51 protein-coding genes and 2 tRNA genes (2 of these 53 running past the window's edge) are annotated in these 56,779 nt (G+C 61.4%); 13 read left to right on the plus strand and 40 right to left on the minus strand.

The features are described 5' to 3' along the window. Window positions 1–365: the 5' portion of a GlcG/HbpS family heme-binding protein gene (locus tag AC1D1J_RS17765; protein ID WP_477686869.1), read on the minus strand. It extends 43 nt beyond the left edge of the window; only the first 365 of its 408 coding nucleotides appear in the window; its start codon is at window positions 363–365; the stop codon falls past the left edge of the window. A gap of 192 nt (window positions 366–557) precedes the next feature. Between AC1D1J_RS17765 and AC1D1J_RS17770 the strand changes: the two genes are divergently transcribed. Then, window positions 558–1,247 (plus strand): Bax inhibitor-1/YccA family protein, encoded by a 690-nt coding sequence (locus tag AC1D1J_RS17770; RefSeq protein ID WP_477686868.1) that lies wholly within the window; start codon window positions 558–560, stop codon window positions 1,245–1,247. Window positions 1,248–1,410: 163 nt separating this feature from the next. Here AC1D1J_RS17770 and rlmD read toward each other — a convergent pair whose 3' ends face one another. Beyond that, window positions 1,411–2,892 carry a 23S rRNA (uracil(1939)-C(5))-methyltransferase RlmD gene (rlmD, locus tag AC1D1J_RS17775; protein WP_477686867.1) on the minus strand — a complete coding sequence of 494 codons (1,482 nt, stop codon included), beginning with the start codon at window positions 2,890–2,892 and terminating at the stop codon, window positions 1,411–1,413. Between the two features lie 56 nt (window positions 2,893–2,948). Here rlmD and AC1D1J_RS17780 point away from each other — a divergent pair, with 56 nt between their 5' ends. Next, window positions 2,949–3,368, plus strand: a complete 420-nt coding sequence (locus tag AC1D1J_RS17780; RefSeq protein WP_477671017.1) for a VOC family protein — start codon at window positions 2,949–2,951, stop codon at window positions 3,366–3,368. A 206-nt stretch (window positions 3,369–3,574) separates the two neighbouring features. On the opposite strand, the gene AC1D1J_RS17785 is transcribed toward AC1D1J_RS17780, so the two are convergent. From AC1D1J_RS17785 to surE, 3 genes are all read right to left on the minus strand, one after another. Then, on the minus strand, window positions 3,575–4,498 hold the full coding sequence (locus AC1D1J_RS17785; protein ID WP_477686866.1) for a peptidoglycan DD-metalloendopeptidase family protein: 924 nt from the start codon (window positions 4,496–4,498) through the stop codon (window positions 3,575–3,577). 118 nt (window positions 4,499–4,616) lie between these two features. Beyond that, on the minus strand, window positions 4,617–5,474 hold the full coding sequence (locus AC1D1J_RS17790) for a protein-L-isoaspartate(D-aspartate) O-methyltransferase (RefSeq protein WP_477695436.1): 858 nt from the start codon (window positions 5,472–5,474) through the stop codon (window positions 4,617–4,619). Continuing rightward, complete coding sequence (surE, locus tag AC1D1J_RS17795) at window positions 5,471–6,268, minus strand: 5'/3'-nucleotidase SurE (protein ID WP_477695437.1); 798 nt, start codon at window positions 6,266–6,268, stop codon at window positions 5,471–5,473. The genes AC1D1J_RS17790 and surE overlap by 4 nt, the downstream gene beginning before the upstream one ends. Window positions 6,269–6,439: 171 nt before the next feature. Between surE and AC1D1J_RS17800 the strand changes: the two genes are divergently transcribed. Then, the gene (locus AC1D1J_RS17800) at window positions 6,440–7,414 is read left to right on the plus strand and encodes an NADPH:quinone oxidoreductase family protein (RefSeq protein WP_477695438.1); all 975 of its coding nucleotides are present in this window, start codon (window positions 6,440–6,442) and stop codon (window positions 7,412–7,414) included. 86 nt (window positions 7,415–7,500) lie between these two features. Here the strand turns inward: AC1D1J_RS17800 and AC1D1J_RS17805 are convergent. From AC1D1J_RS17805 to AC1D1J_RS17830, 6 genes are all read right to left on the minus strand, one after another. Beyond that, a tRNA-His gene (locus AC1D1J_RS17805) sits at window positions 7,501–7,576 on the minus strand. 36 nt (window positions 7,577–7,612) lie between these two features. After that, the gene (locus tag AC1D1J_RS17810; protein ID WP_477695439.1) at window positions 7,613–9,538 is read right to left on the minus strand and encodes a SurA N-terminal domain-containing protein; all 1,926 of its coding nucleotides are present in this window, start codon (window positions 9,536–9,538) and stop codon (window positions 7,613–7,615) included. A gap of 87 nt (window positions 9,539–9,625) precedes the next feature. After that, window positions 9,626–9,701: transfer RNA gene (locus tag AC1D1J_RS17815), tRNA-Val, on the minus strand. Between the two features lie 17 nt (window positions 9,702–9,718). After that, window positions 9,719–9,991: an HU family DNA-binding protein gene (locus AC1D1J_RS17820; protein ID WP_007874140.1), complete on the minus strand. Its 273-nt coding sequence runs from the start codon at window positions 9,989–9,991 to the stop codon at window positions 9,719–9,721. Between the two features lie 266 nt (window positions 9,992–10,257). Continuing rightward, on the minus strand, window positions 10,258–11,364 hold the full coding sequence (locus tag AC1D1J_RS17825; RefSeq protein WP_477686861.1) for a tartrate dehydrogenase: 1,107 nt from the start codon (window positions 11,362–11,364) through the stop codon (window positions 10,258–10,260). A gap of 64 nt (window positions 11,365–11,428) precedes the next feature. After that, window positions 11,429–12,307 (minus strand): alpha/beta fold hydrolase, encoded by an 879-nt coding sequence (locus tag AC1D1J_RS17830; RefSeq protein ID WP_477695440.1) that lies wholly within the window; start codon window positions 12,305–12,307, stop codon window positions 11,429–11,431. A 145-nt stretch (window positions 12,308–12,452) separates the two neighbouring features. On the opposite strand from AC1D1J_RS17830, the gene AC1D1J_RS17835 reads away from it, so the two are divergent. Further along, window positions 12,453–13,430 carry a LysR family transcriptional regulator gene (locus AC1D1J_RS17835; protein WP_477695441.1) on the plus strand — a complete coding sequence of 326 codons (978 nt, stop codon included), beginning with the start codon at window positions 12,453–12,455 and terminating at the stop codon, window positions 13,428–13,430. On the opposite strand, the gene AC1D1J_RS17840 is transcribed toward AC1D1J_RS17835, so the two are convergent. From AC1D1J_RS17840 to AC1D1J_RS17855, 4 genes are all read right to left on the minus strand, one after another. Next, window positions 13,375–14,253: a DMT family transporter gene (locus tag AC1D1J_RS17840; protein ID WP_477695479.1), complete on the minus strand. Its 879-nt coding sequence runs from the start codon at window positions 14,251–14,253 to the stop codon at window positions 13,375–13,377. The genes AC1D1J_RS17835 and AC1D1J_RS17840 overlap by 56 nt on opposite strands. A gap of 85 nt (window positions 14,254–14,338) precedes the next feature. Next, window positions 14,339–14,905: a CDP-diacylglycerol--glycerol-3-phosphate 3-phosphatidyltransferase gene (pgsA, locus tag AC1D1J_RS17845; RefSeq protein ID WP_457278826.1), complete on the minus strand. Its 567-nt coding sequence runs from the start codon at window positions 14,903–14,905 to the stop codon at window positions 14,339–14,341. 140 nt (window positions 14,906–15,045) lie between these two features. Next, the gene (gene uvrC, locus AC1D1J_RS17850; protein WP_477695442.1) at window positions 15,046–17,061 is read right to left on the minus strand and encodes an excinuclease ABC subunit UvrC; all 2,016 of its coding nucleotides are present in this window, start codon (window positions 17,059–17,061) and stop codon (window positions 15,046–15,048) included. 84 nt (window positions 17,062–17,145) lie between these two features. Then, window positions 17,146–18,666 (minus strand): esterase-like activity of phytase family protein, encoded by a 1,521-nt coding sequence (locus AC1D1J_RS17855; protein ID WP_477695443.1) that lies wholly within the window; start codon window positions 18,664–18,666, stop codon window positions 17,146–17,148. Between the two features lie 122 nt (window positions 18,667–18,788). Here AC1D1J_RS17855 and earP point away from each other — a divergent pair, with 122 nt between their 5' ends. The 3 genes from earP (at window position 18,789) to AC1D1J_RS17870 (ending at window position 21,587) form a co-directional block, all read left to right on the plus strand. Further along, window positions 18,789–19,934 carry an elongation factor P maturation arginine rhamnosyltransferase EarP gene (gene earP, locus AC1D1J_RS17860; RefSeq protein ID WP_477695444.1) on the plus strand — a complete coding sequence of 382 codons (1,146 nt, stop codon included), beginning with the start codon at window positions 18,789–18,791 and terminating at the stop codon, window positions 19,932–19,934. A 117-nt stretch (window positions 19,935–20,051) separates the two neighbouring features. Continuing rightward, the gene (gene efp, locus AC1D1J_RS17865; protein WP_411883615.1) at window positions 20,052–20,606 is read left to right on the plus strand and encodes an elongation factor P; all 555 of its coding nucleotides are present in this window, start codon (window positions 20,052–20,054) and stop codon (window positions 20,604–20,606) included. Window positions 20,607–20,723: 117 nt separating this feature from the next. Beyond that, window positions 20,724–21,587 carry an LOG family protein gene (locus AC1D1J_RS17870; RefSeq protein WP_457278831.1) on the plus strand — a complete coding sequence of 288 codons (864 nt, stop codon included), beginning with the start codon at window positions 20,724–20,726 and terminating at the stop codon, window positions 21,585–21,587. Here AC1D1J_RS17870 and AC1D1J_RS17875 read toward each other — a convergent pair. The 10 genes from AC1D1J_RS17875 to AC1D1J_RS17920 all read right to left on the minus strand — a co-directional run bounded on the left by AC1D1J_RS17875 (window position 21,565) and on the right by AC1D1J_RS17920 (window position 31,535). Then, entirely contained in the window at window positions 21,565–22,785 is a 1,221-nt protein-coding gene (locus AC1D1J_RS17875) for an MFS transporter (protein WP_477695445.1), read from the minus strand. The genes AC1D1J_RS17870 and AC1D1J_RS17875 overlap by 23 nt on opposite strands. A 24-nt stretch (window positions 22,786–22,809) precedes the next feature. Then, window positions 22,810–24,165, minus strand: coding sequence for a DNA recombination protein RmuC (locus tag AC1D1J_RS17880; RefSeq protein WP_477686920.1), 1,356 nt, complete (start codon window positions 24,163–24,165; stop codon window positions 22,810–22,812). A 36-nt stretch (window positions 24,166–24,201) separates the two neighbouring features. Beyond that, window positions 24,202–25,188 carry a 2-hydroxyacid dehydrogenase gene (locus AC1D1J_RS17885; protein ID WP_477695446.1) on the minus strand — a complete coding sequence of 329 codons (987 nt, stop codon included), beginning with the start codon at window positions 25,186–25,188 and terminating at the stop codon, window positions 24,202–24,204. After that, entirely contained in the window at window positions 25,185–26,489 is a 1,305-nt protein-coding gene (locus AC1D1J_RS17890; RefSeq protein ID WP_477695447.1) for a citrate transporter, read from the minus strand. The genes AC1D1J_RS17885 and AC1D1J_RS17890 overlap by 4 nt, the downstream gene beginning before the upstream one ends. Before the next feature lie 36 nt (window positions 26,490–26,525). Next, window positions 26,526–27,722, minus strand: a complete 1,197-nt coding sequence (pncB, locus tag AC1D1J_RS17895; protein WP_477695448.1) for a nicotinate phosphoribosyltransferase — start codon at window positions 27,720–27,722, stop codon at window positions 26,526–26,528. A 103-nt stretch (window positions 27,723–27,825) separates the two neighbouring features. Beyond that, window positions 27,826–28,179, minus strand: coding sequence for an FKBP-type peptidyl-prolyl cis-trans isomerase (locus AC1D1J_RS17900; protein ID WP_457278836.1), 354 nt, complete (start codon window positions 28,177–28,179; stop codon window positions 27,826–27,828). Between the two features lie 148 nt (window positions 28,180–28,327). Further along, entirely contained in the window at window positions 28,328–29,074 is a 747-nt protein-coding gene (locus AC1D1J_RS17905) for a nitroreductase (RefSeq protein ID WP_477695449.1), read from the minus strand. After that, complete coding sequence (locus AC1D1J_RS17910; protein ID WP_477686851.1) at window positions 29,071–29,514, minus strand: acyl-CoA thioesterase; 444 nt, start codon at window positions 29,512–29,514, stop codon at window positions 29,071–29,073. The genes AC1D1J_RS17905 and AC1D1J_RS17910 overlap by 4 nt, the downstream gene beginning before the upstream one ends. 35 nt (window positions 29,515–29,549) lie before the next feature. After that, entirely contained in the window at window positions 29,550–30,431 is an 882-nt protein-coding gene (locus AC1D1J_RS17915; RefSeq protein ID WP_477695450.1) for an NAD(P)H-binding protein, read from the minus strand. 156 nt (window positions 30,432–30,587) lie between these two features. Beyond that, window positions 30,588–31,535, minus strand: a complete 948-nt coding sequence (locus tag AC1D1J_RS17920) for a histone deacetylase family protein (protein ID WP_477695451.1) — start codon at window positions 31,533–31,535, stop codon at window positions 30,588–30,590. A gap of 271 nt (window positions 31,536–31,806) precedes the next feature. On the opposite strand from AC1D1J_RS17920, the gene AC1D1J_RS17925 reads away from it, so the two are divergent. Continuing rightward, window positions 31,807–32,352, plus strand: a complete 546-nt coding sequence (locus tag AC1D1J_RS17925; protein ID WP_457279775.1) for a phasin family protein — start codon at window positions 31,807–31,809, stop codon at window positions 32,350–32,352. Window positions 32,353–32,592: 240 nt separating this feature from the next. On the opposite strand, the gene AC1D1J_RS17930 is transcribed toward AC1D1J_RS17925, so the two are convergent. Next, on the minus strand, window positions 32,593–33,486 hold the full coding sequence (locus AC1D1J_RS17930; protein WP_477686919.1) for a patatin-like phospholipase family protein: 894 nt from the start codon (window positions 33,484–33,486) through the stop codon (window positions 32,593–32,595). A 120-nt stretch (window positions 33,487–33,606) separates the two neighbouring features. On the opposite strand from AC1D1J_RS17930, the gene AC1D1J_RS17935 reads away from it, so the two are divergent. Further along, the gene (locus AC1D1J_RS17935; RefSeq protein ID WP_477695452.1) at window positions 33,607–34,650 is read left to right on the plus strand and encodes an extracellular solute-binding protein; all 1,044 of its coding nucleotides are present in this window, start codon (window positions 33,607–33,609) and stop codon (window positions 34,648–34,650) included. Window positions 34,651–34,874: 224 nt separating this feature from the next. Further along, complete coding sequence (locus AC1D1J_RS17940; protein WP_477686847.1) at window positions 34,875–35,642, plus strand: 3-hydroxyacyl-CoA dehydrogenase; 768 nt, start codon at window positions 34,875–34,877, stop codon at window positions 35,640–35,642. 16 nt (window positions 35,643–35,658) lie between these two features. Here the strand turns inward: AC1D1J_RS17940 and AC1D1J_RS17945 are convergent, their stop codons facing one another. Next, window positions 35,659–36,588 carry a LysR family transcriptional regulator gene (locus tag AC1D1J_RS17945; RefSeq protein ID WP_477695453.1) on the minus strand — a complete coding sequence of 310 codons (930 nt, stop codon included), beginning with the start codon at window positions 36,586–36,588 and terminating at the stop codon, window positions 35,659–35,661. A 111-nt stretch (window positions 36,589–36,699) separates the two neighbouring features. Here AC1D1J_RS17945 and AC1D1J_RS17950 point away from each other — a divergent pair, with 111 nt between their 5' ends. From AC1D1J_RS17950 to rpoD, 3 genes are all read left to right on the plus strand, one after another. Further along, window positions 36,700–38,568, plus strand: coding sequence for a gamma-glutamyltransferase family protein (locus AC1D1J_RS17950; protein WP_477695454.1), 1,869 nt, complete (start codon window positions 36,700–36,702; stop codon window positions 38,566–38,568). Between the two features lie 244 nt (window positions 38,569–38,812). Beyond that, window positions 38,813–40,795, plus strand: a complete 1,983-nt coding sequence (dnaG, locus tag AC1D1J_RS17955) for a DNA primase (RefSeq protein ID WP_477686844.1) — start codon at window positions 38,813–38,815, stop codon at window positions 40,793–40,795. A 388-nt stretch (window positions 40,796–41,183) separates the two neighbouring features. Then, window positions 41,184–43,649, plus strand: a complete 2,466-nt coding sequence (gene rpoD, locus AC1D1J_RS17960) for an RNA polymerase sigma factor RpoD (protein ID WP_477695455.1) — start codon at window positions 41,184–41,186, stop codon at window positions 43,647–43,649. A gap of 73 nt (window positions 43,650–43,722) precedes the next feature. On the opposite strand, the gene AC1D1J_RS17965 is transcribed toward rpoD, so the two are convergent. The 13 genes from AC1D1J_RS17965 to AC1D1J_RS18025 form a co-directional block, all read right to left on the minus strand. Further along, a complete protein-coding gene (locus AC1D1J_RS17965; RefSeq protein WP_477686842.1) occupies window positions 43,723–44,619 on the minus strand; it encodes a dienelactone hydrolase family protein in 897 nt (298 codons plus the stop codon). A gap of 52 nt (window positions 44,620–44,671) precedes the next feature. Further along, window positions 44,672–45,769, minus strand: coding sequence for an aldose epimerase family protein (locus AC1D1J_RS17970; protein ID WP_477686841.1), 1,098 nt, complete (start codon window positions 45,767–45,769; stop codon window positions 44,672–44,674). After that, window positions 45,766–46,734: a TRAP transporter substrate-binding protein gene (locus AC1D1J_RS17975; RefSeq protein WP_477686840.1), complete on the minus strand. Its 969-nt coding sequence runs from the start codon at window positions 46,732–46,734 to the stop codon at window positions 45,766–45,768. The genes AC1D1J_RS17970 and AC1D1J_RS17975 overlap by 4 nt, the downstream gene beginning before the upstream one ends. 154 nt (window positions 46,735–46,888) lie before the next feature. Further along, complete coding sequence (locus AC1D1J_RS17980) at window positions 46,889–47,854, minus strand: Bug family tripartite tricarboxylate transporter substrate binding protein (RefSeq protein WP_477686839.1); 966 nt, start codon at window positions 47,852–47,854, stop codon at window positions 46,889–46,891. Window positions 47,855–47,934: 80 nt separating this feature from the next. Continuing rightward, window positions 47,935–48,816: a 2-hydroxy-3-oxopropionate reductase gene (glxR, locus tag AC1D1J_RS17985; protein WP_477686838.1), complete on the minus strand. Its 882-nt coding sequence runs from the start codon at window positions 48,814–48,816 to the stop codon at window positions 47,935–47,937. Window positions 48,817–48,882: 66 nt separating this feature from the next. Further along, window positions 48,883–49,665 (minus strand): 2-dehydro-3-deoxyglucarate aldolase, encoded by a 783-nt coding sequence (gene garL / locus AC1D1J_RS17990; protein ID WP_477686837.1) that lies wholly within the window; start codon window positions 49,663–49,665, stop codon window positions 48,883–48,885. An 83-nt stretch (window positions 49,666–49,748) separates the two neighbouring features. Further along, window positions 49,749–51,335 (minus strand): galactarate dehydratase, encoded by a 1,587-nt coding sequence (gene garD / locus AC1D1J_RS17995; RefSeq protein ID WP_477686836.1) that lies wholly within the window; start codon window positions 51,333–51,335, stop codon window positions 49,749–49,751. Then, on the minus strand, window positions 51,335–52,426 hold the full coding sequence (locus tag AC1D1J_RS18000; protein WP_477686835.1) for a lactonase family protein: 1,092 nt from the start codon (window positions 52,424–52,426) through the stop codon (window positions 51,335–51,337). The genes garD and AC1D1J_RS18000 overlap by 1 nt, the downstream gene beginning before the upstream one ends. A gap of 28 nt (window positions 52,427–52,454) precedes the next feature. Further along, window positions 52,455–53,753, minus strand: coding sequence for a TRAP transporter large permease (locus tag AC1D1J_RS18005; RefSeq protein ID WP_477686834.1), 1,299 nt, complete (start codon window positions 53,751–53,753; stop codon window positions 52,455–52,457). A gap of 5 nt (window positions 53,754–53,758) precedes the next feature. Continuing rightward, a complete protein-coding gene (locus tag AC1D1J_RS18010; RefSeq protein ID WP_477686833.1) occupies window positions 53,759–54,247 on the minus strand; it encodes a TRAP transporter small permease in 489 nt (162 codons plus the stop codon). 155 nt (window positions 54,248–54,402) lie between these two features. Next, a complete protein-coding gene (locus AC1D1J_RS18015) occupies window positions 54,403–55,374 on the minus strand; it encodes a TRAP transporter substrate-binding protein (RefSeq protein ID WP_477686832.1) in 972 nt (323 codons plus the stop codon). 46 nt (window positions 55,375–55,420) lie between these two features. Continuing rightward, a complete protein-coding gene (locus AC1D1J_RS18020) occupies window positions 55,421–56,317 on the minus strand; it encodes an SMP-30/gluconolactonase/LRE family protein (protein ID WP_477695456.1) in 897 nt (298 codons plus the stop codon). Between the two features lie 15 nt (window positions 56,318–56,332). After that, window positions 56,333–56,779 carry the 3' portion of an NAD-dependent epimerase/dehydratase family protein gene (locus tag AC1D1J_RS18025; protein ID WP_477686830.1) on the minus strand. The gene runs 363 nt beyond the window's last position, so 447 of the gene's 810 nt are visible here — the last part of the coding sequence; its start codon lies off the right edge, out of view; its stop codon occupies window positions 56,333–56,335.

The raw sequence follows: 56,779 nt of genomic DNA on the forward strand, positions 1-56,779 counted from the left end.
TCTTCGCTGGACTTCACGCCGCTCACGCCCACAGCGCCAATGCACTGTCCGTCTTTCACGATGGGCACGCCACCTTCGAGCATGCCGTGGATATAGGGCGCCGACAGGAAGGATGTGCGGCCGCCATTGATGACGTCCTCGTAAACCTTGCTCTCACGGCGGCCCATGGCGGCCGTGTTGGCCTTGGAGGGCGCAATGTGCGAAGAAATGGGCGGCGCTCCGTCCAGGCGCTGCAGGTGCAGCAGGTGGCCGCCGTCGTCCACGATGGCAATGGTGACGGCCCAGTTGTTCTTGAGAGCTTCGGCCTCGGCGGCGGCGGCGATGAGTTTGACGTCGGCGAGTTCAAGCACTGCTTTTGATTTCATGGTCTTCAGGATTTCCGGAGTTTGTTGGCAAAGATACCGAGCATACGCAAATTTGAGGCCGCCCTCCGCCCGTATTGCCGCCAAATTAGCTTATAGAACCCTTACAAAAAGTAGGGAGTGAGGGCTGGAAAAACGGCAATGCACCCTAAAATAATCTTGCCCGCATTTGCTGGCGCCTCGGAGACGACTTTCATGACTGACAATGTTCAAACCCTCGACTACGGCGTTGCTTCCAGCGTCGAGCAACGCAACAAGGTCCTGCGCAACACCTATTGGCTGCTGGCCCTGAGCCTGCTACCCACCGTGCTGGGCGCCTGGCTGGGTGTGGCCACGGGCATTACCCGCTCGCTCAGCGGCGGATTGGGCCTGATCGTGTTCCTCGGCGGTGCCTTCGGCTTTATTTTCGCCATTGAAAAGACCAAGAACTCGGCCGCGGGCGTGCCTGTGCTGCTCGGTTTTACCTTTTTCATGGGCCTGATGCTCTCGCGCATGATCGCCATGGTGCTGGGTTTCAGCAACGGCGCATCACTGGTCATGACGGCTTTTGCCGGTACGGCCGGCGTGATGTTCGTGATGGCCAGCCTGGCCACCGTCATCAAGCGTGACCTGAGCGGCATGAGCAAGTGGCTGTTTGCCGGCGCGCTGGTCATCATGGTGGCAGCCGTCATCAACGTGTTCGTCGGCTCGACCATGATGATGGCAGTCATCAGCACGCTGGCCATCGCGGTTTTCAGCGCCTACCTGCTGTATGACCTGAAACAGGTGATCGACGGCGGCGAAACCAACTACATCAGCGCCACCCTGGCCATTTACCTGGACTTGTTCAACATCTTCCAGAGCCTGCTGGCCCTGCTGGGCATCTTCGGCGGCGAACGGGACTGATCCGCTTCGCTACAGAACAAAAAAAGGGCCTCAGGGCCCTTTTTCATGCGCACCTCGTGTCATTCTCCGCAAGGTGAGCTTGGAGCTTCTCCAATTCAAGCCGGGGCCGCGGATCTGGCTCTGCAGTCCGCAGGCGCAGCGGCCCCCTCGTGGGAGCAGGGAGCTACACGCAGTGAGAGACCGTGGGGGCCAAATCAAACACCGCAATGGACTCCACATGGGCCGTGTGCGGAAACATGTTGACCACGCCAGCCGCCGTGCAGCGGTAAGCGCCGCTGTCCACCAGCACGCCTGCATCCCGCGCCAGGGTGGCCGGGTTGCAGCTTACATAGACAATGCGCTGCGGCGGCGTCCAGCCGTTGAGGGCCAGGCTCTGCTGGTGCTCACCGTCGTCACAGGGGACGCCGCTGACGATCTGCTGGTGCAGCGCCGCCAGGGACTTGAAGAGCTCAAAGGCGCCTTCACGCGGAGGGTCCACCAGCCATTTGTCGGCACGGCCGTCTTTCACCAACATCGCCGGCGTCATTTCAAACAGGTTGCGCGCTACAAATTTTGTAGCTGCCAGCGCCCGTCGGACGCTGGATGCAGGCCTGTTTCTTTCAAAATTCTCGCGTGAACGGGCGACCAGGACTTCACTGCCCTCGATGCCCAGCACCTCGCGGGCGCGCGTGGCCAGCGGCAAGGTGAAATTGCCCAGGCCGCAAAACCAGTCAATCACCCGCTCGTCCGGCTGCACCGCCAGCATGCGCAGTGCACGCGACACCAGCACCTGGTTGATGTGGGGATTGACCTGCGTGAAATCGGTCGGCTTGAACGGCATGACCACATCGAACTCCGGCAGGCCGTAGCTCAGCTCCTGCACAGCGTCGTCCAGCAGCTTGACCGTCTCGAGGCCCCCCGGTTGCAGCCACCATTGCAGGCCGCGGTTTTGCGCAGCGAAATCGCGCAGGCGGTTCAAGTCTCCGGGGCTTAGGGGCTCCATATGGCGCAGCACCATGGCCGTGACTTCATCGCCACAGGCCAGTTCGATCTGCGGCAAGGTTTCCTTCGCATCCATGCTGCCGATCAGCTCGCGCAGCGGCACGAGCATGTCGCTCACGTGCCGGGGCACCACGTGACATTCGGTCATATCGGCCACGTAGCCGCTTTTACGCTCGTGAAACCCCACCAGCACGGCGCCCTTTTTGCGGACATAGCGCACCGACAACCGCGCGCGATAGCGGTATCCCCAGGCCGGCCCTTCAATGGGCCGCAGCAGGTTGTCCGCCTTGACCTTGCCGATGTGCCAGAGATTGTCTTCAAGCACACGCTGCTTCACGGCCACCTGCGCCCCCACATGCAAATGCTGCATCTTGCAGCCGCCGCATGCGCCTGTATGCATGCCGAAATGCGGGCATGCCGGCCGCACACGCTGGGACGATTCACGGTGAATCGCCATCACCATGGCTTTTTCAAAGCTGCTTTTCTTGCGGTAGACGTTGGCAGTTACCCGTTCGAAAGGCAGGGCACCTTCAATAAATACCACCTTGCCGTCAGCCCTGTGGGCAATTCCCTGGGCTTCAATGTCGAGCGACTCGACCTCGAGCACGTCCAGCGGGTAGTCGGTCGCCGTCGCAGGCTGCTTGTTCTGGCTTTCTTCTGTCATGCACCAATTGTCTCAGGCTGCGGTACCATTTTCTGAACCCGTGAAAGGAAGGCGCCATGGAGCTTCGTATTTGCATCGATGTTGACAACATGGAACGTGCCGTCGAGTTCTATACAAAGGCGCTCGGGCTGCGCACAGGCCGCCGTTTCAAGAGCGACTTCGTGGAAATTCTCGGTGCGGGCAGCCCCATCGACCTGCTCTTCAATGCGCCGGGTACCCGGCCGATCGCCAGTGGTCAGGGCAGCGAAAGTGTTCGCACCTACCAGCGCCACTGGACACCTGTCCACCTTGATTTTGTGGTGGAAGACATTGATGCGGCGGTTGACCGGCTGCAGCGCCACGGTGCGGTTCTGGAAATGCCCGTGGCCGAACGGGTCTGGGGGCGAATTGCGGGGCTGGCCGACCCTTTTGGCCATGGCATTGACCTGCTGGAGTTCAAGGGCCGTGGCTACGACGAGATTTTGCAACCTCACTGATCACAAGCCCGGGGCAGGCAGCTGTATTTCCGCGCAACCGTTTGCTACAAAATAGATAGCTGCTTGCGCTCGTCCAGACTGGACCGCGAGCCTTTTTTTCATAAATTTTCTGGTAGATTTGCCCTGGCGCAAGCAGCGTCAAGGCATCAGAAACAAAAAAGGAGCCCGGCAAACGCGGGGCTCCTTTCTGTGGATGGAAATACCGCTTACTTGGCGGGCAGGTATCTGGAAGGGTCGACAGGCTTGCCCTGGCGGCGAATCTCGAAATGCAGCTTCACGCGGTCCGCGTCGCTGTTGCCCATCTCGGCAATCTTCTGTCCCTTTCGCACGCTCTGGTCTTCCTTGACCAGCAAAGTCTGGTTGTGCGCATAGGCCGTCAGGAAGGTGCTGTTGTGCTTGAGGATGATCAGATTGCCATAGCCGCGCAGGCCGGCGCCGGCGTACACCACGCGGCCGTCGGCCGAAGCAATGACGGGATCACCGGCCTTGCCGGAAATATCCAGGCCCTTGTTTTTGGCTTCGTCGAAACCGGCCAGCATCGTGCCCTGCGCGGGCCAGATCCAGGCGATGTCTTCATCGCCCGTTGCAGAGGGTGTCGGGCTGGCAGCCGGTGCTGACGCGGGACGCGCCGCGCTGGCAGCCTGCGTCGGCGTGGTGGATGCGGTGGACGTGGTGGCCGATCCGGACGTCACGGGGCGGGTCACCACCAGTGGATTTTCACTGGTCGGCGGCACCACGCGCAGCACCTGCCCCACTTCGATGATGTTGGGGTTTTCAAGGTTGTTCCAGCGCACGATGTCGCGCCAGTTCTGGCCGTTTTCCAGGCCGATGCGAATCATGGTGTCACCGGGTTTGACGGTGTAGTAACCGGGCTTTCCGGCGTTTTCAAAACCGGGCAATTGTTTGACATTGCCTGCGTCCACCGCGCCCGGCGTGGGACGCGACAGCCCGGTACCTCGGTCTTCAACCGGGGCATGGGTGGTAGAACGCGTGCCGCAGCCAGCGGCAAGCAGCAGTGCTGCCGCCAGGGCGCATGGCAGGGCCAGCCTGCCGAGCGTTGAGCGGGCGCCATGACTTGCGCCTGCGGCATCCACAGACACTGCCCGGTTCGGCCGTACGGTTTGATTCATTGGTTCTTTCGTCGTCAATCTGACGGGTATGGCGTATTGGTTAACTGGATGATCGGATGGTTCAATGCCGTCACTGCTATATCGATAACCGGCCTGGGTCCTGCAGGTGACCGGATCGTCAGCTTGTCCCCGATTTTAAAGGCACAAAATGGACGGCCTCCAGCAGGGTCTGCCTGACGCCCTGGGGGGTTTTGTCAACCACCACCAGCGCCTGGGCACCGCCGGCGGTTTGCATGGGCGCCACCAGCCTGCCGCCTACCGCCAGCTGCTCAATCCAGGCAGGCGGAATGGCCTCCCCGCCGGCAGCAGCAATGATGGCTGCATATGGCGCGCCCTTGGCGTAACCCATCATGCCATCACCAAACAGCAAGTGCACATTGGGCAGGCGTAAAGTCCGCAAATTCTCCCTGGCTTTGTCGTGCAGGCCGCGCAGCCTTTCGATGCTGTAGACCTCCGTCGCCAGATGGCTGAGCACCGCGGCCTGGTAGCCGCAGCCGGTGCCGATTTCAAGCACCCGTCCCAGCTTGCCGGCCGCGCCGTGGCGCAGCAGTTCCAGCATGCGGGCCACCACATTGGGTTTGGAAATGGTTTGCCCCAGGCCAATCGGCAGGCTGGTGTCTTCATAGGCCTGGTTGACCAGCGCGGTGTCGACAAAACGGTGGCGTTCAACCGCCCCCATGGCGGCGAGTACCTGCGCATCGGCAACACCTTGCGCGGCAAGCTTGCTCACCATGCGCGCACGCACGGCGTGCGAATCGAGTCCGACACCGCCCGACAACGCGGAGGCTACGGGTGGCGCCGGTTTCTTCAAGCTATTTTGGCCTTTAGCGCGCTCTGGCCGTGCGCTACCAGCTATTGATTTTGTAGCAGATGGAACACCCGCGTCAGGCTTCAGTCGAACCGGAAATGCCGGGCGGCCTGCAGCGACCGGCGCTTTGGCAGTGGGATTGAACGGCGGTTTGAGGCTGGATTTCATGACGATTTTTTGTGCAACTCGGCCAGCCGGGCAGCGGTTTGGGCCCAATAAGGCAGACGCTCATGATCGGTCAAATCCACCTGCAGCGGGGTGATGGACACAAACTTCTGGCTGGTGGCGTAAAAATCGGTTCCTTCACCAGCCTCTTTCGCAGGCCCTGCGCCGCCAATCCAGTACATGGTTTCGCCGCGCGGGCTGGTCTGCACGATGACGCGTTCGGCCGCATGGCGCCGCCCCAGCCGGGCCACTTTCACACCCTGGATCTCGTTGTCGGGCAGGTTGGGAATATTCACATTGAGCAGCCAGGGCGGCACCGTCGGCTCCGCGCCTTCGGCGATGGTCTCCAGTGAAGGAATCAACTGTTGCACCAGCTCGGCTGCACGCCGGGCTGCCACATCAATGTGCGCCCAACCCTTTTCAGTCTGGGAAAACGCGATGGAAGGAATTCCGAACAGGTAGCCTTCCATGGCGGCGCCCACGGTTCCGGAGTAAATCGTGTCATCACCCATGTTGGCGCCGTTATTGATGCCTGAAACCACCAGGTCGGGCCGGTAGCCCAGCAAACCCGTCAGCGCGATATGAACGCAGTCTGCCGGTGTGCCGTTGATGTAGCGAAAGCCGTTGGCCGCGGTCTGCACGTACATCGGCGAGTGCAGGGTCAGTGCGTTTGATTTGGCACTGTTGTTGTGCTCGGGTGCCACCACCTCGACATCGGCAACGGTTTTAAGCGCTTCGTAGAGGGCAATGATGCCGGAGGCCTGGTAACCGTCGTCGTTGCAAATGAGGATTTTCATGGACTGATTTTACGGTCACGGCTGCGACAGCCTGAGCCCTGCCGGACATCGCAAAACCTGCCGCTTTGCCTATGATGCAGACAAGGTGCCGTCTCTTTCCGCTGGCGGCCCGCCTTTCTTCTTCTGTTTCTTCTGTACCTGTCGCAGCATTCCTTCTATCGGAGACATTCCATGCAAGCCTGGCTTTGTGAAAACCCCACCGGCGTAGACGCCCTGACCTGGAAAGAATTGCCCACACCGCAACCCAAGGCAGGCGAAGTGCTGATTGAGATCAAGGCCGCCAGCCTGAACTTTCCCGACCTGCTGATCGTGCAGAACAAGTACCAGATGAAGCCGCCCCTGCCCTTTGTGCCCGGCTCCGAATACGCCGGTGTCATCCAGGCGGTGGGCGAAGGCGTCACGCACCTCCAGGCAGGGCAAAATGTGGCCTGCCTCTCCGGCACCGGAGGGTTCGGCACGCACACCCTTGCACCGGCGGCCCTGTGCATGCCCTTGCCCAAAGGGTTTCCCTTTGTGGATGCAGCCGCTTTCATCATGATTTACGCGACCTCGTGGCACGCCCTGATGGACCGCGCGCAACTCAAGGCCGGTGAAACCGTCCTGGTGCTGGGTGCGGCAGGCGGTGTGGGTACCGCAGCCATACAGATTGCCAAAGCCGCCGGGGCCCGCGTGATCGCGGCCGCATCGACCGATGAGAAATGCGCCCTTTGTACGTCCATTGGCGCGGACGCCACCATCAACTACACCACGAAAAACCTGCGTGACGAAATCAAGGCACTGACCGAAGGCAAAGGGCCTGACGTGATTTATGACCCGGTCGGCGGCGAGTTTAGCGAGCCGGCCTTTCGCTCCATCGCGTGGCGGGGCCGTTACCTGGTGGTGGGCTTTGCTTCGGGGCCCATCCCGTCCCTGCCGCTCAACCTTACGCTGCTCAAGGGCGCATCCATCGTCGGCGTGTTCTGGGGAGACTTTGCCAAGCGCGAACCCAAAGCCAATGCGGCCATGATGGCCGAGCTGGCCGGCTGGTATGCCCAAGGCAAGATCAAGCCGGTTATTGACCGCACCATGCCCATGGCCGAACTGAAAGCCGCCTATGCCCACATGGGCTCACGTGGCGTCAAGGGCAAGCTGGTCATGGTGAACTAGGGCCTGGCCCGCCTGCACAAGGCAGCTGCACCAGGCCCCAAATGAAAAAGTCCCGCGAGCCTTGCGGCAAGCGGGACTTCAAATACTGGGGTGGCTGATGGGGCTCGAACCCACGACAACAGGAATCACAATCCTGGACTCTACCAACTGAGCTACAGCCACCGGAGCCCTGCATTATAGCGGCAAAGCCGCTGCAATTTACTGGGTGACGACTTCTTCTGCGCCTGCCTTGGCGACAGGAGGCTTTGCCACCAGGATTTTCGTCTTGAAGCGATCTTTCAGGCCGTTGTAATACGCCAGATTTTCTGCGGCGGTCCACCACTGCGTGTACTGGCTGCGTTCCTGCTTGGCTGCTGCTTCAAGCGGCACCTCGCGCGGAACCACCTTGTTGACCTTGATCACGACATAACCTTGTGCGCCGAGGCTAACCCCGGCAAATGCCGGCAAAGCAGCAGCATCGGCGCGGAGCGCCGCATCGATCACCGGGTTGGGAAGCTTCTGGGTTTGCTCACGCGACACGACCACAGGCGCGGCCAAAGCGGTTGCAGACGCCGGGGCGGCCTTCCAGGCAGCCAGCTTGGCCTCGCCTTCCTTGCGCGCTTCTTCGGCGCTGCGCTGGGCAACCCAGCGCTGGCGTACAACATCTTTCACTTCGGCAAAGGGCTGGGTGCGTGCCGGGGTGTACTGGGTGATCCGACCTGAAACCAGCTGGCTGGGCACTGTTTCTATGGCTTCGGTATTGCGCTTCTTTTCGATCGCGTCAGGCGAAAAAAGTGCGCCCAGGAATTTCGGATTCGACAGCACGCCAGCCGCACCGGCTTTGGGCTGCCGGGCCACATTGCTGGCCGCCTTGACTTCAAGCTTCAGCTTGTCCGCCACGGGCTTGAGGCTGTCGGGCTGCTCATAGACGCCATTGGTGAAGACATCGGCAACTTCAGCAAATTTCTTCTGGGCTTCCTGCTTGCGGAGGTCGGCTTCCAGCTGCGGCTTCATTTCTTCGAACGCGGGCCGCTTCGGTGCCTTGATGTCCGTCAGCTTGATGATGTGGTAGCCGAACTCCGACTCCACGACATTGCTGATGTCGCCTTTTTTCATCGCAAAGGCGGCGTCCTCAAACGGCTTGACCATCGAGCCGCGTGCGAAGAAGTCGAGATCGCCGCCGGCAGGTGCCGAGCCGGTGTCCTGCGAATTCTTGCGCGCCACATCGGCAAAAGTATCAGGCGCCTTCCTGACCTGCGCCAGCAATTCCTCTGCTTTGGCCTTCGCCTTTTCGCGATCGGCTGCCGAGGCAGTCTTGGGCGTTGCAATCAGGATGTGGCTTGCCCTGCGCTCTTCAGTACCGCCCAGGCGCTGGATATTCTGCTCATAGTAGGTCTTGAGATCGGCTTCGTTGACAGTGACCGTCTTTTTGACAGTCTCGACGTCGAGCACCACATACTCAATGTTGGCCTGCTCTGGCGCCTGAAAGAGTTTCTCGTTGGCTTTGTAGAACTGCTCAAGATCGGCATCGGTCGGTGCCAGTTTGGCTGCCATATCGGCGGCATCAAAACGGGCCAGCTGGATTTCGCGCTTCTCGAAATAGGCATTGAGCGACAAATCAGCCGCAGCGTTCGTGGCGAAGCCGCTTGCACCAATACCGCCCAGCACCTGTCGGCTCGGCAGCCCGGCCTTGACATTGGCCTCAAAGATTTCCGGCGTCATGCCCTGCGACGCCAGCAACTGGCGATACCGCTCCATATCGAGCTTGCCGTCCGGGCCTTTCAGGGCGGCGATTTCAGGGATTTTCTGCAGCTCGCGCGCCAGATAGTCGTCGGTGACATGGGCAGCAGCAGCAACCACGCGGTCGCGTACCAGCCGCTCCAGCGTCGCGTAGCGTGCTTGTGGTGTGTCCAGCAACTTGACATCAATCGACGGCATGGAAGCGCGTATGCGCTGGACTTCGTTCTGGTGGGCCTGGTCCCATTCGGGCTGCGTGATGTCTTTTCCGTCGACAACGGCAACGACCCCGCTGTTGTTCCCGGAGGGACCGTTGCTGTTCATGCCCACCAATATAAAGGACGGAACAATCAGCAAAAACAGCAACGCCATGGTGACTTTGGTGTGCTTGCGAATGAAATCAAACATCTCGAACTTCCTGTGCTGCAACAGCTTTACGAACAAACCGGGAGCCAACAACAAAAAAGGCGAACCATGTTCGCCTTTTTTCGTGGGTGGTGGGTGCTGACGGGCTCGAACCGCCGACCTACGCCGTGTAAGGGCGCTGCTCTACCAACTGAGCTAAGCACCCCACGTTGAGTTTCCGTTTCAGTTCAAAGCATCCTTGAGAGCTTTGCCTGGACGGAACTTTGGAACCTTGGCAGCCTTGATTTTAATCGCATCGCCGGTACGCGGATTGCGGCCGGTGCGCGCAGCACGTTTTCCCACGGCAAAAGTGCCGAAACCCACCAGAGACACGGAGCCTCCTTTTTTCAGGGTTGTTTTCACAGCGCCAATGGTTGACTCCAGCGCGCGCGTGGCGGCAGCTTTGGAAATATCAGCATGCTTGGCAATGTGCTCGATCAGTTCAGTCTTGTTCACAAGGAGCCCCTCGTTGATAAAAAGTTAATCTGGTTGTCTCTAAAAAATATCTCCCGGGACACTGTGTTGAGTGTGTCAGCGGGAGCGGCATGTGCAGTTTTCTGCTGATTCCAATTAGAGCCATGGACTCCTAACCTGTCAATACAGCAGCAAGTTTTTACAACGTGCGGAGGCGGATTCTAGACGGTTTTTCAGCGCTTTCACGGCTTAATCGTAAGCATGATGTGTAATTTTCATGCTTGACAAAAGCCGTCTTTATGACGGTTTCAGGAAGCGGACAGGGCCTCGACGACGGCCTTGCCAAGGTCTGTCGTCCCTGCTTTTCCGCCCAGGTCCGGGGTGCGCGGCGCACCGCTTCCAGGGCTCAACACCTTTTCAATTGCAGCGAGGATGCCGTCATGCGCATCCTTGTGCCCCAGGAACTCCAGCATCATGGCACCGCACCACATCTGCCCGATAGGGTTGGCGATGTTACGGCCCGCAATGTCCGGGGCCGAGCCGTGCACCGGTTCGAACAGCGAGGGAAATTTCCGCTCAGGATTGAGGTTGGCGCTGGGCGCAATGCCTATGGTGCCCGTGCAGGCCGGCCCCAGGTCACTCAGGATGTCGCCGAAGAGATTGCTTGCCACGACCACGTCGAAGAAGTCGGGCCGCTGCACAAAATGCGCCGTCAGGATGTCGATATGAAATTTATCCAGCTGAATGCCTGGATAGCTTTTTGCCATCTCGGCCACGCGCTCGTCCCAGTAAGGCATGGAGATGGAAATGCCGTTGGACTTCGTCGCACTGGTCAGGTGCTTCTTGGGCCGCGACTGCGCCAACTCGAACGCGAACTTCAGCACACGGTCTACGCCGATGCGGGTGAACACCGACTCCTGCAGCACAAACTCGCGCTCCGTACCCGGGAAAGCCCGCCCGCCAATACTGGAGTATTCGCCCTCGGTGTTTTCACGGACGATGTAAAAATCTATTTCACCGGGCTGGCGGGCGCTCCCGTCGCGCCGCACAACCGGCGCGATGATGCCGGGCATCAAGCGTGCCGGTCGCAGGTTGATGTACTGGTCGAACTCACGCCTGAATAGCAGCAGCGAACCCCACAAAGACACGTGGTCGGCAATTTTCTCGGGCCATCCCACCGCACCGAAGTAGATCGCGTCATGGCCTCCAATCTGGTCTTTCCAGTTGTCCGGCATCATCTTGCCGTGCTTTTCAAAGTAGTCCCAGCTTGAAAAATCGAAGTGATCAAACTGCAGGTCAATGCCGTATTTGACGGCCGCAGCCTCCAGCACACGCACGCCCTCGGGCATCACCTCTTTGCCGATGCCGTCGCCGGCGATGACTGCGATGCGTTTTTTTCCGGAGCTCTTGCTCATGGTGTTCCTTTTGGACTGGGTTGAATTGGAGTGACGTCGATTTGGTCAGGTGAATGCCGTTGATTCAGGATTTGAAAAAGCCAAGCGCTTCAGTCAGCAACAATCCCGGCGCTTCTTCCGCAATGTAGTGGCCACAAGGCAGGCTCCGGCCCGAGACATCTTTAGCCCTGTCTTGCCAGAGATTCAGCACATCAAAGCATTGACCTACCGCGCCATGGTCACCCCACAGGACCCGCAGCGGCTGCGCCAGGCGCAGGCCGGCAGTGACGTCCGCGCGGTCGTGCTCCAGGTCGATGGTGGCAGAGGCCCGGTAGTCTTCGCAGATACTTTGAGCGGTGCCTGGGATTTGCGCGCAGCGTTCGTACTCGGCCAGGGCGGCCGGCGCGAAAGCTGCAAGGCCCGCATGGCGCTTGCCCATCACGCTGCGCACATACCGTACCGGATCAGATTCAATCAGTGCCTCCGGCAAAGGCGGCGGCTGGATCAAGAAGAACCAGTGCCAGTAAGCGCGCGCAAATGCATCCGAGGTGTTGTCGTACATGGTCAGCGTCGGCGCAATGTCCAGCACCATAAGGCGCTCGACTGCACCCGGGTGATCGAGCGCCATGCGGTGCGCCACCCGCGCGCCGCGGTCATGGGCCAGCACCTGAAAGCGCTCGAACCCATAGGCTTTCATCACCGCGACGGCATCCAGCGCCATCGCGCGTTTGGAATAGGCCTCGTGCGCTGCGTCGCCGGCAATCCGTGCGGAGTCACCGTAACCTCGCAGGTCCATCATCACGACGGTGAAATGTTTCGCGAACTCTCCCGCGACGAGATGCCACATCACGTGAGTTTGCGGGTGTCCGTGAAGCAACAGCAGCGGCGCGCCCGCGCCGCCCTGCAGGGTGTGCAGGCTGCCAGCTGGGCCTTCGATGTCGCAAACAACAAAATTCTCAAGCATCAATCAGTCTGCCTTGGTTCGTCTTCGGTCGAGCAATTCCCCGGTGCCTTGAACGTTTTTTAGATCCTGACCCGATTTTGTAGAACAGTCGCATCCAATACAAGCAATAATCAGGCAATCAATTATTTCCAAAAAGGAATTAATAATGGAACGCAGCGACCTTGAACTGGTGCTTGCCGTTCGCGACCACGGGAGCCTGGCGGCCGCAGCGCAAAGCCTGGATGTGGCGCCGCCGGTCGTAACCAAGCGGCTTGCCGCGCTGGAGGCCAGGCTGGGCCAACGACTGTTCCAGCGCACCACCCGCCGCGTCAGCCCCACCGCCGAGGGTGAAACAGTCTGCGAACGGGCCATCATCCTCCTGCAGGGCTTCCAGGCGCTTGAGGCGGAGTTGCAGGAGCGAAAAGCGGAGCCCACGGGGTTGATCCGGCTTGCTGCTACTTTTGGGTTCGGCCGCCTGTGGCTGGGACCTGCGCTGGCGGAATTCCAGGAGCGTTATCCGCGTGTCGAGATACAGCTGGAGCTCACCGAGCATTTGCCCGACCTCGCGCTGGAGGGTTACGACGGCGCCATCTGGCTCTGGTCGGTACAGGGTCGGCAGGCGGCCCAGTGGGTGTCACGCCGTCTTGCGCGCAACCAGCGCATCATGGTGGCCTCGCCCCGTTACATCAAACAACACGGTTCACCCGCCAGCCTGGAGGCCTTGCAGGACCATGCCTGCCTGATCGTGCGCGAAAACGGCAATGCCCCGGGACAGCGTTTTGATGTCTGGCCGCTGCACAGGGAACGCGAGAAGACCGCGGTGCGCGTTCGCGTGCACGGCCCGCTGGCCAGCAATTCAGGGGAGCTGGTACGCGACTGGTGCATGGAAGGCCGCGGCATCATGCTGCGCAGCCTTTGGGATATTGCGCCGCACATCGCGTCGGGCCGGCTCGTGCGCGTTTTACCGGCCTATTCAATGCCCGATGCCGACATTCACTGGCTGGCCCCCTACCGCACCGACCAGCCACGCCGTATTCGCCTGCTGATTGACCACCTGGTCGCACAGTTCCAGGAAGCGCCCTGGAAAACTACGCTGCCGCCGGCTTCGCGGCCCGCACCACGAGGCTCACGCCCAACGCCGTGAGCGCGGTGCCGGCAATCGTGCTGAGCGTAATGGGTTCGTCAAACAACAACCATGCCATCAGGGCGGTCGTTGGCGGAACCAGGTACAGCAGGCTGGTCACGGCTGTAGCTGCGCCGCGCTGGATCAAAAGGTAAAGCAGGGAGCTTCCTCCCAGCGTGAGCACCAGCACCGACCACGCCATGGCGCCCAGAACCTGGTGGTTCCACGTGATCGCTTCAGTTTCAAACAGCGCAAACGGCAGGGTCACCACGAAAGCAGCGGCCAGCTGAATGGCATTGGCACTGCGCACGTCGGCAGGTTTGACAAAACGTTTCTGGTAAAGCGTTCCCGCAGTGATGCTGAACAGCGCAAAGACCGTGCAGGCCAGCGTCAGCGCCGTCACTTCATGGCCCGTGCCGAATTTGCGCGAAACCACCAGCAACAGCCCGCCCAGCCCCAGCGCCAGACCGGCCCACTGGCGTGAGGTGACCTTGGCCTCGCCGCCGTTTGCCCCGGGCGAGGCAACCCACGAAACCCAGAGCGCCGTCAACACTGGCTGAAGTCCGACAATGAGTGCGGTCAAGCCCGAACCCATGCCCGACTTCACGGCAATCCAGACGCCACCCAGATAACCGGCATGCATCAACACGCCGGCCATGGCCAGATGCAGCCATTGCGCCCGGCCTTGCGGCCACGCGGCCCGGGCCAGCACGATCCAGACAAGGAAGCAAACAATCGACAGGAAATAACGGATCGCCAGGAAAGTCAGCGGCGGCGCATACGGCAAGCCATATTTGGCGACGATAAAGCCGGTGCTCCAGATCAGTACAAACACGGCGGGCATGGCCCGGATCAGCGCATCGGAAGAGGATGAAGAAGAGGAAGAACTCAAGGACAGAAGCCTTAGAACGGCAACACCAAGGGCAGGACTACTTGGCGCGCGCGCGGATTTCCGGGATGGCTTTTTTCAGGTAATAAATCATGGACCAGACCGTCAGGATGGCGGAGATCCAGATCAACCAGGTGCCCCATACGTGCGTGTTGATCACGCCGAACAGCACGCCGTCGAACAGCAGGAAAGGGATGGCAATCATCTGCACCGTGGTCTTGACCTTGCCGAGCATGTGCACGGCCACGCTTTTGGTCGCGCCAATCAGGGCCATCCACTCGCGCAGCGCCGAGATGGCAATCTCGCGGCCGATGATGATGAGCGCCACGAACACGTCGGCACGCTGCAGGTGCACCAGCACCAGCAAAGAAGCGCAGACCAGGAACTTGTCGGCCACCGGATCGAGGAAGGCGCCGAAGGAAGAAGTCTGGTTCAGCTTGCGCGCCAGAAAGCCGTCCAGCCAGTCGGTTGCGGCAAACACGACGAACATCACGGTGGCAATCAGGTTGCGCTCCGTGGGCGCCAGGTTCAGGTAGAACACCCCCACGATCAGCGGAATCGCAACGATGCGAGTCCAGGTCATCAACGTAGGGATGGTCAGAAACATGCCCCGATTTTGGCATGAGCCGTGCAGTGGTGCCGGATAGCGGTGCAAAGCACGCCAAAACAGTGCGTTCCGTTGCACAAATACATCTGCGCAAATTTCAAAGAACTGCTGCCGAAACAGGGCACGCAACCGATGCTGCCTCAATGCAGGGCGCGGTAGATTTCCTCGGCCAGGTCCTTCGAAATGCCATCCACCGTGGCAATGTCTTCCGCGCTGGCCGAGGCGATGCCGCGAATGCCGCCGAAGCGCTGCAACAAGCTGGCGCGCCGCTTGGGGCCAATGCCGGCAATGTCCTCAAGCTTGCTGCCGCCCACCCGCACCTTGGCGCGCTTGGCCCGCATGCCCGTGATGGCGAAACGGTGGGCTTCGTCGCGGATCTGTGCGATCAGCATCAGCGCGGCAGAATCCCGCCCTAAATAGACCTTGTCACGGCCGTCCGCAAACACGAGTTCTTCCAGGCCGACCTTGCGGCCCTCCCCTTTTTCAACGCCGGCAATCAGACCCAGGTCCAGGCCCAGCTCTCCGAACACCTCACGTGCCATCGACACCTGCCCCTTCCCGCCGTCGACCAGCACCAGATCGGGCAGTTTGCCCTCCCCATTGCGTGCAGCTTCGGCCAGCCGGGTATAGCGGCGCATCAGTACCTGCCGCATGGCGGCGTAGTCGTCGCCTGGCGTGATGCCTTCGATGTTGTAGCGGCGGTATTCGCTGTTGACCATCTTGTGCTCCTGGAACACGACACAGGAGGCCTGCGTCGACTCACCGGCCGTGTGTGAGATATCAAAGCATTCGATGCGTAGCGCGTCCAGATTGTCGAGCGGCAAATCAAGCGCCTCGGCCAGCGCGCGCGTGCGCGCCTGCTGGGAACCTTGCTCCGCCAGCAACCGGGCCAGCTGCAGGCCGGCGTTCTTCTGTGCCATTTCCAGCCAGATGCGGCGCTGCTCGCGCGGCTGGTGAAGGGCCGTGACCTTGATCCCGGTCTGTGCGCTCAGGGCGTCCATCAGCTCTTTGTCCACCGGCTCGCTGCACACCAGGGTGGGTGGAACCGGCACATCAATGTAATGCTGCGCAATGAAGGCTTCCAGCACCAGGGCCTCAAGTGACTTGCCCTCAGGTGCAGGCACAAGCGCCGGGGCAGCACTTTCACCGGCCGCCCCGGCTTGCGCGGCCTGCCGGGCGTCTGCATCGATCTCAGCATCCAGCGCCGCGACGTCGGTCGCGTTCTCCACATGGCTGGGGAAGTACGCCCTGTCGCCCAGGTGGCGGCCGCCACGCACCATGGCCAGGTTGACGCAGGCCTTGCCGCCCTGCACCTTCACCGCCAGGATGTCGACGTCCTTGTCACCGCCGATTTCCATGGACTGCTGGTGCAGCACCTTGGACAGCGCCGACATCTGGTTGCGCAACTCTGCGGCCTGCTCAAACTCCAGCTTCTCGGCATGCACCAGCATTTTTCTCTCGAGCTCGGTCAGGATGTCCTGGGCCTGGCCTTGCAAAAAGCGTTCGGCGTTGGCGGTGTCCAGCGCGTACTGCTCGGGTGACACATGGCCCACACAGGGTGCGGAGCAGCGCTTGATCTGGTACAGCAGGCAGGGCCGTGTGCGATTGTTGAACACCGTGTCTTCGCAGGTCCGCAGCCGGAACACCTTTTGCAACAGCAAGATGGTGTCTTTCACCGCCCAGGCGCTGGGGTACGGGCCGAAGTAGCGGTGCTTTTTCTCGACCGCGCCGCGGTAATAGGCAATGCGCGGAAAGACGGCAGCCGTGGGCGCAGCGCCTTCTTCGGCCGGACGCGCGCCTGTCAGCTTGAGGTAGGGGTAGCTCTTGTCGTCCCGGAACAGGATGTTGAATTTCGGGTTGAGCGTCTTGATCAGGTTGTTTTCGAGCAGCAGCGCTTCGGCTTCTGAGCGCACCACCGTGGTTTCCATGCGGGCGATCTTGGTCACCATATGGCCGATGCGCGTGCCGCCATGGTTCTTCTGGAAGTAGTTGGAGACCCGCTTCTTCAGGTTGCGCGCCTTGCCGACATACAGCACACCGCCCTCCGCATCGAAGTAGCGGTACACGCCGGGCAAGGCGGGCAGCGCGGCCACTTCGGCCAGCAACTCGGGCGTATGTCCGGCGGGTAACTTTTCAGCGGGGGAACGTTCAGGCATACCCCTATTTTGCCGCGTACCGGCGCTTCAGAAGAAAACCCTGACAGGACCGTTGCCCTTTCGGACCCGACCCGGCAAGGGGATTCAGCCTGGCCGGTAGTCCATGAGTTTTTTCGGCAACCTGATCAGCCACAAGCGGGTTGGCTTCTCGTCATCACTGCCATTGACGATTTCATACTTGAGCGGTGCTGCGCCTTTGCATTTTTTGCCCCCCAGGACACCGGCGGCGTTCACGCTGCAGTCATCGATTTTGACGGTTCTGCCGGCCGCATCGACGATTCGCGCGGACACGCCAAAGTCGTTGTCATTGATCAGCGCCAGCGTATCGTCGTTCACCAGGGCCAGGCCTTCGGCTTTCTCGGGAAGCCAGCCGAACTGGAGCTTTCCGCTTGCATCCTTCTTGCGCAAGTCAAGGATTTCCAGCCGCTTCGCGGGGACAACGCCGGCGGCCGACAGCTCACTCACGGCGTCGGCATATTCCAGCTCCAATCCACCCTCCAGCTTCTTGCCGGTCAAATCCGTGGCCTGGGCCACATCTACCGCCACCAGCAGGTTGTGCACTTCACCATCGGCCTTGAATTTGCCTTGCTCGATCAGCACAAAGCGCGTGTCACTCAAGGCGACGATGTCGCCAATCTTGGCGTCCTTGCTCTTACCGTACCGGGTCACGTCGTGCGGATAGGCAAACATGCGGGTAGCCCCATTGGCGGGATTGAATTCCACCAGACGGGTAAAGAGCGCCTTGCTGGTATGCCGGGCCGACAAACCACTCCCCATATCTGGCATTTCCAGAATGCTTTGAATGGCCATGACCAGCTTGCCGCCGGGCGTGATGGCCAGGCCTTCGCAGCCGCGATTCGGCTGGCGAAATTGAATCACGTCTGGCAAGCCGTTGGCCGGCGCGAATTTGGCCGCAATGCGGCCGCTGTCAACTGCCACCTTGATCAGATACGGGCCGTATTCATCACAAATCCAGACGTGTTGGCCATCCGGGTCCATGGCGATGGCTTCCGGATCAATGCCATGGGTGTCGAAGGCCAGGGTGGCTTGCAAGGCTTCGGTCAAGGGCGTTTCACCCGAGGAGCCAATGCCGCCCTGCACCGGGCGGCCGCTCACGTTCACCCCATCTGCAGTTTTGATGTCGGTCACCGACACCAGCTCAGCCACCCCATTCCTGAGGCGGATCAGGCCAAACTTGGGCGCGTAATTGGGTGCGGGAAAGGCCTTGGTTTTGTTGGCCGAAGTCGCACCGCTGCTGCTGTCAAGGTCGGGCGAGTCGCCGTTGGGGCCGCGATCGGTCAGCGCATAAAACCACAACGTGCCATCGGCATCCTTGTTGCGCAATGTCAGCCCCGAACCAGGCGCCAAGGGAAAACCTTGAGGAAAACGCTGTCTGATGCCCACGTCCGCACCGGTGTAAGGCACGTAAAAGCGGGTCGCAACCTGCAGCACATGCCTGGTCAGGGCCACACCCTCAATGACAGACGTTTCCGCCTTTTCCAGGCCTGCCTGCGCCCATGATGAGACGCCACCGCCGGCGCACAAAGCCAGCCCCAGGATAGCGGCCATGCCCCGCGCACGCATCGCCGATTTAAATAGAACCACGATGAACTCCATTTCAAATTGATGACGGCTTGTACCCAGCCTGAGTGACATGGCTGTGACAGGGGGAGCACGCCACGCCGCAGCGTGCGGGCCGGCATCGCGGCTGCATCACAATACCCGCCATGGCTGCTGCGCGCGTTTGGGACATTTTTTGCAAAGTCATCGACAACTTCGGGGACATTGGTGTGTGCTGGCGTCTGGCCGCCGACCTGGCCTCGCGCGGGCACAAGGTGCGGCTCTGGGTGGATGACGCATCCGCGCTGACATGGATGGCCCCCGGGAGCTGTGAAGGCGTACAGGTATTTCCCTGGCCATCCGGTGAACAGCCCCTGAACCTGGACGCCGCAGGGCTCGCCGGGCAACCCTGCGATGTGCTGATCGAGGCCTTCGGCTGTGAAGTTGCTCCTGATTTCATAGCTGCTTGCGCTCGTCTGCATTGGGCTGGAGGCCAAAAACCTGTATGGATCAATCTTGAATACCTGTCTGCCGAGGACTACGTGGAGCGCTCCCACGCCATGCCGTCGCCGGTACAAAGCGGCCCGGCCGCCGGCTGGACCAAGTGGTTTTTCTACCCGGGTTTTACGGCTGATACCGGCGGGCTGCTGCGTGAGTCAGGCCTGCAGGACAGGCAGGCAGGCTTTGACCGCGCCGGCTGGCTGAAAACCCACGGAATCCACTGGGGTGGCGAAACCCTGGTGTCCCTGTTTTGCTATGAGCCCCCCGCGCTCGAAGGCCTGCTGGCGCAATTTACGGAACACGGCTTGCAAGGCAAACCGGTGCATCTGCTGGTGGCCGCGGGGCGTGCCGCCAACGCCGTTCGTGCCCTGTATGATGATAAGAATCGGCTGCAACCCAATAAGGGCGGGCGCGAGCAGCTATCAATTTCATACCTCCCCCTGCTGACGCAAACCGGGTTTGACCACCTGCTCTGGGCCTCGGACCTGAACTTCGTGCGCGGCGAGGACTCGGTGGTGCGGGCGCTTTGGGCCGGCAAGCCTTTCGTCTGGCACATCTATCCGCAGCATGACGGCGCCCACCTGGTCAAACTGCAGGCCTTCCTGGACATGCTCCAGGCGCCGCCCTCCCTGCGGGTTTTTCACGCCGCCTGGAACGGCAAAACAGCGTCGCCACCCACCGCCGGCGGCCCGGCGCCCTTGCCCATTGACCTGCAGGCCTGGCAAGCAACAGCCCAGGCGGCCCGTTCCCGCCTCATGGCCCAGGACGACCTGAGCACCCGGCTGCTCGGTTTCGTGGCAAAAAAACGTTAAAATCATAGGCTTTGCAGAACAGCCTGAAGGTCGACCAGACTTTGGCGTCCTGCACAACCCGCCGCGGAACCTGCACACCGGTGCAAGCGTTTAGCGGCCTACCTCAGTAAAACTGCTATGAAAATCGCTCAAGAAATCCGCGCCGGCAACGTCATCATGAACGGCAAAGACCCGATGGTGGTGCTCAAGACCGAATACAGCCGCGGCGGGCGCAATTCCGCCACCGTGCGCATGAAGCTCAAAAGCCTGGTCGCCAACTTCAACACCGAAGTCGTGTTCAAGGCCGACGACAAGATCGACCAGATCGTGCTGGACAAGAAGGATTGCACCTACTCCTACTTCGCAGACCCGCTGTACGTCTGCATGGACTCCGAATACAACCAGTACGAAGTCGAAGCGGAAAACATGGGCGATTCGCTCAACTACCTGCAGGACGGCATGGAGCTGGAAGTCGTGTTCTACGACGGCAAGGCCATCTCGGTTGAACTGCCCACCAGCGTACAGCGCGAAATCACCTGGACCGAACCCGCCGTCAAGGGCGACACCTCCGGCAAGGTCCTGAAGCCTGCCAAGATCGCTACCGGTTTTGAAATCGGCGTGCCTATCTTTGTAGCGCAAGGCGACGTGGTCGAAATCGACACCCGCACTGGTGAATACCGCAAGCGCGTGTAAAACCCGCTTCTGCCTCTTTCATCTCCCACAAAAGGCTCCTTACGGAGCCTTTTTGCTTTGCGCGGCCCCCCAGTCCCCGAAAAGCCGCCGCGTCGCCTGATCGTTCACAATAAGCTCATGGAACAAAAACAAGATTTATCCGTCAGCCGCCTGGCCAACGCCTGGGCTGAACTGCAGGCCCACGCACGGGAAGGCACACCGCTGGAGGCCGACGCCTCGCGGCTGGCATTTGCCGACCCGGAGTTTTTGCTGCGGCGTGAAACACGCGGGATCCGCTTCCAGCTGGAACTGCTTAAACCCGACTTGGAACAGCAGGCCCATGGCATTGAAAATACCGTGGTCGTTTTCGGCAGCGCCAGGTTTCGCAGCGAGGAAGATTCGGTCACCATGGTGGCCGAAGCCGAAGCAGGAGGTGACGCCGAAACCATAGACCGCGCGCGCAAACTGGCCCGCAATGCCCACTATTACGAAAAAGCCCGCGCCTTTGGCAAGCTGGTGGCGCAGTACAGCGAGACAAAACCGCCCGAGACCAAGCTCTTCATCTGCACCGGCGGCGGCCCGGGCATCATGCAGGCGGCGAACCGGGGCGCGCACGAGGCCGGCGGGCTCAGTGTGGGCCTGGCGATTGCCCTGCCCATGGAAGAAGCGGCCAACCCTTATGTGCCGCCCGAGCTGTCATTCAAGTTCCATTACTTCGCGCTGCGCAAGATGCATTTCATGATGCGCGCCAAGGCGCTTGTGGTGTTTCCGGGTGGTTTCGGCACGCTCGACGAACTGTTTGAAGTCATCACACTGGTGCAGACCCGCAAGGCCAAGCCGGTGCCCATCATCCTTTTTGGCAGCAGCTACTGGAAGCGCCTGCTCAACACCGACATGCTGGTGGAAGAAGGCGTGATATCGCCCAACGACCTCAAGCTCTTTCAGTATGTGGACGACGCACAGGTCGCCTGGGACCTGATCAAGGACTTTTACCGCCTGTAGGCCCGGTTTCGGGGGGGTGGCCGCCATGGGCAGACATGCTGTCCTTGAGCAGCCACGCCGCCCGTGAACCCGCGCCGACCATGGCCCCGGTGACCCAGAAGACCCCGCCAATTCCCATCAGCGCGCCGGCGGATCCAAACAACATGGGCATCACCACGCTGGACGCATTGATCGCCATCAGGCGCAGCCCCAGCGCTTCGCCGTGGCGTGCTTCCGGTGTGATCTGGTGCAGCATGCTCATCACCATGGGTTGCACCATGCCCAGCGCAAGGCCCAACAGGATGGAGCACAGGCCCATACCGATCGCCGAATGCATCAACGGGTAGATGCCGAACAGTGCGGCTGTCGCCAGCATGGAGACCGCCAGCACCTTCCACTCGCGCAGATGGGCCGCCACCAGCGGCATCACCATGCGGATCAAAGCCGCGGCCACCGCAAACGATCCCAGGATGGTGCCTATGACCGAAGCACTGATGCCGCGCTCAAAACCCAGCACCGGCACCACAAAAGTATGGACGTCCCAGCAGGACGACAAAAACCAGTTCACCAGCATGAGGCGACGAAAGTTGGCCTGGCGCAGCAAATCCCAGGCCTTGGGCTGCACCCCGCCGCTGGCGGCGATCACCGGCGGGAGTTCCCGCGTCTTGCGCACCAGGAACCAGCAGGCCAGCGGCAGGATCGCCATCAACAAAAACGCCGCGCGGTAGCCGGAAGTACTGCCCGGCACGGCACCCACATGGTCGATCAGCAGGCCGGCGGAAAAAGGTCCGATGAAATTGGACACCGCCGGACCGATGGCCAGCCAGCTGAACACCTGGCGCAACTCCAGTGCGCCGACCGCCGCACGGCCCACGTGGCGCTGCAGGGAAATCACTGCCGCGCCGGTGGCGCCGCCCGTGAGCAGCGCCGCCAGACACAGCACCGGGAACACCGGAAAGGCCACCGCAGCACCGGCTCCCAGCACCGCAGCGAACACGCTATACCGTATCGGGCGCCTGAGACCATGCCGGTCGGCGAAACGGCCGGCCGGCAGCGCCAGGAAGACTTGCGTCAGGGCAAACAATGCAAGCAGCACTCCCACCGCCGCGGGGCTGTAGCCCTCACGCAGCGCCAGCAGCGGCGCCGCCATGCGCGTGCCGGCCATGCAGGCGTGCAGGCAGATCTGCGCCACGATAAGGCGTGCAAGTTCAGGCGTCATGACGCACAGCTCATGCGGTGCGCATCAAATGTTGTCCAGGTCTTTGTCAAGCGGGTCCAATGGAAGCAGGCGGGCAGAATCGATTTCCGGGAGCGCTTCGACATTGCGCAGGGCTTTGCCCATGACACGGCTGCGCTGCTCGGCGCTGCTCAGCGTGTTGAGCACGGTTTCGGTTTGCGACTTGACCTTGGCCAGCACGTCACCGAACTTGCCGAACTCTGTCTTCACCGCACCCAGCACCTGCCAGACTTCGCTGGAACGTTTTTCTAGCGCCAGCGTACGAAAGCCCATTTGCAATGAGTTGAGCATGGCCAGCAAGGTCGTCGGGCCTGCCAGCGTCACCCGATGGTCGCGCTGCAGGAACTCCATCAGACCGGGTCGACGCAGCACTTCGGCATAGAGACCCTCTGTCGGCAAAAAAAGAATCGCAAAATCGGTGGTGTAAGGCGGGTCTATGTATTTCTCGGAGATCGACTTGGCCTCCAGGCGTATGCGCGTCTCCAGCGCTTTGCCGGCGATTTCAGCGCCCAGCACGTCGGCGCGCTGCTGCGCATCCAGCAGTCGCTCGTAGTCCTCGTTGGGGAATTTCGCGTCGATGGGCAGCCACAGGGGTTCACCCGAATCAGAGCGGCCCGGCAGCTTGATGGCGAAGTCGACCGGATTCTTGCCGCCGCGGCGGGTAATGACCTGGGCCGCGTACTGGTCGACGGTGAACACCTGTTCCAGCAAGGCCGACAGTTGCGCTTCGCCGAAGATGCCGCGTGTTTTCACATTGGTGAGCAAATGCTTGAGGTCGCCCACGCCTTGCGCCAGCGTCTGCATTTCGCCCAGGCCCTTGTGCACCTGTTCCAGCCGGTCCGCCACCTGCTTGAAACTTTCACCCAGGCGAGTCTCCAGTGTCGTCTGCAGTTTCTCGTCGACCGTCTTGCGCATCTCATCGAGCTTGGCCGAATTGGTTTGCTGCAGTTGCGCCAGCTGTTTTTCCAGGGTCTCGCGCACCTCACCCATGCGCCTGGCGTTCGACTCGCTGACGGACTGCAGCTGAGTGGTCAGGGTATCCGACAGCGTTTTTTGCAGCAGGGTGAGTTGCTGCGAAAACGCGTCGATCTGCGTGTTCTGCGTGCGGATCGCTTCGGCGCTTTGCTGCACCAGTGTTTGCTGGAAGGTGGCGAAGGTGGTCGCCAATTCCTGCCGGCTGCTGCGCGAGTTGTCACCGATTTCGCGCCGCAATTCGCGCTCGAGCTTGTCGTGGCCTGCCGCGATGTTCGCTAGCAGCTCGATGCGCCCCGTATCCGCTGGTTCGGCGGGCTTGCGCAGCAGCAGCCAGACCAGCAACAGCAGGTTGGCCACCAACAAGGCAATCATCAGCCAGGATTCCATCATGTGTTCATTGTCCGCTTGCTGTCTTCTTCTTGCTTATTTGCCGGCCAGTACCGCGGGGTTGAGCGGGGTCAGCGGCTTCTTGCCGCCGAAATATGCGATCAGGTTGTCGGCAGCCAGGCTGGCCATGGCAAGGCGCGTGGGAATGGTGGCGCTGGCGATATGCGGTGTCAACACCACATTGGGTACGGTCAACAAGTCGGGATGCACCTTGGGCTCGCCCTCGAACACATCGAGCCCGGCCGCTGCGATGCGCTTGCTCTTCAAGGCCGCAGCGAGTGCGGCATCGTCGACGATACCGCCGCGCGCGATGTTGATCAGGTTGGCAGTGGGTTTCATCAATGCCAGTTCTGCGGCGCCAATGGTGTGGTGGGATGAAGGCGAATACGGCAGTACCAACACCAGGTGATCTGCGGTCTTGAGCAGTTCTTCCTTGCCGACGTAGCTGGCTTTGCATTCTGCCTCCAGCGTTGCATCCAGGCGCGAGCGGTTGTGGTAAATCACCTTCATGCCAAATCCATGGGCACCGCGTTTGGCAATGCCCTGCCCTATGCGTCCCATGCCCAGGATGCCCAGCGTCGCGCCGTGGATGTCGGAGCCCGCAAACATGTCGTAGCTCCATTTGGTCCATTTGCCGGCGCGCAGGTAATGCTCGCTTTCGGTCACGCGACGGGCCGTGGCCATCAGCAGGGCAAAACCGAAATCAGCGGTGGTTTCGGTCAGGACATCCGGGGCATTGGTGGCCAGCACGCCGGCAGCGGTCATGGCGTCGATGTCGAAGTTGTTGTAGCCCACCGCCATGTTGGCGCAAATTTTGAGCCCCGGGCAGGCGGCCAGCACCTCCGCGTCGATTTTGTCGCCGCCGGTGGTGAAGGCGCCGTCCTTTCCCTTGAGGCGCTCGGTGAGCTGGGCCTTGGACCAGGTCTCGTCGGCCTGGTTGGATTCAACCTCGAAATACTGCTCCAGGCGGGCGATGACTTCGGGGAACACAGCGCGTGCAACGAGGATTTTGGGTTTGGTCATGGTGTTTTCACAGGTGATGCGGGAGCAGGTACTTCCGTCCCGGTGGGGGAATGCATTGCGGACGTCGCCGGTGCGGTCGCTGCAATCTTTCGGACACGGGGAGCGTCAGGATGCCAGCCAAGCACGGCCAGCAAGACAAAAAATCCAGCCACATAGCCCAGCGCCACATGCCAGCCGCCCTTGATCCAGGCGCCAACCGACTTGGCCTCGGGGTACATATTCGACAGGGCCACGCCAGCGGAGGAGCCAAACCACAGCATGCTGCCGCCAAAGCCGACGGCGTATGCCAGAAAGCCCCAGTCGTAGCCGCCCTGGTGCAGGGCCAGCGCCGTGAGTGGAATGTTGTCAAACACCGCACTCACAAAACCCAGGCCGAAAGCAGTTTGCCAGCTGGCGGCCGGCAAATGCTGCACCGGCATCATGGAAGCGCAAAGCACCAGCGACAGCAGAAACACACTGCCGCGTGTGGCGTCAGGCAACAAGCGCCAGTCAGGCCGGCGCCAGGGCGTGGTCACTGCGATGGCCACCCATACCGCGATGCCGATCACCGGCAGTTGCTCCAGCACCGCCGGATCGCGCAGGTTGAAATACACATTGGCAGCTACTGCCGACAGCAGAATGATGGCGACGATGCCCAGCCGGGCCCAATGCAGATGCGCGCCCGCAGCGGCGTCCTTCATGATGGGCTGCAGCGCGTGCTGCTGGCGCGCAGCGATCACGCCGAAGATGCCCAGCGCCACCAATGCACCGACATAGGACTCGAAGACCTGGCCCGGCGAAACCCCGGCAATCCACATCATGGTCGTGGTGGTGTCTCCCACCACACTGCCCGAACCGCCCGCGTTGCTGGCGGCCACGATGGCAGCCAGGAAGCCGATATGAATGCGCTTGCGGTACAGCGCAGATGCCATGGTGCCACCTATCATGGCCGCCGCGATATTGTCAAGAAAACTGGAGATCACGAAGACCAATACCAGCATCACAAAGCCGCCTTTCCAGTCGTCGGGCAGATAGCGCGGCAGCAGTGCGGGGATACCGCTTTTTTCAAAATGATCAGACAACAGCGCAAAGCCCAGCAACAGGCCCAGCAAGTTGCCGAGCGTCACCCACTCGTGCGCGAGCAATTGCAGCAGGCCGCCCATACCAGGCACGCCTGAAAAATCACCCAGCGCGAGCTTGTAAAGCGTGATGACCGCCAGGCCCGCCAACGCCACCTTGAGCGTGTGATGATGGAACACCGCAACGCCGAGCAGCGTCAGGCCAAACAATACGAAATCAAGGGGAACGCCTGCAATGGTCACGCGCGGGTTTTCAAGATAAGCCAGGTAGGCTGTCGATTATGCAGGCGAGGCGATTTCAAACACCTGCCGCAAATAGGCCAGGTATTTTTCGTCGTCGCACATGTTCTTGGAAGGTGTGTCAGACAGCTTGGCCACGGGTTGGCCGTTGCAGCGGATCATCTTGATCACGATCTGCAGCGGCTCGTAGCCCAGGTCATTGGTGAGGTTGGTGCCGATGCCGAAGGCCAGCTGGCAACGCCCCCTGAACTGCTGGAACAGCTCGATGGTGCGCGGCACCGTCAGGCCGTCGCTGAAAATCAGCGTCTTGGTCTGCGGGTCGACCCGGTTCTTGGTGTAGTGCGCAAGCATACGCTCGCCCCACTGGAACGGGTCGCCGCTGTCGTGGCGGGCGCCGTCAAACAGCTTGCAGAAATACATGTCGAAATCGCGCAGGAAGGCACTCATGCCGTAGACGTCCGACAGCGCGATCCCGAGATCGCCCCGGTATTCCTTGGCCCATGACTCGAAGCCAAAGACCTGGCTGTCACGCAGACGCGGCCCCAGCGCCTGGCAGGCCTGCAGGTATTCATGCGCCATGGTGCCTAGCGGCGTCAGGCCGAGCTTCATGGCAAACAGCACATTGCTGGTGCCGGCGAACTGGCCGCCCACCCCGGTGCCCAGCCGTGTCACCAGGGTGCGCAGCACTTCTTCGTGCCAGGCTTTGCCAAACCGGCGGCGTGTACCGTAGTCGGCGATCTTGAGCGTTCGCAGGCCTTGCGTCTGCAGCTTCCCAATTTTGGTCTCCAGGCGCTTGCGCCCCTCGGCCAGGTCCGCCTTCTTTTGCGTGTTGCGAAAGTAGACCTCATTGATGATGGCCAGCACCGGAATCTCAAAGAGGATGGTGTGCAGCCAGGGGCCCTTGATGGACACGTCGATCTCGCCCGAAGGCAAGGCCGTGACGCTGACGTATTTTTCATTGAGCCGGAAGATGCCGAGGAAGTCGACAAAATCGCTCTTGATGAAGCGCATGGCCTTGAGGTAAGCCAGCTCGGCGTCCTGGAAACGCAAGCTGCACAGGCCACGGATTTCTTCGCGTATCTCGGTCACATAGGGCGCCAGATCACCGATGCCCGGAGCGCCGGCGTTGCGGCACTTGAAGCGGTATTCCACCTCGGCGCCCGGAAACTGGTGCAAGACCACCTGCATCATGGTGAACTTGTACAAGTCAGTATCTAGCAGGCTGGTGATGATCATGGGGAACGCTTGAGGGCCGCAGCGCCAGGGCGCCTTGGCGGTTAATCAGATGAACAGGCCCGGCGCCAATGCCGCACCGGGGCCTTCTTCAACTCGCGCTGGCTCAGGTACCGAGAAAATCCACTTCAAACAGCAAGGTGGCGTTCGGTGGAATCACGCCACCGGCGCCGCGCGCACCATAGCCCAGCTCCGCCGGAATGACGAGGCGGCGCGTACCACCCACCGACATGCCTTGCACGCCTTCGTCCCAGCCGCGGATCACCTGCCCTGCGCCAAGGGAAAACTCGAAAGGCTGGCCGCGGTCCTTGCTGGAGTCGAACTTGGCGCCCTGGACGCCGTTGTTATAGAGCCAGCCGGTGTAATGAACCTTGACATGCTGCCCCGCCTTGGCGATGGCACCGGTGCCCAGCACGGTGTCTTCGTATTGCAGGCCGGAAGGTGTGGTGGTGAGATTCATTGTGAGGTCCTTCTAAAACAGGTGAAAACAAAAAAACAGAGCCCAAACAGGCAAACAGGAATCGCGTCTTTTCGCGAATCCCTGACTTTACCCGCAACACCTAAACCAGCCGGCGCGTGCGGGGATGCAGCTGCGCTGCTTCTGGCTTCTAGTCAAGCCATGTGGTGAATTCCGAAGCCGGGACCCGCGGTGTACGGAAGGTGTTGACGCGCGCCGTTTCATCGGCATAACCCAGCGCCATACCGCACACCAGCATTTCACCCTCACCCGCGCCGATGTGCGGGAGGATGATCCGGGAAAAGCCGTTCCAGGCTGCTTGCGGGCAGGTGTGCAAGCCCAGGCCGCGTGCGGCCACCATGAGGCTCTGCATGAACATGCCGTAGTCCACCAGTGAACCCCGGCCCATCACGCGGTCCAGCGTGAACATCAGGCCCACAGGCGCGTCGAACAGCTGGAAGTTGCGGTGATGCTGCACATGCATCTTGTCCTTGTCACCCTTGGTGATGCCCAGCAGGCCGTAGAGGCCCCATCCGTTTTCGCGGCGGCGGTCGATATAGGGCGAGACCCACTTTTCAGGGTAGTAGTCGTATTCCTCTTTGTAGTCGGCGGCCAGCGCGGGGTTGGCGTATATCGCATCATGGGCCTGACAGACTTTTTCCACCAGCATGTCCCGGCTGGTGCCCTGCAGCACATAGACCTTCCAGGGCTGGGTGTTGGTGCCAGAAGGCGCGCGGCTGGCCACTTCCAGCAGGTGGGCGATGGTCTCGCGCGGTACCGGTTTGGGTAAAAACTGGCGTATCGACTGGCGGCTGACGATGGCTTCATCTACAGCATTGCGTGCATCGCCTGCGCGGCGCGGGGTGATATAGGGAAGCACGGGCGGTGCCTGGGTCATCGGAGGGTCTCCAGTACAGAAAGCAGTTCGGGGGGCAGCGGCGCAGGCCGGCGCGTGACGCGGTCGACATACACATGGATGAAATGGCCCCGGGCCGCGCACGGTGCACCCTCATCGCCGGGGAACAGGGCCACCTCGTAGCGCACGCTGGACGAGCCGACGTGTGCCACACGGATGCCTGCGACCACCGGCTCCGGAAAAGCCAGCGGCGCGAAGTAATTGCATTGGGTTTCGATCACCAGGCCGATCACGCTGCCGGTGTGGATATCGATGGCGCCGCGTTCAATCAGGAGGCCGTTGACGGCGGTATCGAACCAGCTGTAGTAAACGACGTTGTTGACGTGACCGTAAACATCGTTGTCGGACCAGCGGGTGCCGATGTCGCGAAAGGCTTTATAGGCGCTGCGGGCTTCAGCCTGCGGGCGTGTCGGGGAGGTCATGAGGACCTATTTTGCCAGCGTGAATCTGGCCGGGCTCAGGATTGGATTTTTGGGCTGCTGGGAGGCCTGATCGGAAGCGGCTCGCGCCCCAGCAATTCCGGCAAGCGATTGGGTGAAGGCACGTTGTCCCGCTGCAGCAAAATCCAGTGCCCATACGAGAAAGGCGAAAAGTGCAGGACGTCGCACACATGCGCGCCCAGGCGTGCCGCCCAGTTGGGCGTTGGAATCTGCAGCGCAGGGGTGGCCGTGTAGTCGGCGCGAAGCTCACGCAGGTACTCCGCGTAACCGTAACGGCGAATGCCGCCGAGTTCAACCTCGCGGTGGCCCGCCAGGGAAGAAAGAGCCGCAAGCGCAGCAAACGCTTTCCCAAGATCGGTGGCAGCCATCGCCGCAATACCGCCGCGCGCACCGCGCGGAATAAATTGCACTGGCGAGCGCGACAAGCCGCGCAGCCAGCGGGCGCCAAAGCCGCCCTCACCGTCGAGCAAAGAGGGCCGTACGATGGCGTAATCGCTGCCAGATGCCGCGATGGCATGCTCACCCAGCAGCTTGCTCGACAAAAACCGGCTTTTGGCGCCTGCGTGCAAGCCCAGGGCCGAAGTATGAATCAGCCGAATGCCGGCGCCGGCGCAAGCGACGGCCAGCGCCGCCGGTGCGCGGTGATGCACATGGTCATACGACTCATTCGGCCGCTGGCGCAGGATGCCCACGCAATTGACGACCACGTCCACATCCTTCAGCAGGGTTGTCCACGCATCGGGCTGCAACAGCTGCTCAAAGCGCACAGGGCGCAAGACAGCAAAAGGATAGGCCTCTTCGTGGCGCGAAGGATGGCGGCTGCCGATCGAAACCTGCGCGCCCGACGTGTGCAGCGCCGCGACGGCATGGCGGCCGATAAAGCCAGTGCCGCCCAACACGAATACGCGGAGGGCGTGGGCAGCATGGGCTGCGCTATCTTTCCGGGAATCCCTCGGGTGTGGCTGCATGTTCTTGTTGCTATTAGCTTGTTTTATTTCGTGGCCACCTGGGATGGCCTTGGCAATGTAGCAGCAATCCCCGTTGGATCAGCCTCGCTACGGATTCCAGCGCTTCCAGTATTCAAGCGCCACCCGGTAGGTGTTCATCTGCACCTGCACGGTTTCGTCGATATTGATGCCATAGCCACCCGCCATGGAAAACGCCAGCGGGATGCGGCGCTGCCAGGCCCAGTCGAAGACGCGCCGGTCGCGCGCCTCCAGGCCGTCAAAGCTCAGGGCCAGCCGTCCCAGCCGGTCGCCTTCAAAGGGGTCAGCACCGGCCAGAAACAGCACCAGCCCCGGCTCAAAGCGCCGCTCCAGTTCGTCAAGCGCGTGCTCCAGCGCCTGCAGATAGGCTGCATCGCCGCAGCCGTCCGGCAGGTCCACATCGAGGTCGCTGGCTTCTTTTCGAAACGGGAAATTCTTTTGCCCATGCAACGAAAGCGTGAACACGCTGGTGTCCGCGGCAAAGATGCTGGCGGTGCCGTTGCCCTGGTGCACGTCCAGATCAATGATGGCGACCTTCAGCGGCTTGCGCTCGTGGCGGTACAGCCGCGCCCACTCTGCCTGCATGAGCCTGGCGGCCACCGCCGCATCGTTGAAAACGCAGAAGCCGCCGCCTTTGTGCGCATACGAGTGATGCGTGCCTCCGGCCAGGTTGGCTGCAACGCCCTCGCCCCGTTTGCCCCCAGGCCCCATCGCCACGCGGGCCGCTGCAACGGTGGCGCCGGCAGAGCGGCGCGCGCGCTCGGCCATGCCCAGACTCCAGGGAAAGCCGATCTCGCGCTGCGCGGGCGCCGGCAAGGTTCCGTGGGTGATGGCATCTATATAGGCGGGCGTGTGAACAAGGGCAAGTTCACCATCGGTGGCGGCTGGTGCCTGTGCCATTCGAACGGCCGGCAGTTCGTTGACCAGGCGATCGCGCAACAGCCGGTATTTGGCCATGGGAAAACGGTGCCCAAGCGGCAGCGGCAATACGAAGTTGTCGGCGTAAAAAGCTTGCAAGATGAGAAGCGAGGAAGGGTTTCAATGATTGTGGCCTGAAGGGGCAACAACCGTCATGTAGTACCGAGCGCGGGAAACCATGGATTTTTGGATACTTTTGCACTCTGTTTTCGGAGTACAAATAGGGCTCGACATCTAAAATGGTGCAGTGCAACAAAAACCGCTTGCAATGCCTCGGCCAATGTCTATACTTGGGGTCATGTTGCAGTGCAGCAATTCAGCGCAAAGCAACTATTGACCCGACGACTCATTAACTTATATCTGGAGATTAATTATGCTGACCGCTGAACAAATCATGGCCTCCCACAAAGCCAACATCGAAACCCTGTTTGGTCTGACCCACAAAGCCTTCGAAGGCGTTGAAAAGCTGGTCGAACTGAACGTGCAAGCCACCAAGGCTGCCCTGGCCGAAACCGCCAACCACGCACAAGCCGTGATGGGCGTAAAAGACGCGCAAGAACTGATGGCCCTGCAAGCCGGCCTGGTCCAGCCCCTGGCTGAAAAGACCGCCGCTTACAGCCGTCACCTGTATGACATCGCTTCGGCTGCTGGTGCTGAACTGGGCAAGACCCTGGAAGGCCAAACCGCTGATGCACAGAAGAAGTTTGTCGGCCTGGTCGACAACGCCGCCAAAAACGCACCAGCCGGTTCCGAAACCGCCGTTGCCGTGATGAAGAGCGCTGTTGCTGCCGCGAACAACGCATTCGAATCCATGCAAAAGGCTGTCAAGCAAGCCAGCGAAATGGCTGAAGCCAACTTCAACACCGTGGCTGCATCCGCAGTGAGCGCCACTAAGACCGCCTCCAAGAAGCGTTAATTGTTATTCATTGTTCCCGCACCTTCTGCGGGAACGACCGGAGCCTGATCCCGGAACCTTGCGTAACAGCACGATTCCAGACCCCTTGTCTCCTCGGATCCATTCGAAATTCATTTTCACGGATCCAGTTAAGCCCAATCGCAAGATTGGGCTTTTTTTTGCCTGGCGTATCCATATTTAAGCCATTCAGGCTTTTTGCCCAATACGGACGGGCGCCAGCAGCTATCAAAACAATAGCAACTACCTTGCCATCACCACACCCGCCGCGGCCAGTTTTGCCTTCAGTTGGGGCAACGCGGCCAGCATGGCAGCACGGCCTGAATCGATGGCGCGCTGCCGCGCAGAGAAGTCGGCGCTTTTCAGACCCGTAAGCGACGGACGGACCACGACGTCAGCATCCTTGAGCTCGTACTGGTTGATGCTTTTGCCCATGATGGCAAAAGTCTGCAGCAGGATTTGCAATGTGTCGCCGGCGAGGTTGGCCTCGGGCGGGCTGGAGATGTCGACGGCAATCACGACGTCGGCGCCCATCTGCCTGGCAAAGCGCACAGGCACCGGTGAGACCAGACCGCCGTCCACATACTCGCGGCCGTTGATCTTGACGGGCACGAACACGGCCGGCACTGCACTGGATGCGCGCACCGCTGTGCCGGTATCACCGCGCTGGAACAGCACGGCCTGGCCGCTGTTGAGGTCGGTGGCGACAATCCCCAGCGGAATGGCCATGTTTTCCATCAGCCGGTTGGCCACCAGGTCGTTGACATAGCGGGCCAGCGCGTCACCGCGGAACATGCCGCGGCCGATGATCGGCAGCATCCAGTCGGTGATGGCAACTTCCTCCATGTTCAGCGCGGTCTGCTGCAGCTGCGCGCTGGTCTTGCCGCTGGCATACAGCGCCGCCACCAGGCTGCCGGCCGACGTGCCGACCACCAGCTGCGGTTTGAGCCCAGCCTCCTCCAGCACGGCGATCACGCCCACGTGGGCAAAGCCGCGTGCGGCGCCCCCGCCCAGCGCCAGGCCGATGCGTGGCGGCTTTCTTGCGGTCTCTACCGGCAGTGGCGCCACGGGTGCGGCCGGACCGGGCGGCGCTGTAGTGCAGCCGGCAAACAGCGATAAAACCGCAGCCAGGCAGATGCCCGCCAGCCAATCCGGCCCTCGTGAAGGCTTGCGCAACGTAGGGGGACTACCAAGAATGATTCTTATTTGCTTTATCATGGCCGGGCTTTAAAAATACCAGTAAGGAAGTGGAAAGTTATGTACAAAAAAGTGGTTCTCTCGTCGCTGCTGTTGCTGGCAGGCTTGGCATCAGCGCAGGAACAGGTGGTCAACTTGTATTCTGCCCGCCATTACCAGACCGACGAAAAGCTCTACAGCGACTTCACCAAAGCGACCGGCATCAAGGTCAACCGCGTGGACGCGGACGACGCCGGCATTTTGGCGCGCCTGAAGGCCGAGGGCGCGGCATCTCCTGCCGACGTAATTTTGCTGGTCGACGCCGCGCGCCTGCACAAGGGCGATGTAGACGGTCTCTTCAAGCCCATCAAGTCGCCCGCCCTGGAAGCCGCCATCCCGGCCAAGTTGCGCGCCAGGGAAACGGCCGAAGGCACAACCTGGTTCGGCTTTTCAACGCGCGCCCGCGTTGTGGTGTTCGACAAGCTCAAGGTCAAGAAAGCTGACGTGGACACCTACGAAAAGCTGGCCGACCCGAAGAACAAGGGCCTGCTGTGCACCCGCTCGGGCGCCCATCCGTACAACCTCTCCCTCTTCGGTGCGGTGACCGAGCATCTTGGCGAAGCCAAGGCCGAGCAATGGCTCAAGGGCCTGGCGGCGAACATGGCGCGTGACCCCAAGGGCGGCGACAGCGACCAGATCAAGGCCGTGGCCAGCGGTGAATGCGGCATTGCGCTGACCAACACCTACTACCTGGCGCGCATCATGCGTTCCAACGCGCCTGAAGACAAAGTCGTGGCCGACCGCGTGGGCGTGGTCTTCCCCAACCAGGACAGCTGGGGCACGCATGTGAATATCGCAGGCGCTGCCGTTGCCAAAAACGCCAAGAACACGGCCAATGCCGTCAAGTTCATGGAATACCTGGCCAGCCCGAGCGCGCAAGAGTACTTTGCCAACGGCAACAACGAATGGGCCGCCGTGCCGGGCCTGGGTGTGAGCAACCCGGCTCTCAAAGCCATGACGCCATCGGGCAACGGCAGCTTCAAATCGGAAACCATCCCGATCAGCGCCGTGGGCAACAACCAGCTCAAAGTGCAGCAGATGCTGGACCGCGTCGGCTACAAGTAAGCCAGCGCCCATCTTTTGCGAAAGCCCGGCCGCCGAAAGGCGCCGGGCTTTTTTCATCGCCGGGCCGCCCCAAGATGAAAAGCGCCCCTCGGGGGCAGCGACCACACGAAGTGAAAGAGCGCGGGGGGTACTTTTCATGCGCCATAATTGACGTTTACGTTAACGTCACATAAAACGTTCACGCAAGCTCTTCAAAATCCCTCCATCTTCATCAAGGAACCACCATGGAAATCGCAGGCAAAGTATTTATCGTCACCGGCGGCGCATCGGGCCTGGGTGAAGGCACGGCACGCATGCTGGTGGCCAACGGCGCCAAAGTCGTCATCGCCGACATGCAGGCCGACAAAGGCGAAGCCATCGCCAAAGAGCTGGGCGAAGGCAAAGCCGCCTTCGTCAAATGCGACGTGAGCCAGGAAGCCGATGGCCAGGCCGTGGTGGCGAAGGCGGTTGCCATGGGTAAACTGATGGGCTTGGTGAACTGCGCCGGCATTGCGCCCGCCGAAAAAACCGTGGGCAAGAACGGCGCGCACAGCCTGGGCGCATTCAGCAAAACCATCACCGTCAATCTGGTGGGCAGCTTCAACATGATCCGCCTGGCGGCCGACGCCATGTGCAAGAACGACCCGGAAGCTACCGGCGAGCGCGGCGTGCTGATCTCTACCGCCTCTGTGGCAGCCTACGACGGCCAGATCGGCCAGGCGGCCTACAGCGCCTCCAAGGGCGGCATCGTCGGCATGACCCTCCCGATCGCCCGCGACCTGGCCCGCAACGGCATCCGCAACATGACCATCGCGCCCGGCATTTTCGGCACACCCATGCTTTTTGGCATGCCGCAGGAAGTGCAGGACTCGCTGGCCGCGGGCGTTCCTTTCCCTTCGCGCCTGGGCACGCCACAGGACTACGCCCGCCTGGCCAAGCACATCATTGAAAACGACATGCTCAATGGTGAAGTCATTCGCCTGGATGGCGCGATCCGCCTCGCACCTCGCTAATCTGCGTTAAGCGATTTCAAGCATCTGGGTGCAGCGCTGCCAGCCGTTCAGTCAGCAGCGCTGAAAGCCGTTCAATCACCTCGTTGACGCGGGCCGGCACATAGCGCCGGCTGGGCACCACCGCATAAAGCGGCGCCGGCTCACCCAGGTGACCCGCAAAGAGGCGTACCAGCTTGCCGCTGGCCAAAGAGGCCATGAGGTCGATCTCGGACTGGTAGACGATGCCCCGCCCCTCCAGCGCCCACTGCAGCGCAATGGATGCGTCGTTACAGGCCAGCGGCCCAGCCACGCGCACCTGAAAAGGCGCGCTGGCCTCTCCCTGCAATTCGAACTGCCACTGATCCTGCCGGCGCTCGCGCACATGGCAGACCAGGCAGTCGTGTTGCGCAAGCTCACAAGGCTCCAGAGGGGTGCCGCGGCGCGCCAGGTAATCGGGGCTGGCACAGGCCACGCGCCGGGCCGGCGCCAGCAGGCGCGCCGAATGGGTCGAATCCATCAGCGGCCCGTTGCGCAGGGCGATATCAATGCCCTCGCGCACCAGATCCACACGCGCATCGCTGATCTGCAGGTCGATTTCAATACCCGGGTGAGTGTTGGCAAATTCGGCCAGCCAGTAGGCCAACATCTCGCGGGCCAGCATGGCGGTGGCGGTGATGCGGATGCTGCCCGTCAAGCCGAAGGTGCCTGCGCGGACTTTGGCCTGGCCTTCTGACACCAGCTCAAGCGCGCGGCGGGCATGGTCGACCATGACAGCACCCTCGGCCGTGGGCCGCACGGCGCGTGTGGTTCGCTCAAACAGACGTACACCCAGCGAGGTTTCCAGCCGCTTGATCGCCGCACTGACGGCCGCTGTAGACAGCCGGCAGCGCTTGCCCGCTGCTGTAAGGCTGCCAGTTTCCGCCGTAGCCAGCAGCACGCGCAAGGCATCGAGATTGTCAAATTCCATGGAAGAGTGATTTCTCTGAAACGCCATTGTGAGGCGCGGGGCCGCTCGATATATTCAACGGCGCAGGCACAGGGTCCTGCCACAAGCTACAACTACATTCAAGGATATCGCATGAGACACGCCTTCCCGGCGCTGGCAGCCACCACGCTGCTTGCCGCCTGTGCCAGCAGCCCCACCGCATTTAACTACCAGGTCCCCGCCGATGAAGTCGCGCGCGGCACCAAGTACATGCAGCCCGAAGGATCTTCGGGCTTCACCCCCAAGCCCGGCTGGGCCACCAAGACCTTCGCCGTGGCCGCCGCCAATCCGTTGGCCACCGATGCGGGTTACCAGGTGCTCAAGGCCGGCGGTTCCGCCATCGACGCGGCGATTGCCGTGCAAATGGTGCTCACGCTGGTGGAGCCGCAGTCCAGCGGCATAGGTGGCGGCGCATTCCTGCTGCACGCCAACGGCGGCAAGGTCGAGGCCTTTGACGGCCGCGAAACCGCGCCCGCAGCGGTGGACGAAAAGCTGTTCATCGGTGCCGACGGAAAACCCCTGGCGTTTTACGAGGGCGTGGTCGGCGGTCGGTCGGTCGGTACGCCCGGCACGGTGCGCATGCTGGAGATGGCCCACAAACAATACGGCCGCCTGCCCTGGGCCCAGCTCTTTGTGCCGGCCATCCAGCTCGCAGAAAACGGCTTCAAGGTCAGCCCGCGGCTCAACACCTTGCTCAAGGGCGAAGTGCACCTGAAGAAAGACGCTACCGCTGCGGCCTACTTCTACAAGGCCGACGGCAGCCCCGTCGATGTGGGCTCCGTCTTGCGCAACCCGGCGCTCGCCGACGTGCTGCGACAGATCGCTGCCAAAGGCTCCAGCGCGCTGCTCGAAGGCAAAGTCGCGCAAGCCATCGTCACCAAAGTGCAGGGCCACGCCACCAACCCCGGCAAGCTGGCCCTGGGCGACCTGGCCGGCTACCAGCCCAAAAAGCGCGACCCGATCTGCTCGGACTACAGCGCGGCCGGCAAGGCCTACCGCCTCTGCGGCATGCCGCCGCCCAGCTCGGGCGCGATTGCGGTCGGCCAAATCCTCGGCATCCTGAACAACACGCCGGCTGCCACGATGGGCCTCGTTAGCGGCACCGGCGGCGTTCCCGGCACAGTGTCGCCCACACCTTCGGCCGATTGGCTGCACCTCTACACCGAGGCTTCGCGCCTGGCCTTTGCCGACCGCGGCCAATACCTGGGCGACCCGGACTTCGTGCAGCCACCCGGCGGCAGCTGGATGAGCCTGGTGGCCCCCGCTTACCTGAGCGAGCGCGCCAAGCTGATCCAGCCCACCGGTCCCAGCATGAAGACCGCCAAGCCGGGTGTTCCGGGCGCCGTCACAACCGCCTACGCACCCATGCCAGACCAGCCCGAGTACGGCACCTCGCACATCAGCATCATCGACGGCTATGGCAACGCCATCGCCATGACCACGACGATTGAAGACCAGTTCGGCTCACGTCTGATGACCGACGGCGGCACCGGCAAAGCCGGCGGTTTTTTGCTGAACAACGAACTCACCGATTTCAGCTTTGCCCCAACAGACGCTGAAGGCAAGCCCGTGGCCAACCGCGTGCAAGCCGGCAAACGCCCGCGCTCGTCGATGGCGCCCACGCTGGTGTTTGATAAAAACTCGGGCCAGCTCGTCATGAGTGGCGGCAGCCCCGGCGGTGCGCTCATCATCCACTTCACCGCCAAGACGCTGTATGCCACGCTGAACTGGGGCCTGAACGCCCAGCAGGCGATTGACCTGCCCAACTTCGCCTCACTCAACGGCCCGAGCATCCTGGAAGAAAAGCGCTTTTCGCCGGCGACCGTCGAGGCGCTGCGAAGCCGCGGCGCCGAAGTGCGCGAGCAAACCATGACCAGCGGCCTGCAGGCGATCCAGAAAACACCCGACGGTTTCTTCGGCGGCGCTGACCCGCGGCGTGAAGGGCTGGTGCTCGGCGACTGAACCGGCACACCCTCGTCCAGGCTCACTGCGTGTAGCCTGTTCCCCCCTTGCAGGGGGGGGCGCCTGCGGCCCGGCAAAGCCGGTTCCACGGCTGCCCGCTTGTGAAATACCCCACTGCTTGTGCCACTGACTCTTCAAACCAGCATGAGCCACGGGACTGGCTTTGCCAGACCGCAGGCGGGCGGCACCCTCGGGGGGCAGGGAGCTACACGCAGTGAGCGACCGTGGGGGCGATAATTGCTTTATGGCCATCCCCCAATCGTTCATCCAGGAGCTGCTCGCGCGCGCCGACGTGGTGGACATCGTGGGCCGTTATGTGCAGCTCAAAAAGGGCGGCGCCAATTTCATGGGGCTGTGCCCCTTCCATGGCGAAAAATCGCCCTCTTTCAGTGTCAGCCCCTCCAAGCAGTTCTATCACTGCTTTGGCTGCGGCAAAAACGGCAACGCCATCAGCTTCTTGATGGAACACGGCGGCATGACCTTTGTCGAAGCCGTGAAAGATCTGGCCCAGCAATACGGCCTGCAAGTGCCGGAAGACGACGTCTCCCCGCAAGACAGGGCACGCGCCGCCCAGATGCGCGAACAGCAGGCCACACTCACCAGCGTGCTTGAAAAAGCCGGCGTCGCCTACATCAAGGCTCTGCGCAATTCGGAACGTGCTATCGACTACTTCAAGGGCCGCGGCGTCTCGGGTGAAGTCGCCAAGACCTTCGGCCTGGGCTACGCACCTGAAGGCTGGCGCAGTCTGGCCAGTGTCTTTCCCGATTACAACGACCCGCTGCTGGTGGAAAGCGGCCTGGTCATCACCGGCGAGCCCGGCGACGAAAACCAGGCAGGCGAAGCCAAGCGCTATGACCGCTTTCGTGACCGGGTCATGTTCCCGATCCGCAACGTCAAGGGGGAATGTATAGGCTTTGGCGGCCGCGTATTGGGCGACGACAAGCCCAAATACCTCAACTCACCCGAAACCCCGGTCTTCAGCAAGGGGCGCGAGCTTTATGGCCTGTTCGAGGCCCGCACTGCCCTGCGCGAACACGGCTATGCCCTCGTCACAGAAGGCTATATGGACGTGGTGGCTCTGGCGCAGCTGGGGTTTGCCAATGCGGTGGCCACCCTGGGCACCGCCTGCACGGCTGATCACGTGCAAAAGCTGTTCCGCTTCACCGACTCAGTCGTCTTCAGCTTTGACGGCGACGGCGCCGGCCGCCGTGCCGCCCGCAAAGCGCTGGACGCCGCCCTGCCCTTTGCCACCGACGTGCGCACCGTCAAGTTCCTGTTCCTGCCGGCCGAGCACGACCCCGACAGCTACATCCGCGAGCACGGCCAGGAAGGCTTCGCGGCCTATGTCAGCAAGGCCGTGCCGCTCAGCCGCTTCCTGCTGGAAGCCGCCGCCGAGGGCTGCGACCTGGACACCGCCGAGGGCCGCGCCCATATGGCCAGCAATGCCCGCCCGCTGTGGAACCTGATGCCCGACGGCGCATTGAAACGCCAGCTGCTGGCTGAAATTGCCGACAGGGTACTGATTGACAGCCGCGAACTGATGCAGCTTTGGCAACCCGCGACCTCCAAGGGTAACTATAAAAATAATAGCAGCTTGCGCCCGTCCAATAAGGGCCAGAAGCCGGAATCATCCTCAACATCAAGCGCTTCCCAGGACATGTCCGGCCCTGCGGACTATCTTCCGGATTTTCGCGAGGAGTCCGATTACACCTCGTCCGAGCCCTCTGGCAGCTATTTCCCTGCACCGTCAACGCCGGGACGCAGCTTCAGCGCACGGGCCCCGCGCCGCGTGGCTGGCCGTATCCTGCCGGCCAGCCGTGAAGACCGCGTGCTCAGGCTGCTGCTGACCGAGGCCCAGACCTGGGATCGCCTCAGCACTGAAGAGCACCACTTGCTGGTCGAGTTGCCTGAGCCCCACGGCCCGCTTTTCATCTGGCTGGAGAGTCAGCTGCACGAGCACGGGCCCCAGCCGTGGGCCGCGTTGCGCGAAGGGCTGCGCGGCCATCCTCACGAAAGACATGCCACAGCGCAGATCGCACAGATTCCCGAAGGCATCGAAAGTGACTGGGATGAGGTTCGGAGCATCCTGGACCAGCTCCTGCGCCTGCACCGCCAGCGCGAGATGAGCGAGCTGGCCGCCCGGGCCGCCACCGACCCGGCCGCCCGGCAGCGCTACCTGGAACTGGCCGCCAGCCTCAAAACCGCCGCCACCGACCCGGCCCGCTGAGCCCGCCCGGCCCCCGGGAAAATCCCTGTTTCTGGGCCATATAAATCGCCCAAAAAACAGGCAACAGGGTATAATCCGATTTTCGACGGCAAGCGCGACAGCAGCACCTCCGGCCCGGCCACCCTGAAACTTCGGGGAACTCACAGATGAGACGGCCACTTCCCCCAGGAATTTCCGCAAGGACTGCACACCAAATGTTCGCCCAAACAGCTTGCCCGGGAAAATAAGCCGCCATGTGCCTTTGGCATTGCCCGGCCTGTTTTCCGCCCTCTCGTTTTGACTCTGAACTCTTGTCACCGTGCCTGTGCTTTGTACAGGCGCCAAGGCGCATTTTTGTTTACTGGTAGCTGATCGATATTTAAAACAATTCCCGACAACTGGAGGTCCCATGCCTACTGCCAAGCCGAAAAAGCCGAGCACATCCAAGAAGCCGCAAAGTGCGCAGCCCAAAGCTGCCGCCAAGCCCAAAGCCAAGGCAGCGCCCAAAGCTGCGGCCCGGCCCGCAGGCAAGCCTCCAGTCAAAGCAGCAACCAAAGTTGCAGCAAAGCCTGCCGCCAAAAGCGGCAAGGTTGAAAAGCCGGGAAAACACGCCATATCTGTTAAACCCAGCAAACCCAATGCCCTGGTGAGCAAAGCCCCCCTGAAATCCGCGATTTCCGATTTGCCCCTGAAGAAAGCCCCCGCCGTGCCGACCAAGTCCAGTCCTGAAGCCAAGCCCCTCGCCGTCTCCGCCGACGTGCCCGTGAAGAAGAAACCCGGCCGCCCGCCCAAGAACCCGGCAGCCGAAGGCAGCGCGCCTGCCACCACCGGCGCCAAGCGCGGCCGCAAGCCGAAGAGCGCTGCCGGCCCGGTCAAGACGGGGGAAGACCTCGACATGTCCGACATTGAAGACGATCTCGTCGGGGAACCCATCGCGGAAACGACCGAGAAGGTCAAACCGCTGCGCATGAAAATCAGCAAGGCGAAGGAACGCGCCCTGATGAAAGAATTCGGCCTGGACGAAACCGTCCTCTCCGAAGAAGACATGCTCAAGCGCCGCCTGCGCCTGAAAACCCTGATCAAGCTCGGTAAAACACGCGGCTACCTCACGCATGGCGAAATCTCCGACCACCTTCCCGACAAGCTGGTCGATGCTGAAACGCTGGAAGTCGTGGTCAACATGCTCAACGACATGGGCGTGGCCGTCTACGAGCAGGCGCCTGACGCTGAAACCTTGCTGCTGAACAACACCGGCCCCACGGTTGCCACTGAAGAAGAAGCCGAAGAAGAAGCCGAAGCCGCGCTGTCCACCGTCGACAGCGAGTTCGGCCGCACCACCGACCCCGTGCGCATGTACATGCGTGAAATGGGCACAGTTGAGCTCTTGACACGTGAAGGCGAAATCGAAATCGCCAAGCGCATCGAGGGCGGCCTCATGAAGATGATGGAAGCCATCTCGGAAAGCCCCGCCACCATCGCAGAAATCATGCGTCTGGGCGAAGAAATCCGCGAAGGCAAGATCGTCATTTCCACCGTGGTCGACGGCTTTTCCAACCCCAATGAAGCCGACGACTATGTGGCCGAAGAAGACTTCGACGAGTTCGACGAAGAGGACGATGACGACGGCAAGGGCGGCTCCAAGGCCCTGACCAAGAAGCTCGAAGAGCTCAAGAAGGAAGCCCTCAGCCGCTTCGACAAGATCGCCACCCTGTTCGAGAAAGTCCACAAGACTTACGACAAGGAAGGCTACGGCACACCCACTTACGTGAAGTCGCAAAAAGCCCTGAGCGACGAGCTGATGACCGTGCGCTTTACCGCCAAGACCATTGAAAAGTTGTGCGACATGCTGCGCGGCCAGGTGCTGGATGTGCGCAAGAAAGAGCGCGAGCTGCGCCGCATCATCGTCGAGAAATGCGGCATGCCGCAGGAAGTCTTCATCAAGGACTTCCCGCCCAACCTGCTCAACCTGAAATGGGTTGAAAAGCAGGTTGCCTCCGGCAAGCCGTGGTCGGTGGTGATGGCGCGTAACGTGCCGCCCATCCAGGAACTGCAAACCAAGCTGGCCGAACTGCAGGCCCGCGTGGTGGTGCCGCTGGCCCAGCTCAAGGACATCAACAAGCGCATGAATGAAGGCGAGTCCAACTCGCGCGACGCGAAGAAAGAAATGATCGAGGCGAACTTGCGCCTGGTGATTTCGATCGCGAAGAAGTACACCAACCGCGGCCTGCAGTTCCTTGACTTGATCCAGGAAGGCAACATCGGCCTGATGAAGGCCGTCGACAAGTTCGAATACCGCCGCGGCTACAAGTTCTCGACCTATGCCACCTGGTGGATTCGCCAGGCGATCACGCGCTCCATCGCCGACCAGGCGCGGACCATCCGCATCCCGGTGCACATGATCGAAACCATCAACAAGATGAACCGCCTGTCACGCCAGCACTTGCAGGAATTCGGCTTTGAGCCGGACGCCAGCATCCTGGCCGCCAAGATGGAAATTCCGGAAGACAAGATCCGCAAGATCATGAAGATCGCCAAAGAGCCGATCTCGATGGAAACGCCGATCGGTGACGATGACGATTCGCACCTGGGCGACTTCATCGAAGACAGCGCCAACACCGCACCGCTGGAAGCCGCGATGCAGGCCGGCCTGCGCGATGTGGTGAAAGACATCCTCGACAGCCTGACGCCGCGCGAAGCCAAGGTGCTGCGCATGCGCTTCGGTATCGAAATGTCGACCGACCACACGCTGGAAGAAGTCGGCAAGCAGTTCGACGTGACGCGCGAACGCATCCGCCAGATCGAAGCCAAGGCGCTGCGCAAGCTCAAGCACCCTTCGCGCTCGGACAAACTGCGCAGCTTTATCGATACGCTGTAAGCAGCTTTTTCCTCAAAGCCTCTTGAGAGCCCGGCCCCGGAAGGTGCCGGGCTTTTTTATGCCCGTTTGAAATTCAAGGTGCCGTCAGCCCTACCTTGCGCACGAACGCATCGAGCGGCACCGACCACATATTGCCACCGTAGGTCAGCAGCGAATGCCCATCATGCCCTGGCACCGGGCCCGTCTGGACGAACTGCGTGTCGCTGCCGCCTGCCCTGAAGGCCTCGTGCCATCCGCGGGGCGCCTCGGCTCCCCAGAACTGGTCGTTCTCGGCGTAGAGCCACAGGTTGGGCACCTTGACCAGCTTGCCGAGTTCACCATAGGTTTTACCCATGTTCTCGGGCTTGCAACTCCTGGCCGGGGAGTCTTCCGGATTACCGCCGGAGCCGCCCGCGAAATTGACGGCGCCGACGACGCCCGGCAGATTGAGCGCCGCGACCAACACCGTCGTCATGCCGCCCACCGACTGCCCTTCGAGAAGCACCTTGTCCTTGCGCACCCAGGGCTGCTGCAGCGCCCATTGGTGCAACGCGACTACTGTCTGGCCCGCGTGGCTGGCCACACGCGTGAAGTCGGCATCGCCGGTGCAAACCTTGCTGCTCCACCGGATGCCTGAGTCCTCCCTGTCGGAGCCCCCGGTATCCCCGTATCCCGGCCGTACCGGGGCAACCACGGCAACACCCTTGCGAAGCCAGTAGTTGGCGTGCCCGACCAGTACCGGGTACTCAAGCTTGGCCCTGTCAACGCGCGACGGCGCCCGCCCATGGGAAAAGATCACCAGCGGAAACGGACCTTCGCCCGCGGGCTTGTAGAGATGGGTGACAACCTCATACTGTTTACCGTCGATCAGCAGAGGCAGTTTCACGATCTGCGGCGGCACGCGTTCGGGCTGCTGCGCCCATGCGGGCATGCCCGCCGCCTGCGCCGCCCACACCATCCCGAATATCCACGCCAGTTTCCACCATCGCATACTCAGCTCCTTGTTTGTTGCCGGAGCATTCTGACATGCGAAGTGCGCTTGCCTAGGAAGTGCTGAAGCGGTAGAGCGTGCGGCCCTGGCGGCTCTGTCCCGGCTCATGCACGGCGGAAGGAAACGTCGGTACATTGGGAGCATTCGGATAACACTGCGGCTCAAAGCAGAGGCTTTGCTGCTGCGCGTACTGCCTGCCGCCCTTGCCCGGCCCGCCGGCCAGCGGCTCGCCTGCCACAAGGCCGGTATAGAACTGCATGGTGGGCTCGGTCGACCAGACTTCCATCGTGCGCCCGCTGTTGGGCGCATTCACGCGGGCACACAGCGCCAGTTCTCCGTCACCAGTTGCTGAGCGGTCAATCTCAAAACAGTCGTCGTACCCGGCGACGAGGCCGATACCGGCCTCGGCTTGCGGGCCGCGCACGCGCTTGTTCAGCACGACCGGCTTGCGCAAATCAAACGGCGTTCCTTCCACCGGCAGCAACCTGCCTGTCGCGATGAGGTCAGGCGCCATCTCGAAATAGCGGCCGGCGCAAATCGTGACCTCGTGCTCCAGCGCATTACGACTTCCCGGGTCTTCGAGATTGAAAAAAGCATGCGTGGTGAAATTGGCTACCGTGGGGGCATCCAGCGCGAGCGCCTCGTAGTCGAGCACCAGCTCGTTCGCCTCGGTCACACTGTAGGTCAGGCGCAGCTCCATCGTGCCCGGAAAACCCTCTTCCCCATCGGCAAACACATAACGCATTTCAACGCTGGAATCGCTGCGCTGCACCGCTTCAAACACCCGAAAACGCGAGCCTTTCATGCCGCCGTGCAGGCAATGTGGGCCGTTGTTGGCGGCCAGCACATGCTCCTTGCCACCCAACGTGAAGCGCGCATGGCCAATACGGCCTGCATAGCGCCCGATGAAGGCACCCACCGAAGGCGCTCCGCCGATCACGCCGTCGATGCTGTCGTAGCCCAGCACCACGTCGCCAAAACGGCCATCGCGGCCCGGCACCAGTACCTGCTCGATCTTTGCGCCGTAGTTTGTCACGCAGACAGTCATGCCTTGATCGTTGCGCAGCGTGAACAACGCGGTGGGCTTGCCGTCGATCTCGCGCACAAACCGCGCGGGATCAAGCAGCATCACGGTATTCAGCTTGCTCACTTGGCAATAATGGTCAGCAGTTCTTCGCGTGTGGTCGGATCGGCCATGTATTTTCCGTACAGCGGCCCCATGCGCCTGACCATGGGCGATGCGTCCCTGACCTTGACGAACTGCGAGCCCTGTTTGGTCGTTGTCTCCAGGGCAGCGGCAACTCGCTTGTTCCACAGTTCGCGCATCAGGATGGCGGACTTTGCACCGGCCTCCGAAAACGCGGCCTTGTCTTCCTTGCTGAGTTTGTCCCATAGCTTGGTCGACACCACCAGGGCCTCCGGCGAGATCACGTGGTTGGTCATGTAGACGTTTTTTGCGACTTTGTAGTGTCCTGTGGACTCATATGAAGGCAGGTTGTTCTCGGCACAATCCACTTTGCCCTGTTCCAGAGCGCCCAGCACATCCTTGAAAGGCAAGGCCACCGGCTTGGCCTCCATGAGTTTCACCATTTCGATATAAACCTCGGACTGTTGCACCCGGATATTCATACCGGCCAGATCCCTGATGTTGCCTACGGGTTTGACGCAGTAAAAAGAACGTCCACCACCGTCGTACCAGCCCAGTACAACGAAGCCAGCGGCCTTCAGGTTGGCGGCAAAACGCTCACCCAGCTTGCCGTCCAGATGGCGAAACATGTGTGCAGAATCAGTGAACAGGAAGGGCAGGTTCAGCACCTTGATGCCCGGCACGGCGTCCGACAGCGGACCGGAACTGAACTCGGCCACATCGATCTCGCCGCTCTTGAGCATCTGAACGGCCTTGGGCTGGTCGCCAAGTGTGCCGCTGTTGAAAAGCTCGATGTTGTAGCGGCCACTGGTGCCCTTGGCCACCTGCTCTACAAAACTCTTCATGGCTTCCGATACCGGATAGCCATCGGGATGAATGTTCCATGCCCGCAGCTTGGTCTGAGCCATGGTAGCGCTCGCGCATAGGGCAAAAGAGAGGCACAAAAGCCCCTTGAATGAAGTCCGCATGTTTTTGTCTCCTGGCGTGGCTAATAACGGCCAGCCTCTGATGGGCCGACTCGTTTCTTTTCAAGATTGAATCCCTTGCTCGATATTCCCACGGATGCGCGCTCACAACCCCAAGATATCAGGCAATATCACCACTAAATCACGCAACGATTTTTCAATCCAGTTTGATGTTTGCTTCTGCAACAACTTTGGCCCAGCGGCTGCGCTCCTGATTGAAAAACACATCCTGCTGTGCCGGTGTCATGGTCACTACCTCGGCACCCTGCCCCGCCAACTTGGCGCGGATGTCCGGGCTGCGGATGATCTTGATGAGCTCTGTGTTGAGGCGATTGATGACGGCTGACGGCGTACCATTGGCCACCAGCAAGCCCTGCCAGGTGCCCGACTCGAAGTTGGCAAGCCCCTGCTCCGCCAGCGTCGGCACATTGCCAATCAGCGGCATGCGCGTGCTCTTGGAGACACCCAGGATCTTCAGCTTCCCGCTTTGCACATGCGGCAAGGTGGCCAGCATGCCGTTCATCAACACCTGGGTCTGGCCGGCGATCGTATCGCTGACGGCCTGCGAACCGCCCTTGTAGGGGATGTACTGCCACTTCGCCTTGCTCGCCCGCTCGACCGCGACACCGGCCAGGTGCGGCGCGCTGCCCATGGCCGTTACCGCAAAGTTCAGGTCGGTCTTGTGCGAGAGCGCTACGAGCTCCTTGAGATTGCTGGCGGGCACCGAGGGATGAACCACCAGCAGGTGCGGCGAGTAGGCCAGCATCGTGACGCCACGCAAGTCCTTGGTCGGGTCGAAACCCAGCTTGGGATAGACCGAAGGGCTGATGGCCAGAGCGCCGGTGTCGCACAGCAGCAGCGTGTAGCCGTCGGGTGCCGACTTGGCCACGATGTCGGCGCCCAGGTTACCGTTGGCGCCGGCCTTGTTGTCCACGATGACCGATTGCTTGAGCGCCTCGGACAGAGGCTGCGCAATGGCGCGCGCGATGATGTCTGAAGAACCGCCGGGTGGGTACGGCACCACCAGGCGTATGGGTTTGGACGGCCATGAAGCCTGCGCGCTCGCAGCGCCAGTCCCCAAAGCCAGTGAAGCAGCAATAAGCTCTCGTCGATTGATCGGCATGTTCGTCTCCGGATGTATGAAAAAGCGGTGTCCTCCACCAGCTGCGCTGTGAGCCTCTGTGGGCTCTTCATGCGGATGAGTTACGCGACTTCGTGGTTGCCCAGAAGTTCAAGCGCGCGCACCAGAGCGGAATGGTCCAGGTCCTGCATGCCGTTGGCCGCGCAGGCCTGCATCAGCTGGGCGGCGCCCGCCGTTTGCGGTAAAGCCAGACCCAGCGTACGTGCACCGCTGAGCGCGAGGTTCAAATCTTTCTGGTGCAAGCCGATACGGAAGCCCGGCGCAAAGGTGCGCTTGATCATGCGTTCGCCATGAACTTCCAGAATGCGCGATGAGGCAAAACCGCCCATCAGCGCCTGGCGCACTTTGGCTGGATCGGCGCCAGCCTTGCTGGCAAACAGCAGGGCTTCGCCCACGGCCGCAATGTTCAGCGCCACGATGATCTGGTTCGCCACCTTGCAGGTCTGGCCGTCGCCGTTGCCGCCCACCAGGGTGATGTTCTTGCCCATCAGTTCGAACAAGGGCTTGACGAGGTCAAACGCCGCCTGCGGGCCGCCCACCATGATGGTCAGGCTCGCAGCCTTGGCGCCGACTTCACCGCCCGACACCGGGGCGTCGAGGTAGTCGCAACCCAGGGCGTTTATTTTCTTGGCGAACTCTTTGGTGTCCATCGGCGAGATCGAGCTCATGTCGACCACTGTCTTGCCCTTGGTCAGCACCGAGGCCACTCCGCCCTCGCCAAACAGCACGTTCTCTACGTCGGGCGTGTCGGGCAACATCAGGAAAATGATGTCCGCCTGCTTTACTACGTCGGCGATGGAGTCGCAGGCCTTACCCTTGCCGGTCAAGAGCGCCGCAGGCACTTTGCTCCGCGTGTTCATGAAAACCTCGTGTCCTGCTGCAATCAGGTGCGCAGCCATCGGCGCGCCCATGATGCCCAGGCCGATAAAACCAAGCTTGCTCATAAAAATGTTCCTTGTTCGTAAAAAATAGCGGTGGCCCCGGCCGCGCGGTCCGGGATGACAGAAAAATCAGGCGAGGTATTTGTCGCGCAGGGCCTGCGTGGCGCCACGGAACACGCCGAGATCGCTGCCGACGCCGACAAAAGTTGCGCCCATCTCCATGTAGCGGCGTGCGTCGGCTTCCACCGGCGCCAGGATGCCGACCGGCTTGCCGTGCGCCTTGGCGGCGGCAAAAATTTTCACCATGGCGGCCTGCACCTCCGGGTGCCCGGCATTGCCGAGGTGGCCCAGTCCGGCGGCCAGGTCGGACGGGCCGACAAACATGCAGTCGACACCCGGGGTGGCGGCGATCTCGTCAGCAGCCGCCGTGCCAGCGATGCTTTCGATCTGCACCATCACGCAGATGTGGTCGTTGATGGACTTGAGGTAGTCCGGCACCGTGCCGTACTTGTTGCTGCGCTGGGATACCGAGACACCTCGAATGCCCTGGGGCGGATAACGCGTGGCGGCGACAGCGCTGGCGGCCTGCTCGGCGGTTTCGACAAAGGGAATCAGGAAGTTGTAGAAGCCGGCATCGAGCAGGCGCTTGAGCTCTACTGAGTTGTTTGAGGTCGGGCGCACCACCGGCGCGCTGCGGCTGTCTTTCAGGGCCATCAGTTGCGGGATGTAGGTGGCCATGTCGTTGGGCGAATGTTCACCATCAAGCAGGATCCAGTCGAAGCCGGCCACGCCCAGCACCTCGGTGGTGATGGCATTGGACAGCGAGGACCAGCAGCCGATCAGTTTTTTGCCGGCCAGCAGGTCGCGCTTGAAGCTGTTGGGAAAACTTTGATAAGGGGTTGCTTGTGTCATGAGTTAACTCTCTTTTTATCGATGGTCTCTGTTGATCAGGTAGGCAGTGAATCTTTGAATCTATACGTCAATGCATCAGTGCATCAGGTAATGGGCGCCGGGTTGAATAACACCAGGGCGTTGTGCAGCTTCCAGTGTTCGGCCCAGGTTTTCTTGCGTCCGCTGGCAACGTCCAGCATGAACTGGAACAACTCCCAGCCCACGTCTTCAATGGTGGCGTCTCCGTCGGCAATGCGGCCGGCGTTGATGTCCATCAGGTCGTGCCAGCGCCGGGCCAGGTCGCTTCGCGTGGCCACCTTGATGACCGGCACTTCGGCCAGGCCGTAGGGCGTGCCGCGGCCGGTGGTAAACACATGGATGTTGATACCCGCGGCCAGCTGCAGCGTGCCGCAGATGAAGTCGCTGGCGGGGGTGGCGGCGTAGATCAGGCCTTTTTGCTTCACTTTTTCGCCGGGGGCCAATACACCGCTGATTGGCGCGGAGCCTGACTTGACGATGGAGCCCATGGCCTTTTCCACGATATTGGAGAGGCCGCCTTTTTTGTTGCCCGGCGTAGTGTTGGCGCTGCGGTCGACCTGCCCTTTTTTGAGGTACGCGTCATACCAGGCCATCTCGCGGATCATCGCAGCGGCCACTTCAGGGCTGCTGGCCCGCGACGTCAGCTGGTCAATACCGTCGCGCACTTCAGTGGTCTCGGAAAACATCACTGTGGCCCCGGCACGCACCAGCAGGTCTGTCGCGAAGCCCACCGCAGGGTTAGCTGTCACGCCAGAGAATGCATCGCTGCCACCGCACTGCACGCCCACCACCAGCTCGCTGGCGGGCACCGTTTCGCGGCGTCGCGCATTCAGGCGTTCGAGATGTTGCAGTGCCATGTCCATGACCGAATCAATCATGGACATGAAACCGACATGGTTCTCGGACTGCAGGCATACCACATCCAGCGCGGCTTCCGCATTCGTGCCCACATCGGCCACGTTGCGTTCGTCCACGATCTGGATGGTGCCCGGCGGCAGCAAACGTTCAGGCTGCAGCTTCTCGCAGCCCAGGCTGACCACCATGACTTCACCGCCGAAGTTGGGGTTCAGGCTGATGTTGCGCAGCGTGCGGATCGGGATGATGGCGTCCGGCGCGTCGATGGCCACGCCGCAGCCGTAGGTGTGCTCCAGCCCCACCACATCATCGACATTGGGAAAGCGGGGCAACAACTCTGCCTTGATGCGCTTGACGGCGAAGTCCACCACGCCGGCCACGCACTGCACCGTGGTGGTGATGGCCAGGATGTTGCGGCTGCCGACCGATCCGTCCGGGTTGCGGTAGCCCTCAAAGGTGTAACCCTCCAGCGCGGGCTGGGGGGCCGGCCGCACGGTGGCGATGGGGAGCGCGTCCAGCGTGCGCGCGTCGGGCATCTCCAGCAGGCGTTCGTGCACCCAGCTGCCGGCGGGAATATCTTTCAATGCGTAGCCGATGGGCACGTTGTAACGCAGCACTGCCGCGCCCTTGGACAAGTCGACCAGCGCCACCTTGTGGCCCTGCGGAACGCGTTCGATCAGCGTCAACCCATCGGCAAACACTGCGCCCGCTGGCAGGCCGCCGTCGTTGGCAACAATGGCGACGTTGTCCGCACCGTGCATGCGGATAAAAAGAGGGTTGACGTTGGTGGGTTCCATCAGAAGTCGACGATTTCCACCCAGTTCGGGTTCTTGCCCGCAGGCTGGCTCACCCCGGCGGCAGGCACACCCGTGGCCGCATCGATCGGATGCAGCGACACGGCATGGGAGTCCTGGCCGGTAGAAATAAGGAACTTGCCGCTCGAGTCCACCGCAAAGCCGCGGGGCGTTTTCTCAGTGGGCGTTGTGCCGGCTGTTTGCAGCAGGCCGGTGGCAGGGTCTATTTTGAATGTGGTCAACGTGCTGGAAGTACGCTCCGATCCATATAGATACCGTCCGTCGGCGGACAGCTGGAGGTCTGCCGCCCATGGCTTGCCCGTAAAACCAGCCGGCATGACAGTGCTTCGCTGCAGATGGCGCATGGCGCCCTTGCCAGCGTCGTATGCAAACACATCCACACCGCCGTCCAGTTCGTTAAGCAGGTAGACATGCGTCTGGGCCTTGTTCCACAGGAAGTGCCGCGGGCCGGTTTTGGCCGGCGACACATTCACCAGCGCCGGATCGTTGGCGCTCAGCTGGCCGGTCTTGGGGTCGAAGCGCCAGCTCGACAGGTTGTCGCCGCCCAGGCTGGTGGCAAATACATAACGGCCCGCGGGGTCCTGGTGAATGGCGTGGGCGTTGGGCGAAGTCGGAACGATCTGCTGGACGGGCCCGACAAGGCCGTCGGCACCCACGCTGTTCACCGTGATCTTGTTGCCGCCATAGGAGGCGGCAAAGAGCCAGCGGCCAGAGGCGTCCAGGTCGATGTTGGCCATGCTGTCGGCCAATGATGCCTCGCCGAGTTTCTTCAGCCCGCCATTGGCGCCGTCGATGGCAAAGGTGACAACGCGAAACGGCTGCGAGCGCAGGGCCACGTACAGGAATTTTTTGTCCTTGCTGACCACCATGGGCATGGCGGTGCCGCCCACAGGAACCCTCGCCACCGGCCTGAGGGCGCTTGCGGCGCGGTCCAGCTGAAACACCGATATCTCCTGGCTGTCGGCGTTGGCGACGTACACCCAAGTGGCCGCGCTGCTGCCGCCGACGGCAGCCATGGCCGCGACGAAAACAGCGGGAATCAGGGTCTGGCGAACTGAAATTCCTGTGGTCATGAATGTCTCCGTTTTTATGCTGAACTTTTTACTTGCCGATGTTCATGTAAAGGCTGGGCAGCCACGTAGAGAACGCGGGTATGAAGGTCACCAGCGCGAGTGCGAAGATCAGCGCGCCGTAGAACGGCCAGATCGTTCGCATCACGGTGCCCACGGAAACTCCGCCAATCGCACACCCCACAAACTGCGTGGTGCCCACCGGCGGTGTGTTCAGACCCAGGGCGCAGTTGATCAGCAGCACAATGCCGAACTGCACCGAAGTCATGCCGTATTGCTGGGCGATCGGCAGGAAGATGGGCGTGCACAGCAAGATGGTGGCGGCCATGTCCAGAAAGGTGCCCAGCACAAACAGGATGATGTTGATCAGCAGGAACACCACCCACGGCGTCGTGGTAATTTGCGACAGCATCTCGCCGGTCAGTTGAGCAACGCCGTAAAGGCTGATGAGGTAGCCGAATGTGGCCGAAATGCCGATGAGCAGCAGGATCACGCCGGTCGTTTTGACGGCTTTGGTCGCTGCCTTGATGAAATGCTCCCACTTCAGTGTGCGGTACACAAAAATCGTCAGCGCCAGCGCATACAGCACAGCAACCGCCGCAGATTCCGTCGCGGTGAAAACCCCCGACAAAATGCCGCCCAGGATGAGCACCACGATGAAGAGACCTGGAAGCGCCGCCGCCAGTGAGCGGGCCACGATGGACCAGCCTGGGAAAGTGCCCGCGGGATAGCCGCGCTTGACGGCCACCAGATAGGCTGCCGCCAAATTACAGATCGTCAGGATCGCGGCCGGGACAAGCGCAGCCAGGATCAGTGCGGCAATCGATACCTTGCCGCCGGCGGCCAGTGAGTAAATGATCAGGTTGTGGCTGGTCGGCATGAGCGCCCCCACCAAAGCCGCATGAGTCGTCACGTTGACCGCATAGTCGGCGTGGTAACCCTCTTTTTTCATCATCGGAATCATCACCGCACCCATGGCGGACACGTCCGCAACAGGTGAGCCGGACACGCCGCCAAACAAGGTGCAGGCCACCACGTTCGACATGCCCAGGCCGCCGCGCACGTGGCCGACCAGATTGCGTGCCAGGTTGACGATGCGGTCGGCAATGCCGCCGTAGAGCATCAACTCGCCGGCAAAGATAAAAAATGGAATCGCGAGGAACGAGAAAATACTCATCCCCGAGGTCATCTGCTGGAAGCCCACCGCCAGCGGCAAGCCTTCATAGAGCAGCGTTGAAAGCGCCGCCAGGCCGATGGCAAAAGCCACCGGAACACCCAGCAACAGAAACAGCGTGAAGGAAAGGGAAAGGATTAGGAGAGCAACGGTCATGATTTTCAGCCCCAGGCAGGTTCGACTTCGCGGCCTTGGGCGAGCGCGATGATGTGTTCAATGCAGAACATCACAATAAGGACACCGGCAATGGACGCCGGCACATACCTCCAGCCCTCGGAAATCCAGAGGGTGGGCAAACGGTAGCTCCAGACCGAGATCGCCAGGTAGGCGCAGTTCCACGCCATCGCCGCGCCAAACAGCATGACCAGCACGTGGATCAGGTATTCCATCTTCAGGCGCAGCCAGTCCGGCGCCAGGATGAGCAAGGACTCCAGCCCGATGTGCCCGGCGTCACGGACACCGACAGCCACGCCGAACATGGTGACATACAGCACCAGAAGCAGGGCCAGGCTTTCCGCCCACGTGGGCGTGTTGTTCATCACGTAGCGGCCGAACACCTGCCAGCTCACCGCGCATATGAGCGCGATCAGCCCAAAAATGCCCAGCCACATGCAGGCCCGGGCCAGCTTGCGGCAAATAGTTGTATACATAAGGTTGTCCCGGATCGTGAACCCGGCATTTAAATGGTTAGGTTGCGGCGAAAGGCAGCGCGGCAAAAAACTGTCGAAGAAATCGCGAATGATCGGAAAATAAGCAGCCCCCGGGAAGGCGCCTTGCGACATCCCCCGGTGGCTTCATTCAAAACTTACTTGGTGTCCTGAACGCGCTTGACCAATTCCTTGAGCTTGGCGTCCACGATGAACTTGTCATACACCGGCTTCATGGCAGCCTGGAAGGAAGCTTTGTCCACTTCGATGAACTCGGCGCCGCCGGCTTTGGCGATGGCCTTGGACTTGGCTTCGCGCTCGTCCCACAGCTTGCGCATGTACGGCACCGACTCTTTGGCTGCCTGGCGAAGGGCCTTCTGGTCATCCGGCGTCAGGCCGTCCCAGATGCGCTTGGAGAACAGCAGCATTTCAGGCGCCAGCGAGTGCTCGGTGATCGAGTAGTACTTGGCCACTTCAAAGTGACGCGAGCTCTCGTACGAGGGGTAGTTGTTTTCAGCGCCATCAACCAGGCCGGTCTTCAGGGCAGTGTAGACCTCGCCGTAAGGCATGGGCGTCGCATTGGCGCCCATCGCTTCCAGCAAAGCAACCCACAGGTCGGACTGCTGGACACGAATCTTCATGCCCTTGGCGTCGGCCAGTGTGCGGACAGGCTTTTTGGCCGTGTAGAGCGAGCGGGCGCCGCTGTCGTAGTAGGCCAGGCCCACAAAACCCATGGGCGCACAGGAGGCCAGGATTTCCTCGCCGATGGGGCCGTCAAGCACCTTGCGCATATGGTCCACAGAGCGGAACAGGAAAGGCATGGTCGGCACTTGCGTTTCAGGGCAGATGTTGTTCATCGGCGCGACGTTGATGCGAACCATCGGCAGCGCGCCGATCTTGGTCTGCTCGATGGTGTCTTTTTCATTGCCCAGCGAGCCGTTGTTGTAGACCTTGATGCTGTGCTTGCCGTTGGTCAACACCTTCAGGCGCTCACCCATGAACTTGACAGCCTCGACGGTGGGGTAACCGTCGGGGTGGATGTCCGACGAGCGGAACTCGGTAGCGAAGCTTGCCAGCGGCATCAGCGCCAGTGCAGCAGCAACTGCAAACAATGTTTTTTTAATCTTCATGTCTCATCCTCTAGGGTTGGTGGTGGAAAACAGGTAACAGGAACTTTTAATACAGGCACGCGGGCTCAGGCAGCCCGCGCACGCCAGGGCGCAGCGCGAACACACCGCCGGCCAGCGGCTGGTCAGATAAGTCGATGCCTTCGGGGCGTATCGACGTCACGAACAGGGTGTCGAGCCCGGCGCCGCCAAAGGCGCACATGGCAGGTTTTTTGACCGGCACGGCCAGCGAACGGTCCAGCTTGCCGGTGGGCGTGAAGCGATGAATCAGGCCGGCGTCGTTGCCGCAGATCCAGTAGCAGCCGTCGGCGTCGACTGCCGCGCCATCAGGGCGGCCGGGTAGCGGGTTCATGTCGACAAAGACGCGCCGGTTGGATGGCGTGCCGGTCTCGGTGTCGTAGTCAAAGGCCCAGATGGTCTGTACCGACGGATGCGAGTCCGACAGGTACATGGTACGGCCGTCGGGGCTGAAGGCCATGCCGTTCGGCGTGATGAAGCCGTCCAGCAGCATTTTGAGTTCGCTATTCTTTTGATAGCTATAAATGCAGCCTACCCGTGCGCCAGCGGCCATATTCATCAACATGGTACCGGCAAGAAAGCGCCCCTGACGGTCGCAGCGACCGTCGTTGAAGCGCATGCCGGACATGGCATGGGTCACGGTGGCAAGCGGGTTGAACCCAAGCAGGCCATCTGCGCGTGGGCTCAGGCGGAACACGCCGCTTTCAGTGCCGGCGATCCAGTCTTGCGTTGCACCTATCGAGGCAACGCAGGCCAGCATTTCAGGGGCGGCCCATTCAGTCAGCGCGCCTTCGGCCACGCTCCAGCGGCACAACCTGTGCGCCGGAATATCAACCCAATAGAGCGCCTGCTCGGCAGCCTGCCAGACAGGGCTTTCCCCCGTGCCATTGCGCGCATCCAGAACCAGCTCGACGTGAGGCTCGCCCATGTTTATCCTGACCACTCAGTCGCCGAAAGGACCGGCTACTACGAAGCCGCCGCCCTGGTACTGGGCGATCGGGTCTTTCAGGTCAGGCGCGGGGGTTCGGGCGTAGACGGCCTCGCGAAAGATGTCCGAGCTGTCTTTCGGCACATAACCGATGTGGCGTGCGCGGCTGTTGTCCCACCAGGTGACGGCGTTGTCGGACATGCCAAACACAATACTGTGGCCCAGCACCGGCGTGGTCAGGCAGGCGGTGATCAAGCGGTGCAGGTCGTCAAAGCTCAACCAGGTGGCCAGCATGCGGCGGTCTTTGGGCTCGGCAAATGAAGAGCCGATGCGCACGCAAGCGGTTTCAATGCCGTAGCGGTCAAAGTACAGGCGCGCGAGATCTTCACCGAAGGCTTTGCTCAGGCCGTACAAACCGTCGGGCCGCGGCGGATGGTCGGCATTGATGGTCTGGTCCTGGCG

The organism is Polaromonas sp. P1_F8 (genome assembly GCF_056405635.1).

Excerpts from the sequence above, each read along its gene's own strand:
- AC1D1J_RS17770 (WP_477686868.1), top strand. The coding sequence starts at position 558 with ATGACTGACAATGTTCAAACCCTCGACTACGGCGTTGCTTCCAGCGTC.
- rlmD (WP_477686867.1), bottom strand. The coding sequence starts at position 2,892 with ATGACAGAAGAAAGCCAGAACAAGCAGCCTGCGACGGCGACCGACTAC.
- AC1D1J_RS17780 (WP_477671017.1), top strand. The coding sequence starts at position 2,949 with ATGGAGCTTCGTATTTGCATCGATGTTGACAACATGGAACGTGCCGTC.
- AC1D1J_RS17785 (WP_477686866.1), bottom strand. The coding sequence starts at position 4,498 with ATGAATCAAACCGTACGGCCGAACCGGGCAGTGTCTGTGGATGCCGCA.
- AC1D1J_RS17790 (WP_477695436.1), bottom strand. The coding sequence starts at position 5,474 with ATGAAATCCAGCCTCAAACCGCCGTTCAATCCCACTGCCAAAGCGCCG.
- surE (WP_477695437.1), bottom strand. The coding sequence starts at position 6,268 with ATGAAAATCCTCATTTGCAACGACGACGGTTACCAGGCCTCCGGCATC.
- AC1D1J_RS17800 (WP_477695438.1), top strand. The coding sequence starts at position 6,440 with ATGCAAGCCTGGCTTTGTGAAAACCCCACCGGCGTAGACGCCCTGACC.
- AC1D1J_RS17810 (WP_477695439.1), bottom strand. The coding sequence starts at position 9,538 with ATGTTTGATTTCATTCGCAAGCACACCAAAGTCACCATGGCGTTGCTG.
- AC1D1J_RS17825 (WP_477686861.1), bottom strand. The coding sequence starts at position 11,364 with ATGAGCAAGAGCTCCGGAAAAAAACGCATCGCAGTCATCGCCGGCGAC.
- AC1D1J_RS17830 (WP_477695440.1), bottom strand. The coding sequence starts at position 12,307 with ATGCTTGAGAATTTTGTTGTTTGCGACATCGAAGGCCCAGCTGGCAGC.
- AC1D1J_RS17835 (WP_477695441.1), top strand. The coding sequence starts at position 12,453 with ATGGAACGCAGCGACCTTGAACTGGTGCTTGCCGTTCGCGACCACGGG.
- AC1D1J_RS17840 (WP_477695479.1), bottom strand. The coding sequence starts at position 14,253 with ATGCCCGCCGTGTTTGTACTGATCTGGAGCACCGGCTTTATCGTCGCC.
- pgsA (WP_457278826.1), bottom strand. The coding sequence starts at position 14,905 with ATGTTTCTGACCATCCCTACGTTGATGACCTGGACTCGCATCGTTGCG.
- uvrC (WP_477695442.1), bottom strand. The coding sequence starts at position 17,061 with ATGCCTGAACGTTCCCCCGCTGAAAAGTTACCCGCCGGACATACGCCC.
- earP (WP_477695444.1), top strand. The coding sequence starts at position 18,789 with ATGGCTGCTGCGCGCGTTTGGGACATTTTTTGCAAAGTCATCGACAAC.
- efp (WP_411883615.1), top strand. The coding sequence starts at position 20,052 with ATGAAAATCGCTCAAGAAATCCGCGCCGGCAACGTCATCATGAACGGC.
- AC1D1J_RS17870 (WP_457278831.1), top strand. The coding sequence starts at position 20,724 with ATGGAACAAAAACAAGATTTATCCGTCAGCCGCCTGGCCAACGCCTGG.
- AC1D1J_RS17875 (WP_477695445.1), bottom strand. The coding sequence starts at position 22,785 with ATGACGCCTGAACTTGCACGCCTTATCGTGGCGCAGATCTGCCTGCAC.
- AC1D1J_RS17880 (WP_477686920.1), bottom strand. The coding sequence starts at position 24,165 with ATGGAATCCTGGCTGATGATTGCCTTGTTGGTGGCCAACCTGCTGTTG.
- AC1D1J_RS17885 (WP_477695446.1), bottom strand. The coding sequence starts at position 25,188 with ATGACCAAACCCAAAATCCTCGTTGCACGCGCTGTGTTCCCCGAAGTC.
- pncB (WP_477695448.1), bottom strand. The coding sequence starts at position 27,722 with ATGATCATCACCAGCCTGCTAGATACTGACTTGTACAAGTTCACCATG.
- AC1D1J_RS17900 (WP_457278836.1), bottom strand. The coding sequence starts at position 28,179 with ATGAATCTCACCACCACACCTTCCGGCCTGCAATACGAAGACACCGTG.
- AC1D1J_RS17905 (WP_477695449.1), bottom strand. The coding sequence starts at position 29,074 with ATGACCCAGGCACCGCCCGTGCTTCCCTATATCACCCCGCGCCGCGCA.
- AC1D1J_RS17910 (WP_477686851.1), bottom strand. The coding sequence starts at position 29,514 with ATGACCTCCCCGACACGCCCGCAGGCTGAAGCCCGCAGCGCCTATAAA.
- AC1D1J_RS17935 (WP_477695452.1), top strand. The coding sequence starts at position 33,607 with ATGTACAAAAAAGTGGTTCTCTCGTCGCTGCTGTTGCTGGCAGGCTTG.
- AC1D1J_RS17940 (WP_477686847.1), top strand. The coding sequence starts at position 34,875 with ATGGAAATCGCAGGCAAAGTATTTATCGTCACCGGCGGCGCATCGGGC.
- AC1D1J_RS17945 (WP_477695453.1), bottom strand. The coding sequence starts at position 36,588 with ATGGAATTTGACAATCTCGATGCCTTGCGCGTGCTGCTGGCTACGGCG.
- AC1D1J_RS17950 (WP_477695454.1), top strand. The coding sequence starts at position 36,700 with ATGAGACACGCCTTCCCGGCGCTGGCAGCCACCACGCTGCTTGCCGCC.
- dnaG (WP_477686844.1), top strand. The coding sequence starts at position 38,813 with ATGGCCATCCCCCAATCGTTCATCCAGGAGCTGCTCGCGCGCGCCGAC.
- rpoD (WP_477695455.1), top strand. The coding sequence starts at position 41,184 with ATGCCTACTGCCAAGCCGAAAAAGCCGAGCACATCCAAGAAGCCGCAA.
- AC1D1J_RS17965 (WP_477686842.1), bottom strand. The coding sequence starts at position 44,619 with ATGCGATGGTGGAAACTGGCGTGGATATTCGGGATGGTGTGGGCGGCG.
- AC1D1J_RS17975 (WP_477686840.1), bottom strand. The coding sequence starts at position 46,734 with ATGCGGACTTCATTCAAGGGGCTTTTGTGCCTCTCTTTTGCCCTATGC.
- AC1D1J_RS17980 (WP_477686839.1), bottom strand. The coding sequence starts at position 47,854 with ATGCCGATCAATCGACGAGAGCTTATTGCTGCTTCACTGGCTTTGGGG.
- glxR (WP_477686838.1), bottom strand. The coding sequence starts at position 48,816 with ATGAGCAAGCTTGGTTTTATCGGCCTGGGCATCATGGGCGCGCCGATG.
- garL (WP_477686837.1), bottom strand. The coding sequence starts at position 49,665 with ATGACACAAGCAACCCCTTATCAAAGTTTTCCCAACAGCTTCAAGCGC.
- garD (WP_477686836.1), bottom strand. The coding sequence starts at position 51,335 with ATGGAACCCACCAACGTCAACCCTCTTTTTATCCGCATGCACGGTGCG.
- AC1D1J_RS18000 (WP_477686835.1), bottom strand. The coding sequence starts at position 52,426 with ATGACCACAGGAATTTCAGTTCGCCAGACCCTGATTCCCGCTGTTTTC.
- AC1D1J_RS18005 (WP_477686834.1), bottom strand. The coding sequence starts at position 53,753 with ATGACCGTTGCTCTCCTAATCCTTTCCCTTTCCTTCACGCTGTTTCTG.
- AC1D1J_RS18010 (WP_477686833.1), bottom strand. The coding sequence starts at position 54,247 with ATGTATACAACTATTTGCCGCAAGCTGGCCCGGGCCTGCATGTGGCTG.
- AC1D1J_RS18015 (WP_477686832.1), bottom strand. The coding sequence starts at position 55,374 with ATGAAGATTAAAAAAACATTGTTTGCAGTTGCTGCTGCACTGGCGCTG.
- AC1D1J_RS18020 (WP_477695456.1), bottom strand. The coding sequence starts at position 56,317 with ATGGGCGAGCCTCACGTCGAGCTGGTTCTGGATGCGCGCAATGGCACG.